The sequence below is a fragment of the Aeromonas sp. s12 genome (genome assembly GCF_040907925.1).
GTDB lineage: Bacteria > Pseudomonadota > Gammaproteobacteria > Enterobacterales > Aeromonadaceae > Aeromonas > Aeromonas veronii.
On record NZ_JBFOCT010000007.1, the window covers coordinates 1 to 55332 of the forward strand.

The following is a 55332-nucleotide window of genomic DNA, read 5'->3' on the forward strand; positions in this document are numbered from 1 at the left end:
TACAGATCTAGTTATCACCTGACACCGGCCTCAAACCGGTGTCTTGTTTACGCTACTTTAGTGCGCACTTCCTTCGGTATCAATTTCAGACCCTTCTTGAACATGCTGTAGGGGGTCTGACCCTCCATCATCCTGCCCTGATGTGGCCGCTGGGTGTTGTAGTGCACCAGATAGCTATCCAGGTCTGTCTGCATCTGCTCTACCGATTCATACCAGGTCGTCCTCCCCTTGATGCGGAAGTGTTCATCCAGCAGTGTGCGATGCAGCCGTTCGATAAAGCCGTTGCTCTGCGGTCTGCGCACCTTGGTGGTTCGGTGCTCAATCCCCTCCAGTTGCAGGAACAGCTCGTAGGGATGGTGGTCAGGGCGCCCACAGAACTCGCGCCCGTTGTCCGACAGGATGGTATAGACCCGCGCCTCGTGGGCCTCGAAAAACGGCAGCACCGTTTCATTGAGCACATGAACCGAGGTCACCGGCAGCTTGCTGGTGTAGAGCCGTCCCCAGGCGTGGCGACTGTAGCAGTCCAGCACGGTTTGCAGATACACCTTACCAACCACCTTGAGCGCGCCGACGAAGAAGGTGTCGACCGCCACCAGTTCCCCGGTGTAGTGGACCTCAATCTGGCGTTCGCGAAACTCGGGGCTGAAGCGCTCTAACAGGCGAATTTGCTCGTCATTGAGCTCAATGGTCTGCTCACGGTGAGTTTTCTCAAGGCGCAGCCAGCGGTCGTGTTTGGAGAGCAAGTCGTGCCGTTGCCACACGCCACGCACACCGCCCGCACTGACGTTGATGCCTTGCAGAACCAGTTTTTGCGCGACTCGCAGCGGGCCATGAGCTGGTCTGGTGAGGGAGTAATCGAGGATGGCCTGTTCAATCTCGGGCGCAACCCGATTGGGATGAGCCCCTTTACAACCGGGCAATTTGTCGAGCAATCCCTCGGCACCATAGGTCTGGTAATTACGGCGAATTTCGTAGAACTGCTGACGACTGTAGCCGATGAGCTTGCAGGCTTTGCTGACGTTATTGAGCTCTATGGCGAGCGCTAGCAGGCTGAGTTTGCGACGTGCTACTTTCTCGTTGGTGGTCATACGGTGACTCCGGATAACACGGTAGGGGTACAGTTTTGTTATCCGGTTTGAAGCCGTATGACCACTCCCTTTTGTGGGCGACTGTCAGGTGAATACCATCTCCATACACCCATATTTATATCAATACATAATTTAAGAGTTATCCCTTTCTTTTAAATAGCCTCAACAAGCCTTTCACAGTAATATCTAGGTGACTACCTTCATCATACAGAGCAGGAACAACATAATCAGCTCTCTCTTCAGAAATGAGTTTTTCAACTTTGTCTTGAGTTGATTTCAAAGGCCATTTTTTGTTATCAAAGACTGCTATAGATCTACCACCTTGATATCTGACCATCTTCATGGATGGAATGTCTGTATCACCATCACCAAGATATATCATCCTCTGGAAGGGGATATCTCTATCTTGAAGTTAAATAAATTTGTTTACCTCTCCATTATCCCAAGAATTATGTATCCCTTTGTTTATTCTAAATAGAAACTGGGTCTTTGTTGTATAGTTTATTGCTTGAGCTGGCCATGTTGCGTAATACTTATCATCTGAGTAGTGATACTTGCAAGCGTAAATGTCACGAAATTTATTTCCAATGCAAGTACCTCTGATCATTGAATCAAGACCGCTTGATATAATGTAATGCTCTAATTCTAGGTCAATACTTTCTGCAAACCTGTCAATTCTGTCAAACCATGACTCGACGCCACTGAATAGGGGGATAGATTGTCCATGCATCATTAGTTTTTCTGTACTAAGGACATCAGATTTAAGCATGCGAGCCCTTTCTGCCAGCATGCCAAGATAGGTTTAAATTTCATCGCCGTCATCGTCCTTTGCTCTACGCTTAACACTAGCCCAAAATTCAGGAATATCTGTTATCTCTAATTCGGGCATAACCCCATGCTGGGCGCAATCACCTTCAGCCAAGGTTCCATCAAAATCATAGAACAGTGCACATTTCATGAATAATCCTCGAAGAGTTAAATAGGCCAGTTCTGCTCAATCCATAATATTTCCTGACACACTTTTTCCTCCATTCTGTCTCTGTTAGAGGTAAGTCTGAACTCTTGGCCTGAATGTAAATCAAGAACGATATATTCCGCACCAACCTCTTGAATTGCTTCATGCATTAAATAGCAGATGTAGTCCGCTCGCTCCTTTGTCATTCTCTGTGTCTCGGTGAAATGGAGCTTGACATGAGTTCTAACCCCATTTATTAATGCGCTTAGCTCGGGGTTACAATGAATAGTTGTACTATTAAAAACGAAGGACTCGCGCAATGATGCATAAACATCAATTTTCTTACCTGACTGCCATTGAATAAAATTTTGAGCGAGGCGTTCAAATTTTATTTTTTTACTAGAGTCCTTTTGCCTTCGTGATATATCAATCAGGTATGAAATGTGTCTCTTTTGGCTAAAAAGTGACTTTATAGCTGTTCTAAGTTGCAAGTAATAATCTTTATAGTGTGCGTAGTCACCTCTAAGAGCGATCTGTCTAAGTTTTGTGTTTTTAGGTGAGCCCGTTGCAACAGCGATATTAGTGAAATCTGAGATAGCTAACTCTGGCATACAACATCCTTATTTTAAATTTATGAATTTAGTGATCTGTTCAGGAGCAAGTGATTTTTAATTCGATGCTTAGTTCTCAATAGGGAGCAAGCTGCGGCATTGTGGATAGCCGGGACAGCCCCAGAAGCTATTGCCCTTGGTGTCCCCCCGCTTGCTGATACGCAATACCATAGGGGTACCGCATTTGGGACAAGCTGGTGCCGGAGCTGTATTGGCGGTCGAGGTATCATGCTCGTCACTGTTGCTTGCGACGCGCTCCAACGTGATGCGAACCTCTTCGCTAACCCGGATAATCCGTTGGGCTTCATCATAGGCATCACGGTAAAGGTCATGATCTTCCGAGCGTTGGATCAATACCCCCATCTCGTTGTTATTGACCTGACTGAACTCGTAGAGATTGAGGCTGGTGACAATGCACATCTCTTCATTGAGATAGCACTTGGCATGGAGGTTTTTGCAAAAGCTGGTGCGGATATAGGTGAGCTCTTTGAGCCAGCTGATCTCTTCTGGTTGCAGCTCGCTTTTGCCATAGACGATCCGCACATCGATCTTGAGGCGGTTCTTGTCGGTGAGCAGCTCCTTGATCCTGTCGTTGAGCTTGAGGAAGGGGCTGATCAGGATCAGACGATCTTTGGCATCTTTGATAAGTTCTTCCAGAAAGTAGTTGGTTGCGCTGGTATTCAAAAACTTGGCCATGGCAAAAATCTCTATCCCTGTGGTGTAACTGGTGGCGCAAATACTTGGCTGGCGTTCGGCAGGTCATTTTCATTCCAGGCGCCGTGATCACCCAGCCACTGCGGCTGGCAATCGACATCATGGTTTCATGCGGACAATTGGGCGCCGAACTGAACCATCCTAACAATTTCATCAACAGGAATATGTGACAGATTGCACTAACTCTGTGACAAGGCTGGATTTTTCGGGGCGGGCTGTGGTTGATGGTAAATCGCAGGTGCAAAAAAGCCCCTTGGCGGGGCTTGGTGTCTGGCAAGGCCGGTGTCGGGGTTATCAATCGAACAGGATGCGGCCGCTGGTGCCGGCATCGCTGTCTTTCCAGCTGGCGCCGCTTTTGCGCAGGGTGTAAGTGATGGTCTCCTGCTTGAATTTCAGGTAGTCGCTGCCGCTGTGACTTGGTTTGACCTGATTGCCATCGATATAGGTCTCCCCTGTGGTATCGACGTGAATTTCGGCCACGGTGCGGCCATCGTCAGTAACCGCTTTATAGTTGCCAGCCCACGGGCTCTCGTCGCCATACTGCACGGCCCCTTCCTGCGCGTGCGCTTGGGCATGGGTCTTGTGGCCGTGATGGGTTTTGGCCACGGCGCAGCCGGAGATACCGACCGCCAGCAGGCAACCGAGGGTGACATTGAGCAGAGTCTGTTTGGATTTCATCTTCATTTACCTGTATCAAATAATTGCAATGGATAAGGGGTGGAGCCCCCACGGTAGGTGTGGGCCCTGTTGAGCCGTGGCTCGAAATCAGTCCTGATTGATGCCATAAATATGGCCGCGGGCGTCGGTGAGGCAGTGCCAGAGCCGGTCATGGGGCCCCTTGATATCAATCATCATCCCCGCCTGGGAGTCGGCCACATAGTCGAGGGTCAGTTTGCTGCGGCTGATGCCCGCTTTTCTGGCGACGGCGTTCATGCAGGCGTTCTCGGCAACCTTGGTTTGCGCAGTGCTGCCGTTGTAGGCACCGCTGCTGGCGCTCTCATCATCGCCGTCGTCATTGTTCTCATCGTCATTGAGCTGGCAGGCGCCGCTGTCGCCATTTTTGACAAAATAGGTGATGCCCCAGTCGCCATTTTTCACCATGGAGAGGGTGGTGCGCCCCTTGCTCGCCTCGTAGAAATTTGAATTCACTTTTTTAAGCGGAACTTGCTGGTTATTGATATAAGCCGTGCCATCTTCGACGCGAAGATTAATATGTCCAGGACAGCTAGCGGATAAATCAGGCACCCCTGCATATGCGGTTCCGGTTATGACCAATACAGAGAGAGCAAGCAGCGTTTTTTTCATCAGATAACCTCAAATCAACAAGGATCAGCAAGTGTGATGTCGTCAAAATAACGGTTGCTATGCCTGAACGTTATTTCTGTGCCCATTGCACACCTGTTATCGGTAGCCCGCAGTCGGTCGTTTCAGTGCGCCTCGTCCTGCCGGGATGACGCCAAATTTAGCAGTCGGGTGATGTAAGTAAAATAAAACAGGATTAATTGAGTTCATAAAATATGAAAAACTATAAATCATTTAAAACAATGGGTTAGGTGCATCTCAGGTCACTGGGTAAAAGATGGGGGACCTCCGGGTTGGTTTCTTATGGGCATCGATAAAGTTGGCCATTGGTCTGTGATGTCGGGCGTTTGTTTTTTTTCTGTTGTAAGCGGGCACAGGCTGGCGATATCAAGGGCCAATCAGCCATTGCGCACCGTAAATATACAGATAAAAACTTCAATATTCGGTGTACGAGGGTGGCAAAATGGGCCTGCCAGCAGGTGGATATTTTTACCTGATATGACTGGGTGGTGAGGCATATGAAAAGGACAGAATAAATAAACCCTCCATCAATAGAGGCATGATTATCTGGAGTGTTAATGTACTTTTCCTGAGGATTGCCCACTTTTGGCAGGCAAAAATAACGACTCAGAAACTCATGGCCAACCCGATGGAATAACCGCTGGTGTTGTGGCTGAACATATAGCGGGCAACCAGCCGGGTACGGGTGACTATGATGTCGTACTTGCTGCTATCCAGCTCCAGACCGGCGCCGATAGAGTTGAGGGAGTCAAAGCCAAGCAACCCCCTCTGCTCCCCCAGATATGCGGTATGGGCCCCCTCCAGTACATAGCGCACCGGTCTGTCGAGCAGTGTCCAGTCAAACAGCGGGGCCCGGCGGCGCAGATAGAGACCGAGGTTCTCCGCCTCGGCGTGACCACGGACGCTGGTCGAGGTACCGCCAAAGCTCTGCAGGTGCTGGTAGGAGTAGCGCACTTCGATATCGATATCCTGTACCTTTGAAAAGAGCTCGTAGTCGAGCATCAGCGAGCCTCCCAGTCCGTACATATTGAGCTGCCCACCATCGAGAAAATCCAGCGAGTAGCCCTTGGTACGCTCCAGCAGCCAGTTGCCGATCCGCAGATCGCTGGCCATGGTACCGAGCGAGACGTTGGCGATGGGGCGCAGTACCCAGTGGCCACCGCGCGGGTCTTCATGGAGGGCGATATCCCAGCCGATCCCGCCAGAGGCGGTCAGGCTGTTCCATTTGGTCGGGAGGGTGCGGCTCTCGGTGCCGTTGCTCACCACAAACTGGGGATCGTAGCGGCTAAAGCCGATCGCCCCTTCCAAATAGATGGGCACGGCTTCACTTATGGTGGCACCGCCGCCGATCTGGGTCATGTTGAGGGCAGCAGATTGATTGGTGCCGCTGCCGATATCGAGGTTGCTGGCGGTGATGTCGGGCACCACGGTGAAGGTCATCAGCGAGAGCACCGCATTGGCGCGCTCCTGTGCCCACTCCTGATCCTGTGTTGCGGCCTTGACGGCGCCGCCGGATAGCGCCAGCAGCATTGGCAACAACATCTGCAATAAAGAGGAGCAAGAGCGGTGCATGAGTTTGGTTCCCGATAATCGGCTTCTGGTTGCCCTGATTTTACTGTAGCGAGCTTCCTGCCGGTTGGCACGGAGCTAAGAGGGGGGAATAGGCGTCGCTTGCGGTCGGTTGCCGCTGAGGGGCAAGCCTTTGCCACACCAACGGCACGCCTTTGCAGTTTGTCGCTAAAGCTTGGCCTCTTGCCGCCGATATCTCTTGTGAGATCGTGTGGAGGACAAGCAATTGAACGCTTGGGTGTTGGGGTTGGTCAGCATATCCGTGAGTATGCAGTTACAGGCTGGGGTCACCGAATTTGGTGCCGGTCTGGATCAATCCGTCTGGCGTTTGACCTCCGATACCCAGATTGAGTGTCGCCTCGAGCATCCTATTCCCAACTGGGGAACGGGGGCTTTTGTCAGTCGTGCCGGGCGCAAGATCAATCTCGACTTCGAGCTTAAGGGCAAGCGACCGCAGGCCCAGACCCAGACGGTGAGCCTTGGCATCATGCCGCCGGTATGGCGCCCGGGAATAGCCGGGCGAGAAGTTAGCCAGCTGCGCTTCTATCAGCAGTTCGATGGGCTGGTGGAGGGGCAAACCGCCTGGACCATGCTCGACGAGCTGGAGGGGGGGCGCATGCCGACCTTCCAGTATCGGGACTGGTATCGCCAGAACCGCGCGGTGCGTGTATCGCTGTCGTCAGTCAACTTTCGGGTCAAATATCAGGCTTTTATCGACTGTCTGAGCGGGCTGTTGCCCTACAGCTTCAACGATATCGCCTTTAGCGTGCTCACCTATGACAAGAACAGCGATCAGCTCTCCATCCCCTCCAAGCGGCGGCTGGCGATGATCAGCGAGTTTATCAAGGCGGACAAGAGCATCGACGTGGTGGTGATCGACGCCTACAGCGATAGCTATGGCGGCCGCTGGCCGAACCTGAAACTCTCCGAGAAGCGGGCCGATGCCATCAAGAAGGTGTTTGTCGATCTGGGGATCGATCCCGGCAAGATCTCGGTGGAGGGGCATGGCGAGAAGCAGCACGTCGCCTCCAACGAAACCGAACAGGGACGTGCCAAGAACCGGCGGGTGGTGATCAGCATGGGGCGTAATGGCGAGATCTAGCACGGTCCCCGGTCAGAGAAGCACAAAAAAAGAGCGCATCTGCGCTCTTTTGTGATCCTGCCATTCGGCAGCGGGAGTCGGATAGCTTAGAAGCTGTCACCCAGGCCAGTACCGGCATCTTTCTTGGCGATCAGTTCAATCTTGTAACCGTCCGGATCTTCGACGAAGGCGATGACGGTGGTACCGCCCTTGACCGGGCCCGGCTCGCGGGTGATCTTGGCTCCGGCGGCACGCAGGGCGTCGCAAGTGGCGTAGATGTCGTCCGCTTCCAGCGCGATGTGGCCATAGGCTGAGCCCAGTTCGTACTCGCTCACCCCCCAGTTGTAGGTCAGCTCGATCACCGCTTCATCCTTCTCGTCACCGTAACCGACGAAAGCCAGGGTGTACTTGTACTCGCTGTTCTCGCTCTTGCGCAGCAGCTTCATGCCAAGGACGCGGGTGTAGAAGTCGATGGAGCGTTGCAGATCGCCGACACGCAGCATGGTATGCAGAATTCTCATTGCTCAGTTCTCCGGGTTGGTGATGTGTACTGCTTTCAATCTCGGTTGCGAGGCTATCAGCTGTCGGGATAGACCTTCTCTTTGTACTCGCACAAGTCCTCGATGATACAGGAACCACAGCGGGGCTTGCGAGCCAGACAGGTGTAACGCCCGTGCAGGATGAGCCAGTGGTGGACATCCAGCTTGAATTCGGCGGGCACCACTTTAAGCAGCTTCTCCTCCACCTGATCCACATTCTTGCCCACCGCAAAGCCGGTGCGGTTCGATACCCGGAAGATATGGGTATCGACGGCGATGGTGGGCCAGCCAAAGGCGGTGTTGAGCACCACGTTGGCGGTCTTGCGGCCGACGCCCGGCAGGGCTTCCAGCGCTTCGCGGTTCTCCGGCACCTCGCCGCCATGGCGCTCCAGCAGGATGGCGCAGGTCTTGATGACGTTCTCGGCCTTGGTGTTGAAGAGGCCAATGGTCTTGATGTAGCTCTTGAGCCCCTCGACCCCGAGATCCAGCATCGCCTGTGGGGTGTTGGCCACCGGATAGAGCTTGTCGGTCGCCTTGTTGACGCTGACATCGGTCGCCTGCGCCGAGAGCAGCACGGCGATCAGTAGCTCGAATGGCGAGTTGAAGTTGAGCTCTGTGGTGGGGTGGGGGTTGTTTTCCCGCAGTCGCTCGAGGATCTCTCTGCGTTTCTGGTTGTTCATGCCTTGCGTCCGATCATAGTTCGGTCGCCCGGACGCGAGCCGGGGCAACGTTGCAGTGGGCCACTGTGGCTGCTTGTTTGCGGTCCCGCCAGTCGTTGATGGCGTTCTTGGCGGCGATCAACAGTCCCAGCCCGATAAAGCCGCCCGGCGGCAAAATCGCCAGCAGCAGGCTGGCATCGGCGTGGAACAGCTCGATGCGCAGGGATTTGGCCCACTCGCCCAGCAGCAGCTCGGCGCCATCAAACAGGGTGCCCATGCCGATGATCTCGCGCATGCCGCCCAGTACCAGCAGCACCAGAGTAAAGCCAAGGCCCATCATCAGGCCGTCGAGGGCCGCCAACAGCGGCGGGTTCTTGGAGGCATAGGCCTCGGCGCGGCCGATGATGACGCAGTTGGTGACGATCAGGGCGATAAAGATGCCGAGTGCCTGATAGAGGCCATAGGTGTAGGCGTTCATCAGCAGCTGCACGCTGGTCACCAGCGAGGCGATGATCATCACATAGACCGGGATGCGAATATCCTTCGGCACCCAGTTGCGCACCAGCGAGACGGCGAGGTTGGAGCAGACCAGCACCGCCATGGTGGCAAGGCCCAGCCCCAGCGCATTGGTAAAGGTGGAGGAGACGGCGAGGGTCGGGCAGAGCCCCAGCACCTGCACCAGCGAGGGGTTGTTCTTCCACAGCCCCTGACTCATCAGCTCCTTGAGCTCGCCCTTGCGGCTTTCCAGCTCGGCAATCGGGGTTGCGCCCGTTTCAATCTGTTCCATCTGTTTCATGATGGCTCGACTCCGTTAGTTCGCCGCCGGACAAGCCGGGGCGTTGCTGAGCAGTTCGGGTTGCTCCTGCTGCAGTTTCAGCAGGTTCTTCACCGCCTTGACCACGGCTCGCGGGGTGATGGTGGCGCCGGTAAAGGCATCAAACTCGCCGCCATCCTTCTTCACCGCCCACTGGGGCTCGTTGTCATGGGTCAGGAATTTTCCGGCAAAGCTGTTGATCCAGTCCGATTTCTTCAGCTCGATCTTGTCACCCAGGCCCGGGGTCTCGTTGTGAGCGAGCACGCGCACGGCTGTGATGGTGCCCTTGGCATCAAAACCCGCCACGATGCGGATCGCCCCGCTATAGCCATCCGGCGCAATCGCCTCCAATGCATAGCCGGTCACCACGCCATTCTTGCTGGCGGTATAGAGGGCTTGCGGCTGATCGCTGCCCAGATACTTCCTGCTGGTGACTTGCTTGCAGCTGGCCACCAGATCGTTGTCATAGCTCCCCTCCGGCAGCAATACCGAGAGGGTCTGCTGCTTCTCCAGCTGCTGCTGGTGGGCGATTTTATCCTTGGTCAGCTCGTTGGTCAGTACCACCAGCGCGGTACAGCCCAGCGCGAACATCGCCAGAATAAGGCCGTTCTTGCGCATGCTCTTTAACATGTCCGGGCTCCGTCAGCTGTGATGGTGGAAAAGGGCAGAAACATCATTGGCGACGGGCTCCATACACTTTCGGGCGAGTCAGGCTGTCAATAAAGGGTACGCAGAGGTTGGCCAGCAGCACGGCAAAGGCGAACGCATCGGGATAGCCGCCAAAGCGGCGAATGATGTAGACCAGCACCCCGATCAGCACGCCATAGACCAGTCGGCCGCGCGGCGTGGTGCAGGCGCTGACCGGATCGGTGGCGATAAAGAAGGCTCCCAGCATGGTGGCGCCGCTGAATAGATGGAACATCGGCGTGGCAGTCGCATCCGGGCTCACCAGATAGCCGATGGTGGAGGCCGCCAGCAGGGCACCGAGAATGGCGGTGGGAATGCGCCAGTTGATCACCTTCTGTTGCAGCAGGAAGAGGCCGCCCAGCAGGTAGCCGAGGTTGACCCAGCTCCAGCCGATGCCGCCCCAACCCTCGAACAGCGGGCCGCTCAGGATCTCGCCGGTGGTGAGCCCCTGAGTCAGGCCGGTTTTCAGGGTATCGAGGGGGGTCGCCATGGTGAGACCATCCACCCCCTGCTTGAGCTGGGCCATGCTATAGCCGTCGAGGCTAAAGCCGGTGAAGATCACCGACGCCGCATCACCAAAGCCGAGGCTGTAGGCGCGCACGCTCTCCGGCGGCAGCCAGCTGGTCATCTGCACCGGGAAGGAGACCAGCAGCAGCACATAGGCGACCATGGCCGGGTTGAACAGGTTCTGGCCCAGTCCGCCGTAAAGGTGTTTGGCGACAATGATGGCAAAGGCCGTGCCCACCACCAGCATCCACCACGGCAGCAGCGGCGGCAGGGAGAGACCGATCAGCACGGCGGTGAGCGCCGCACTGCCATCCATCAGGGCAGGCTTGATGGCGCGGCCACGGAGCTTGAGCACCAGCGCCTCGCACAGCAGCGCTGTCACCAACGCCAGCAGGATCTGGATAAAGGAGCCCCAGCCGAAGAACCAGGTCTGAGCCAGCAAGCCCGGCACGCAGGCCAGGATCACCAGCAGCATCAGGGTTCGGGTCTGTTTGCGGTTATGGGCAAACGGCGCAGTCGCAATATTGAACATGAGTCTGTCGATTACCTTGTGGTTGTTCGGTCGGCTGACGGGGCATCTTCAGCGGCGGTCTCTGCAGCTCTGGCCGCCTCGGCCGCCAGCTTCTTCGCCTTGGCGCGGGCCACGGCGGCTGCAATGGCCGCTTTTTTCGGATCAACCGGGGCATCAGCCGCAGGGGCGCTCGCTTCAGGCGCCTCTGCGACGGCAAGTGGTTGCTCACTGCTGGCGGCATCGGTTTGCATCGGCTCGGTCGGTGCGCGCTCACCCTCAGTTCCGGCTCTATCTACCTGAGTACCGGCACTCTCTACCTCAGCACTGATACGCTCGCTCTGCTGCGCCAGCTTTTTGGCCTTGGCCCGGGCGATGGCTGCGGCGATAGCGGCCTTCTTGGGATCGACCGCCTCACTTGCAGCCGTATCGCTGTGGCTGGTGGTTACTTCGCTCTTGGCTAGCGTCATGTCGCGGGTCTGTGCGCTGGCAGCTGGCTCACTCTGCGCACCTTCAGCACCGGCACTCTCGCCCTGCTGGGCCAGCTTTTTGGCCTTGGCGCGGGCAATGGCAGCGGCGATAGCGGCCTTCTTGGGATCGACCGCTTCGCTGGCCGCAGATGGCGCAGTGCTTTGGGTTGCAGCGGATTCGCTGGTGCCAGCATTTGCGGTCAGGTCGCCCTCAGCGCTGTTGCCCTGCTGCGCCAGCTTTTTGGCCTTGGCACGAGCGATGGCAGCAGCAATTGCCGCTTTCTTGGGATCTGCGGGTGTATCGCTTTGGGTGTCAGCGTCGGTTGTTGCGCTGTTGGCTGCGCTTACCGGCTCGCCACTGGCCTCGGCCTTTTTGGCTTTGGCACGGGCAATGGCGGCGGCAATCGCTGCCTTTTTCGGATCAACCTCTGCCTTTTGCTGATCAGCATCTACCGCAGGCGCAGCAACGGCTTCGGCAGTCACAGGCTCGGCGCTCTCGCCTGCCTGAGCGGCTTTCTTGGCCTTGGCGCGCGCCAGTGCGGCGGCGATGGCTGCTTTCTTGGGATCGCTGGCGGGGTCAACCGCCTCGGCGGGTTGCGCCGCAGCGGCAGTGTCGCTGTTTGCGCTCTCCGCCAGCTTGGCGGCGCGGCGCGCTTCCGCTTCCCGTTTGCGGGCTTCGCGGGCGGCAATCACGGCACTGTTGTCAGGCAAGCCCTCTGCGGTGGCGGTAATGGCTGTGATGGGGGCATCCTGCTTGGCCTTGATGCGGGCCAGTGCCGCTGCCACCGGATCTTCGCCGCCTGCGGCCGTCATGGTTTGACGGCGCTGGGCGGCGGCTTCGGCATGGCGCGCTTCGCGGGCCGCTTTCTCCCGCTCGAAGCGGGCCTGCTTGGCCTCGAAACGCTGCTTGGCGCGTTCGGCTTTTTCGGCCTCGGCACGGGCTTCGCGAATGTCGTCTTTGGCGATCTTGTAGTACTGCACCAGTGGGATCTCGCTCGGGCAGACCCAGGCGCAGGCGCCACACTCGATGCAGTCCATCAGGTTGAGCTTCTCGGCCTTGTCATACTCCTTGGCCCGGCTGTACCAGTAGAGCTCTTGCGGCAGCAGGGTGGCCGGGCAGGCATCGGCGCAGGCGCTGCAACGGATGCAGGGCTGCTCCGGGCCGGGGGCGGGCAGTTCGGCTTGCGTCGGTGCCAGCAGGCAGTTGGTGGCCTTGACCACAGGCACCATGGCGTGGGGCAGGGTAAAGCCCATCATGGGGCCCCCCATGATCACCCGCTGCTCCGCTTCCGGTTGCAGCTCGAAACGCTGCAACAGCCAGCGCACCGGCGTACCGAGGCGCACCCAGGCGTTGCCGGGCTTTTTGAAGCTGTCGCCGGTGAGGGTGACGATCCGCTCGATCAGCGGCTCGCCGTCGATAATGGCGCGCTTGATGGCAAACACGGTGGCCACGTTAAGCACCATGATGCCGATATCGACCGCGCGGCCGCCTTTGGGCACCTGACGGCCGGTCAGCAGCTCGATGGTCTGCTTGGCACCACCCGAGGGGTACTTGGTCGGCACCGTCTTGACCAGCACATCTTCATCGGTGGCGTGCCGGGTCAGCTGCTCGATCGCCTCGGGCTTGTTGTCTTCTACCCCGATCAGGGTGAGTTTCGGTTTGAGCAGGTGCTTGAGCACCCGGATGCCATCCATGATCTCGTCGGCGTACTGCTGCATCAACCGATCATCGGTGGTGATGTAGGGTTCGCACTCCAGCCCGTTGACGATCAGGATCTCGGTGAGCTGGCCGCGGCCGTCGAGCTTGCTGTGAGTGGGGAACACGGCGCCGCCAAGGCCCGCGACCCCTGCCTGCTGGATGCGCTCGAGCAGCTCGCCCCGCTCCAGATTCCAGTAATCGGCTTTGCCATTGCGCTCGCCCCACTCATCTTCCCCATCCGGGGTGAGAATGACGCAGAGATCGCCGAGCCCGGAGGGGTGGGCAACCGTGTGGTTGCCAATCTCGGTGATGGTGCCGGAGGTGGAGGCATGGACAGGGACGACCCGCCCCTTGGCATAACGGGTCAGCGGCTGCCCTTTTTTGACCTTGTCGCCCACCTGCACCAGCAGATCGCCGGCGGGGCCTGCGTGCTGGCGCAGCGGAATGATGAGGCGCGGTGGCAGACCGGCGTCTACCACCGGGCTCTGGCTTGATTGCAGCTTGTTGTCGGCGGGGTGAATGCCACCGTGAAAGTCCCAGAGCGTGCCGGCTTTGATACGTTCGAGTAAGGAATGCATGGTTGCTCCGCTGTTTATTCCACTATCTTGACCGGAATCTTGCCCGGAACATGCACGTTATTGAGATCCCACTTCCAGTTATCGACCGTGGTGGGCACCGGGATCATCTCGATGCAGTCGGTCGGGCAGGGATCGACACAGAGATCGCAACCGGTGCACTCGTTGGCAATCACGGTATGCATCGCCTTGGTGGCGCCGACGATGGCATCCACCGGGCAGGCCTGAATGCACTTGGTGCAGCCGATGCACTGATCTTCGTGGATAAAGGCGACCTTCTTGACTGGCACTGCGGCCTCGTCACTGCCCCCCAGTGGCTGGGGCTCGACCCCCATCAGATCGGCAATCTTGCGCATGGTGGCCTCGCCACCGGGTACGCACTTGTTGATCTGATCGCCGTTGGCGAGTGCCTCGGCGTAGGGTTTGCAGCCGGGATAGCCGCACTGGCCACACTGGGTCTGGGGTAGCAGGGCATCGAGCTGGTCGACGATGGGGTCTGCTTCCACATGAAACTTGACGGCGGCAAAGCCCAGGATAATCCCGAACGCCAGCGCCAGCAGGGTGAGCACCAGAATGGCAAAGAGAATATGGATCATGGTTATATCTTGATAAGGCCGGTAAAGCCCATAAAGGCCAGCGACATCAGACCGGCGGTGATCATGGCAATCGACACCCCGCGAAACGGCGCGGGCACATCGGCGGCGACCAGACGCTCGCGCATGGCGGCAAACAGGATCAACACCAGCGAGAAGCCGGTGGCGGCGCCAAAGCCGTAGATCACGCTCTGGATAAAGTCGTGTCGCTCATTGATGCTGAGCAGCGCCACCCCGAGCACCGCGCAGTTGGTGGTGATGAGGGGCAGGAAGATCCCCAGCAGGCGATAGAGGGTCGGGCTGCTCTTGCGCACCACCATCTCGGTAAACTGCACCACCACGGCGATCACCAGAATAAAGGCGAGGGTGCGCAGATAGGCGATATCCAGCGGCAGCAGGATATAGTGCTCCACCAGATAGGAGCTGGCACTGGCGAGGGTCATCACGAAGGTGGTCGCCAGCCCCATGCCGATGGCGGTTTCCAGCTTGCCGGAGACCCCCATAAAGGGGCAGAGGCCGAGGAATTTCACCAGCACGAAGTTGTTAACCAGCACGGTGCCGATCAATAAAAGCAGGTACTCAGTCATCAATTACCGTCACTGAAAGTCGGGTTATCGGGGTTTGAAGGCGGGCGGTATTATCTGACGTTAGGGCCAGTTAAACAACCGCAAGGCCGCATGGTTATTATGCAACTGGATAATTTAGCCGGGGTTTTGGGCGAGAATCCGGTGGGTTTTGCGTCATATCCCCACCGGGTGAGAAGCCTTACTAACCAACAGCCAGTTTGGCGGCCTCTTTCCACATAAATGGCGGCATCGGAGTAGTGAGACGCCATTTTATGTTCATCGGTTGGCTGCCTGTGTGGGATACGTACTCCACCTCACCAAAGTTCACAAAGCCAAGGGTGCGGCCAAATTCATCTTTGCTCTGCTCGCGGACGAACAGAAACAAGCGCTTACCTTCTGCTCTGTGGTTTATGTAACTCAGCCCCTTACCCCGTTCTGGGCGAGCGCTGTTTTGGCTCTGCCAATGAAACAGCGACTCGTTGATGGCGTAGTCGTGATAACGGGTGGTGGGGGAGAAGTGCTGTTCCGTTTTGTTCAAGGTCACGAACAGCAACTCGATATGTTGCTCTGCGATGACATAGACCCCTTCGCGAGCAGTGGGTTGCTGCGCGAAGGTAGTCGCGCCAAAGCCAACCAGCACCTGCTCTCTGGCATAACGGGCATGCAGCTGCAGTGGATTACCGGGAAGGTTTGGCATGGCGCTTTGTTCGTGCTGCACCCGGTTGATCAGCATGGGCAACAGATCTGCCAGCTCGGCCCTTAATTCAGGTTGATTGAGTTGTTTCAGGCTGTGCGCCAAGGAGCTAAAGCCAGCAGTGGGGCCGCTCTGTTGCCAGAAGTCGTAATGGCACATCAAGGCCATGCGTGCATCGTGCTCGGCCGTTAAGGTAAATGCGTCTGCCACCAAGGTTTGTAAGAAGTTCAAGTAATGGAGCGCATCGCAGCCCAATAGCCGGGTTTTGATGGCCCGGGTGTAGAGAGTCGACAGCTTTTCATCGCTCATTTCAGAAATGGTATGGTTGTGGGCCTGTTTGACCAAGGCGCTCCAATTGCCGCGCTTGTAGATCTCCTCAAGGCTAATGTGAGGGTAGAGCTTCAAAAAGTTCGCTAGTGTCAGAGGTAAATCGCAATCCTGTGAGAAACGGCGGATCAGGCCCATAAGGCGCGAGGTATTGAGAGTCGCCTTCTTGATATTGCTCAGAATTAACTCTTGGGTCTGTTTTGAGAGCTCGATGCGGCAACCCAAGGGGGCGTGAGGGAAGCCCTGTTTGATCTCGTGGCTGATCGCCTTGTTGGTTTTGCCCACCAGTGCCCGGAATTTCTGGGCAAAGTCATACTCAACACGGGCATTGCCAACAAAGTCCAACACGGTGCAGCACTCTTTATCGCTCGCCAGCCGCAGGCCGCGCCCTAATTGCTGTAAGAAGATGGTGAGACTTTCCGTTGGTCGTAAAAACAGCAAGGTATCGACTTCCGGGATATCAACCCCTTCGTTGAAGATGTCCACCACGCAGAGAATATTGATAACCCCAGTGCGCAAATCTTGTTGTTTACTATGCCGCTCGTCTCGATTATCGCTGGTGAGAATATCAGCCTTGATGCCCTTCAATAAAAAGGCCTTGCGCATAAAATCGGCATGTTCACGGCTCACACAAAATGCCAGTGCTTTGATCTTGGTAATATCGGTGACGATCTCATTGAGGCTCTGGACGATTTTCTGTACCCGCTGCTGATTGTGGGTATAGATATTGGTGAGCTCAGTGATGTCATAACGGCCATTTTTCCAAGCCACTTGGCGCAAGTCAGTATCATCATCGATACCAAAATATTGGAACGGACAGAGATGGCGACGATTGATAGCCTCGGGCAAGCGGATCTCTGCTGCGATGACACCACAAAAGTCGGCAAGAATATCACCGCCATCATGGCGCTCTGGCGTTGCGGTTAATCCTAACAGAATGTGAGGTTCAAAGGCGGCGAGCAGACCGCGATAACTGGCCGCCGCAATATGGTGAACCTCATCAATGACGATGTAATCGAAATAATCTGGGCTAAGACGTAAATTAGCCAGCTGGTTATTCAAGGATTGCACCGAGGCAAATAGTTGACGGTAGTGGGTTGGCACGGCGCCGCCGACCAAGAGTTCGCCAAAATTGGATTGCTTGAGCACACCGCGGTACGAGGCTAATGCTTGGCGCAAGATCTCCTCTTTGTGGGCGACAAACAGGAACTTGGCGTCGGGTTTGGTTTTCAGAAAACGCGCAAAATCAAAAGCGGAGATCAGGGTTTTCCCTGTACCAGTGGCCGCAACCACCAAGTTACGGAAGCGCTGGTGTAAAGCGCGCTCCATCGCCAATTGTTCAAGGATCTCCAGTTGATGGGGAAACGGCGTGATATCAAAGAAATAGGCAGGGCTATTTTTGTCCCCATCCCCACGGGCCTCTTGCAGTGCATGCTGCAATTTTGTACGGCTTTCGAGCTTGCCATCAAACAGCTCAAAATCATCGGATTCCCAATAGGTTTCAAAGGTACTTAGGGATTTCTCGATAATATGAGGGATCTCTTGCGAGGTGATTTTTAGGTTCCACTCCAAGCCGCTAGTGAGGGCAGAGTGAGAGAGATTGGAGGAACCTATATAGCCGGTATGAAAGCCGGTATTTCGGCAAAAGAGATAGCTCTTGGCATGCAACCGCTCGCGCTGGGTGTTATAGCTGAGTTTGACTTCGGTATTTGGGAGGCTGGCTAAAAATTCAACTGCCTTGGCGTCGGTCGCCCCCATATAAGAGGTAGTAATTACTTTTAATTGGCGGCCGCTGCGAGTGAACTCTTCCAGCTCATGACGGAAAATCCGGATACCTGCCCATTTGATAAATGAGACCAGCCAGCAGATGCTATCTGCCGATAATATTTCCCGTTTAATCTCCGACTCCATCGACAAACCCGCATTGCTGCCACAAAACAGTTCGCTCTGAGTGAGACCTGTCAGAGGGAAAATATCCTCGGCATATTGTTTTAAATTGGCGGAGATGGGGTTATCCAACTGGTAGAGCGCTGTCAGAATTTTTCCCTGACTATCGATGAGGTGCTCGCTAATAAAGTCTGGGTCTTGGGTGCGATCCTTTAGCCAAAGCAATAACTGGTTAGCCAGCTTGATCTGCCGTTGCAGCTGATCCTCTCCAGTTACCGAGCCCACCGCATATTCCAAAACCCGGCTCAGAAATCTGGATAACCAAACTGCCGCTTCGGCAGGTTCAAGCTGGCGTTCCCCTACGTAAAAGTGCTCGCGGTCGAGTCGAGATGTCAGCAGTTGAGTAATGAGCTGTTCATAAATACCGCATTGTTGCATCACGCACGAGCCTCGAACATTGTCTATAGAAGAAAGAGATAATATCATTTTTTTCATCTAAATCAGCATGTTATTATCGGTGGCATATTTGGTTATGGAGCCCGTATTATTAATTTTTTCACGTGGCTCACAGATTCAAGATGTGGCAGCATTTTTTTCTTACCCCATGCTGGGCTTTATTACTGCCACTATCTGCAGTGACTGAGGAGTACAGATGTTCAAGAAACCGGTAGCGGTTGAACTGGAGGCCATCAATCAGGAAGGTGAGATACAGGTGGTGCGTGACAGCGGTCTGACCGTTCAAGGCTACAGCGTTTACTTGCGAGTCGAAGAGAGCAACGGCTGTGCCTTGGCAACCTGTGTGGCAGACTACGACACCATCGGCCCTGCCTACGAACTGGCGGAGCGGTTGAGTCAGGCGCTGGCCATCCCGCTCATTGTGATGACTCCAGAAGCATTAATGCCAGTGAAGAGTTAGCCAAACGCGACAACAGCAGCCATTGCAACGCCCAACTGAACACCCCTTAAAAATTACATCATCATTTGCGCTCGCTTTGCGCGTCACGGCACACATGGGCTCTCTCTTGCCGGGTAAGATGGGGTTGCCCGCCGTGGCGACGACAGTCGGATGTTTGCGGGTATATGCCGGTCACATCAGCCAGATCACCACCAGGAGGTAACCATGATCAGCCATATCGACCATCTGGTATTGACGGTCAGTGATATCGAACGGGCCGTGGCGTTTTACAGTTCGGTGCTCAATATGGAGGCCATTACCTTCGGTGCGGGGCGCCGGGCGGTAGGGTTTGGCAACCAGAAGATCAATCTGCAACTGTTGGGGCAGGAGCCGCGCAACCGGGCGCAGGTGGGGTCGGGGGATGTCTGCCTTATCACCCGCTGGCCGCTGGAGCAGGTGATGGCCCAGCTTGCCTGCCACGGGGTGGAGATTGTCGAGGGGCCGGTGACCAAAAGCGGCGCCTGCGGGCCGATAGAATCAGTCTACTTCCTCGACCCAGACCGGAACCTGATAGAAGTGAGCATCTATCCCTGAGCCCACCAAGCCATCAGTCCCATCGCCATCTCCAGCAGAAAGGGGCCGTCAATTGACGGCCCCTTTCTTGTATCGCTATCACGCCAAGCACCGTTAGCCGCTCTGGCAGAGACGCCCTAGAAAGGCGAGCTGCTCTCATCGCTCTCCTGTAAAAACTGCTCCAGCTCGGCCTGATAGGCCGCATCAGGTTGACCGCTGCTGGCTGGGGTTACGGCGGCAGGACGAGCCACGGGAGGGGCGGTGAGGGTCTCCATCACCCGCTGCTGCAGATAGGGGTAGAAGGGGTTGGAAGAGGTGCGAGTAAGGGCGCCGGGGTTGACGATCAGCACGCCGCGCTCGCCGCGCAGGGCCAGACCGCCGAGATTGATGCCGTATTGCTCCCGCTGCTCCGGGCGCGCTGCCATGCCATAGAGGGGATCGTCCATCGGGAAGGGGAGCGCCACATGGGAGAGGGAGTAGATCTCCTTGGGATAATCGATACCCAGCGGGCGGAGCTGCTCAGGCTGGTCTGCGCTGGCCAGCGTTCTGGCCTGCGTCGCGGGGGAGATGGGCTCGACATTGCCCACCACGGTGAGGCGATAGTGCCCGGGGGCGTTTGGCAGCAAGCGGTGCAGCGCCAGCTCGGAGGCCGAGCTCATCAGCGGGCCAAACAGGGTGCTGCGGTTGATATCAAACAGCACCAGTTCGCTGCCGTTAGCCGGCAGGTAGTGGTAGAGATCGGCAATGATGGAGCGGGTGCTGACGGTGTAGTCCATCACCGACTGGAAGGTGAGGGCGGGGGGAAATGCCGCCAGCTCGCCACCGGCGGCCAGCTGGCGCACCTGCTGCTGGATGGCGTGAGTCAGGCGGTAGGACTGGCTCGCCCCGTTGACCGGGAACGAGTTGTACTTGAACGGGTTGAACTCCGGCATGGTGTCGAGCCAGGCGGCGTTGGCAAAGGCGGGCAGCAGGGCAGGTACGGCCTTTAGCCCGGCGAAGCGGGCAAAGCGGGTCACCCCGATCATCGGGGAGATCAGCACCAGCCGATCCGGTTTTGCCAGCGTGCCGCTCGGGTCGGCCAGCGCATCGAGCGCATATTTTACCGCCAGCGCGCCGCCGTTGGAAAAGCCCACGAGATGCAGCGGCCGCTTGCCCGGTGCCAGCAATCTGGCCTCCCGCACCGCCAGTCGGGTGGCGGCCAGCCAGGTCTCCCAATCCACATCCACGAGGCCAGCGGGCACGGTGCCGTGGCCGGGGATCCTCAGCCCCAGCGCGATAAAGCCCTGCTGCTGATAGCGTCTGGCCAGATGGCGCAGGCTGTAGGGCGAGTCGGTCAGGCCGTGCAGCAGCACCGCCACCCCTTTGACTTCCCCCTCGGGGCGCAGCAGGTAGGAGCGGTTCCAGTTCTGCTGAAAGCGGGCGGGATTGATGGGGGCGTCCTGATAGTAGCGATTGCTGGCCAGTTGCTGCTCCGGCGGCGTTTTGGCGACTACCTCGGTGGCCACCAGCTCGAACAGCTCTGCCTCGCGGGCCAGATAGGCTTGCCAGTCGCTGCTGTCGAGCTCATCGGCACTGAGTTCGGGGGGCACCACTGTATGCCACAGCTGCAGCGGCGCTGCCTGCCAGGCGAAGTAGGCGATCACCGCCCATGCGGTCAGCAACAGCAGCAACAGGGTCAGCAGAGCACGGCGAACAAGGCGGCGAGTGTGAGCCAGCATGGTGCAATCCTTGGCGATAGGGGTGGGGCCGCCTCTGGGCGGGCGAGTTTGGCGCAGCACATTGGGCGCAGCCAACCGGCTTAAAGCCTAATGGAAACAAGGTGATATGTATAGTTGATGGCGTTCGGCCACGCTGGTCGTTGGCACCAGACCCCGCCGTTGGCATCAGGCTGGTTGTTCAAAGGCTGCATCGCGGGCCATCTGGCGGCGTGAACTTGTTCGCAGATGCCCGCTTGGGCGCTGCGACCTTGCAACTATCTGCCCCTGAAAGGGGGCAATTATGCTACTGTAGCGGCGTTTTTTGATGGATAAGCTGGCATTGGCCTTTTTTGAAGATGGAATGGTATGCAGAACTTTGACGTAGTGAATTGGCTGATGCAGCAAACAGCCTCCCCGGCGCAGCCGGAACAGGCGATGGCACAACCGGGCGCGGCCCAGAACCTGTGGCAGGTGCCCCATGCTGGCTAACGAATCCATGCGCCTGAACAAATACATCAGCGAGAGCGGCATCTGCTCGCGCCGCGAGGCCGACCGCTTTATCGAGCAGGGCCACGTCTTTATCAACGGCAAGCGGGCCGGGATCGGCGATCAGGTGCAGGTTGGCGATCTGGTCAAGGTGAACGGTCAGGTGATCGAGCCGCGCGAGGCGGACAGTCTGGTGCTGATCGCCCTCAACAAGCCGGTGGGCATCGTCAGTACCACAGAGGCGGGCGAGAAGGACAATATCGTCGATTTCGTCAACCACAGCACCCGGGTCTTCCCCATCGGGCGGCTCGACAAGGATTCGCAGGGGCTGATTTTCCTCACCAACCACGGCGATCTGGTCAACAAGATCCTGCGGGCGGGCAACGATCACGAGAAAGAGTATCTGGTGACCGTCGACAAGCCGGTGACCGACGAGTTTGTGCGCGGCATGGCGGCCGGGGTGCCGATCCTGGGTACTGTGACCAAGAAGTGCAAGGTGAAGAAAGAGGCGCCGTTTGTCTTTCGCATCACCCTGGTGCAGGGGCTTAACCGCCAGATCCGCCGCATGTGCGAGCACTTCGGTTTTGAAGTGACCAAGCTGGAGCGCATCCGCATCATGAACGTTAGCCTCAAGGGGCTGCCGGTAGGCGAGTGGCGCGATCTCACCGACGACGAGCTGATCGATCTGTTCAAGCTGATTGAGGACTCCTCCTCCGAGGTGAAACCGGCCAAAGGCGACAAACCCAAGGTTGCCAAGGCCCCTGCGGCGCAAGGCGCCAAACCGGGGCAGGGCAAGAAGCCGCGCCGCGATGACGATCACGAGATTGGCGGGCGTCCCAATGTGCCGGGCCCGGAAGCCTTCGAGAAGAAGCTGCCGGTGGGCAAGGGTGGCGCGGGCAAAGGTGCCGCCAACAAGGGCAGTGCTGGCAAAGGGGCACCCAAGGGTGGTAAACCGGCCGCTGGCAAGCCGCGCACCGCTAACACCGGACGGCAGAAGAAGGGGCGCTGAGTTGCTCCCCTGAGCGGCGTCAGCCTACCTTGTCATCCCCAACACACCGGCCTCAGGCCGGTGTGTTGCTTTGGGCCGCAGAGCTGGTTGGGAGAGGTGCCGAAAGGGATGGCTCGCTGGCGGTCGGTAACCCCATGACTCGGGGGTAGTGGCGCGGGTCGAGGCGCACTACCAGCAGGCTCATCAGCAGCAAGCCCCCCAGTTGCCACTGCCAGGCGGCCGCAAAGTCGCCCACACAGTGATAGAGCCGCGCCGCCACCCAGAGGCCGGTGGCTGCCAGCATAAAGCCGAAGCCCTGCATCAGGGCGCTCAGGGTTCCGGCGCGGCGCGGGTCTGGCAGGTGATCGAGCGCAATCACCATGATGAGCGAAAAACTGCCGCCAAGACCGGCACCGCACAGCATGCACCAGAGAATGGGAGCAATGGCTGGCGCCAGCCAGAGACCGCCAAATCCCGCCAGCTGCATGGCAATTGCCAGCGCCATCCATGGCCGCCGATCCATCTTGCGGGCGGCCAGCAGCGGCAGGCCGAGGCCGCTCGCCGTCTGCGCCAGTGCCAGCCAGGCGACCAGTTCGCCCGCCTGCGCGGGGCTCCATCCCTGCGCCATATAGGCGGGGGCCAGCCAGGCCACTACGATGCCGTAGCCGCTGTTGATGATGCCAAAGCAGACGATCAGCAACCAGCTGCGGGGCAGGGTGATCAGCCGCTGCTCGCCGTGGGGGATTGCGACCGCGGCGGCCCGTGGCAGACGCACTTTCCACCCTAGCCAGACGAGGGCCAGCAGCACCGGCAGGCTCCAGAGTGCCAGTGCCTGCGACCAGTCGAGGCTCGCCGCCAGCCGTGGCGTGAGACTGGCCCCCAGCGCCCCGCCCCCCATCATGCAGGCGGAGAAGATCCCCATCACCAGCGGCACCTTGCGGGCGAAGGCCTGCTTGATCAGCGCGGGCAGCACTCCCTGCACCAGTGCCGACCCCAATCCACAAAGCGCCGCGCTGGCGATCAGCAAGGCACCGCTTTGGGCATCGAAGCGCATAGCGCTGCCAATGCCGAGTAGCAGCAGGGCGGCCCCCAGCAGTTGGCACGCACTGGCGCGCCGACGCAGGCTGGGGGTGAGCAGCACGCCAATCCCGATCAGCCAGAGCGGCAACAGGGTAAGCCAGGCGAGGGTGTCCATCCCCAGCGACAGACGCTGGTCAATGGCTTGGGCCAGCGGGCCGATGGCGGTAAGAAAGGGGCGCAGGTTCAGGCCAATCAGGATCACCAGCACCAGCAGGGCAGTCTGGCCTGCGGGATGATCCGCATTTCGTTGATTCATCGGGTGCTGTTTCCGGTTCTGGGAGAAACAGGGGGCATTCGGGACGCGGAGTCATCGGGGCTGAACATGGCAGATCACCGTCAAAGGAGGCAAAAGCGCCAGCCTAGCGGGGGCGAAAGTCATTTGGAAATTAAATGATAGAATGGGGTTCAGTGGTTTTGTAAATGGAGTATCCCATGCTGGATCCCCTGTTACTGCGCAGTTTTGTCGCCATTATCGACACCGGCAGCTTTACCCGCGCCGGTGAACGGGTCCATCTGACCCAATCCACCATCAGCCAGCAGATCCGCCGCCTTGAGCAGCAGCTCGGCTGCCCGCTGCTGGATCGCGCTGGCCGTCAGGTGGTGGCGACGGCGGAGGGGGAAAAATTGCTGGGGCTGGCCCGCCGCATTCTGGCGCTGCTGGCGCAGGCAGAAGAACAAGTGACGGAAGGGAGCGTGTCCCTTAGCCTCGGGGTGCCGGAGGATTTTGCCGCGGGCGCCATCACCCCGGTGCTGGCCGCCTTTGCCCGCGACTACCCCGAGGTGCGGCTGGAGGTGGAGAGCGGCCTGAGCCACCACATCTGGCAGCGCTTCGAGGCGGGGGAGCTGGATCTGGCGCTGGTCAAGCAGACGCGCGGGCAGGGGGCACCCCTCGCCAGCTGGCATGAGCCGCTGGTGTGGGTCGACAGTCGCGACTGGCCCGCACGGGAACGGGATCCGCTGCCGCTGGTGGTGTTCCCGAGCGAAGGGCTCTATCGGCGCCAGATGACCGAGGCGCTCGATGGTCTGGGGCGGCGTTGGCGCATTGCCTATGTCAGCGCTAGTCTCGCCAGCTTGCAGGGGGCGGTGAGTGCGGGCATTGGCGTGAGCTTGCTACCCAAACGGCTGATGCCCGCCGATCAGCTGGCCCTGACCCAGTGGCCCAGGGTGGCGCCGGTGGAGCTGGCCCTCCATGCCGGGGTAAGCGGGAGCGAACCGCTCACCCGCTTGAGTTCGGCCCTGATCGCCCTCTGTGACGAGGTGATGGGGCCGCAGTGAGTGGCTATGTGGTGAAAAACTTCTGTGGGGAAAAACTGACGTCGGCAAGATAAGGCAGAAAAAGTGCGGGGAGGGATCAGTGATCCTTCCCCTCCGCCAGCTTGCGCTCGTAGTCATTTTTTACGATGGCCAGCGCCGCCAGCACCAGCTCGGGGGCCAGCTCATTGGTTTCCAGCAGTTCAATCAGATCCACCGCGAGTTTTACCTCGGGCGGGGCAGTTTCCAGTGACATGGGCAGAGTTCCGGTTGCGGGAAGAGGGGGGATTATACAGGGGCGCCGCCGTTGGCCGAAAGCGCCCGCTCTGTCGGGCTGTGAGGCATCAGGGTCAGAGGTGCTGGCGCATCTCCTTGTCGATCTCCTCGCGCAGGGCGATGAGCTTTTTGGCGTACTGCTGCAACTGCAGATCGCTCTCGCTCACCGGCTGCCACTGAGGCACCGGGGTCGGTTTGCCCTGCTCATCCATCGCCACGAAGATGATGATGCAGTGGGTGGTCTTGTGGCGCTCGCTCTCGGTGGGATGGCGGCTGTAGACATCCACCGCCAGATGCATGCTGGTGGTGCCGGTGTGGATCACCTGGGCGTGCACCTCGACCAGCTGGCCAATCTGGATGGGGCGCAAAAAGCGGATCCCCCCCACATAGACGGTCACCGCATAGCCGCCGCACCAGCCCGCGGCGCAGGCATAGCCCGCCTGATCGATCCACTTCATCACCATGCCGCCATGCACTTTGCCGCCGAAATTGACGTCAGAGGGTTCGGCCAGAAATTGCAGGGTCAGTTCGCGATTGGGCACAGTCACATCCTTATTGCCTGAAGAGTTTCCCTGAGCTTTGCCCCATCGGCCTGCCCGGTCAAGGGTTCATCCCCGATTCAGGGGGGCGGGGTCACTATCTGGCTCTATTCATCCCGATTTCACTTTTTTGACCCGCAGGAGTGACACCATGAAACAGATGCTGGAACAGTTGCTGGGGGCTGGCAAAGGCTGGCTCAACGAAGGCGGAGACAAGCGCAAGGGGCAGATGCAGGGGGCGCTGGCCGGTGGTGCGCTCGGTCTGCTGCTGGGAAACAAGAAGATGCGCAAATATGGCGGCAAGGCCGCGGCCGTGGGCGGCGCTGCGGCCCTCGGCGGACTGGCCTACAAGCTCTATCAGGATTGGCAGGCCCAGCAGGCGGCGCCCGCCCAGCCGACCTATCCCGTCAGCACTCTGGAAGGTAATGCGCTGGATGCCCGTTCGGCTCTCTTGGTGCGCGCCATGGTGGCCGCAGCCCGGGCCGACGGCCATATCGATGGCGCCGAGCGCCAGAAGATTCAGGAGTACCTGACCGAACAGGGCCAGAGCGATGCCGCCCGCTGGATTGACGCCGAACTGGCCCGTCCCCTCGACCCCCACGCGCTGGCGCGGGAAGTGACCGATATGGAGCTGGCCACCGAGGTCTATCTTGCCTCCCTGCTTGCCATCGAGGTGGATCACTTTATGGAACGCGGCTATCTCGATGAGCTGGCACGCGCCCTCAAGCTCGATGACAACCTCAAAGGAAGCATTGAGCGGCAGGTGGCCCAGCTTAACGCCCCCGCCTGATACCCTCACCGCCATGGATTGCCGATAACGCCCCGTTCAAGGGGCGTTGTTGTTTCTGCGCTTTGGCGATCACCCCTCTGTTGCCAGCTGCCGGTTTATAAGACCTGCAAGCTGGTGGAGCGCCTGCTCCAGCTGCTCGCTCCAGGGATGGGAGCTGTTGAGGCGCAGGCAGTGGTTGTGTTGCCCCTGACTGGAGAAGAGGGCGCCGGGGGCGATGGAGAAGCCGCAGTCGAGCGCCATGGCGTGGAGGGCGCGGCTGTCGAGGCGGGGCGGAAACTCCAGCCAGAGAAAGTAGCCGCCATCGGGGGAGGAGATCCGCACCTCGCCCGGCAGCAGTCGCTGCAGCGCAGCCCGCATCTGCTGCTGGCGCTGGGCCAGGGTGTGGCGCAGGCGGCGAAAGTGGGCATCGACCCCGCCCTGACGCAGCATCTCGGCCAGCGCCAGCTGGCTCGGCACATTGGTGGAGAGGGTGGACATCAGTTGCAGCCGCTGGATCCGCTCGGCATGGGGCCCCGCCACCACCCAGCCGACCCGAAAGCCCGGCGCCAGACACTTGGAGAAGGAGCTGCAGAGCAGGCTGTCACCGCGCTGATCCCAGTGCTTGATGGGCTTGGGGCGCTCACGGCCGAAGTAGACCTCGGCATAAACGTCATCCTCCACCAGCGGCACCTTGTGGGCGTTGAGCAGCGCCATCAGCCCCTGTTTGTGCGCATCGGGCATGGTGTGGCCCAGCGGGTGCTGCACATTGCCCATCAGCCAGCACGCCTTGATCGGCATCTGGTTGAGGGCGTCTTCCAACAGCGCCAGATCGATGCCCACCCCCGGGATCACCGGGATCTCCACCGCCTTGAGTTTCAGCCGCTCGATGGCCTGCAGGGCGCCATAGAAGGTGGGGGACTCTACCACCACCCAGTCACCGGGCTCGGTCAGCACCTGCAGACTGAGGGAGAGCGCCTCCATGGCGCCGGTGGTGATGATGATCTCCTGCGGGTTGATGGCGACCCCGTCGCTGGCGTAGCGCTGGGCGATGGCGCGGCGCAGCGCCTCGTTGCCGGGGGGCAGGTCGGCCACCGTGCTGAAGGGGTCGAGCCTGCGCATGCAGCTGGCCAGCGCCCGCCCGAGCTGGGGATGGGGGAACAGGGTCGGGTCGGCCACCGACATGCCAAGGGGCACCAGCGCCCGCGATTTGCTCGCCTGCAACACCTCGAACACCAGATCGTTGATATCCACCGAGCCGCTGTAGTGGGTCTGGCTCGGGGTGTGGCGCGCCACCTTTGGCGAGGCGGCCTTGACGTAGTAACCGGACTGGGGACGGGCGAGGATCCGCCCCTGACTCTCCAGCAACTGATAGGCCTGCAGCACCGTCATGGGGCTGAGGTTGTGGGTCTTGCAGCTCTGGCGGATGGAGGGGATGCGCTCCCCCGGTTGCCAGATGCCGTCATCGATCTCGCGGCTCAGGCGTTCGGCCAGTTGTTGGTAAAGAGGCATGATCTGGATCAACTGTTATAGGTGCTATTCACTATAACTGCATCTGTTATAGGTGTCATGACCCGTGGTGTACTTGTCCTGCATGAAACGTGCAAGGCAAATACAACAAAAGAGAGTGACGCATGATCAATCCAGATGACGTGGTCAGCCTGTCGCGCCTGCAATTTGGCGCCACGGCCCTGTTCCACTTCCTGTTTGTCCCCCTCACCCTGGGGCTGTCCTGGATCCTGGTGATCGCCGAGTCGGCCTATGTGATGACCGGCAAGGTGATCTATCAGGACATCACCCGCTTCTGGGGCAAACTGTTTGGCATCAACTTCGTCATGGGGGTCACCACGGGGATCACCATGGAGTTCCAGTTCGGCACCAACTGGGCCTATTACTCCCACTATGTGGGGGACATCTTCGGTACCCCGCTGGCCATCGAGGGGCTGATGGCCTTCTTCCTCGAATCGACCCTGGTGGGACTCTTCTTCTTTGGTTGGGACAAGCTCTCCCGCGGCAAGCACCTGCTGGTGACCATGCTGGTGGCGCTCGGCTCCAACCTCTCGGCGCTCTGGATCCTGATCGGCAACGGCTGGATGCAAAACCCGGTGGGGGCCGAGTTCAACCTGCTGACCCAGCGGATGGAGCTGGTGGATATCGCCGCCGTGCTGCTCAACCCGGTGGCGCAGGTGAAGTTTGTTCACACCGTTGCGGCGGGCTATGTGGCCGCCTCCATGTTTGTGATGGGGGTGAGCAGCTGGTATCTGCTGCGCAAGACCGAGGTGCAGTTCGCCCTGCGCTCTTTTGCCATCGCCTCCGGCTTCGGGCTGGCCGCCATCCTCTCGGTCATCGTGCTCGGGGATGAGTCTGGCTATCGCACCGGCGAGGTGCAGAAGGTGAAGCTTGCCGCCATCGAGGCGGAGTGGCACACCGAGCCGGCACCTGCCTCCTTCACCCTGTTCGGCTTCCCGGATCAGCAGGGGGAGACCACCCACGCCGCCATCAAGATCCAGTATCTGATGGGGATCATCGCCACTCGATCCCTCGATGAGGCGGTGACCGGCATCAAGGATCTCAAGGTGCAGCACGAGGCGCGCATTCGCAGCGGCATGGTGGCGTCCGGAGCGCTCGAACAGATCCGCGCCGGCAACGATTCGGCCGAAAACCGGGCGCTGTTTGCCAAGCACGGCAAGGATCTCGGCTACGGTCTGCTGCTCACCCCCTATGCCAGCAATATCGCCAAGGCGGGGGAGGCGGAGATTGCCAAAGCGGTAGAGGACTCCATCCCGCAGGTGGCGCCGCTCTTCTTCGGTTTTCGCCTGATGGTGGGGCTCGGCGTCGCGATGCTGGGGCTGATGGTGGTGAGCTTTATCCAGCTCTGCCGCAACAGGCTGCAGAGCTCGCCACGCCTGCTCAAGACCCTGCTCTGGAGCATTCCGCTGCCCTGGATTGCCATCGAGGCGGGCTGGTTTGTGGCCGAGTTTGGTCGCCAGCCCTGGACCATCAGCGACGTGCTGCCGGTGTCGGCCTCGGTCTCCCTGCTTACCCCGGGCCAGCTCTGGTTCAGCCTTATCGCCATCTGCTCCATCTACACCCTGCTGCTGGTGGTGGAGCTGTTCCTGCTGCGCCGGGTGATCCGCAAGGGGCCCGCCATTCTCCATACCGGCCGCTACAGCGGTGAACAATCCGAACTTGCGAGGATCGCCTGATGGATTACGCAACTCTGAAACTCATCTGGTGGGCGCTGCTGCTCTTCATGATGGTCGGCTTTATCGTGATGGATGGCTTCGATCTCGGCATCGCCATGCTGCTGCCGGTGGTGTCGAAAGATGACGACGACCGCCGTCTGGTGATCAACAGCGTGGGACCGGTGTGGGAGGGCAATCAGGTGTGGCTGATTGCCGGTGCCGGAGCCCTGTTCGCCGCCTGGCCGCTGGTTTATGCCGCCGCTTTCTCGGGGCTCTACATCCCCATGGTGGTGCTGCTGCTCGGGCTCTTTCTGCGTCCGGTCGGTTTTGACTATCGCAGCAAGCTGGCCGATCCGGTGTGGCGCCGCTGGTGGGATCGGGCACTGGTGGCGGGTGGCCTGATACCGGCGCTCATCCTCGGTGCGGCTATCGGTCTGGTGATGGAGGGGCTGCCGTTTCGCTTCGACACGGCGCTGCGTCTGCACTATGGCGCGTTCGACTTCCACTGGGGCTGGTTGCTCTCGGTGCTGGCCACTGCCATCTGCCTGTTGCTGCTGCACGGCGCCGGTTTTCTGCAAGCCAAGGTGACCGGCACCCCTGCGCTGCGCGCACGGGGGATCGCCATCCTGCTGGCCCCGCTGGTGACCCTCTGCTATCTGCTGGCTGGCTGGCATCTGGTGGATCTGCAAGGGTTTCAGCTGACCGGTGTCGGCACACAACCTTTTGACCCAAATGCTGCCATCAGCCCGCTGATGAAGGGGGTGATCCCCCACGCCGGTGGCTGGCTGCGCAACTATTTTGACTATCCGCTGCTGTGGCTGGTGCCGATCATCGGGGCGCTGGCGCCGCTGGTGAGCGGGATTGCCTCCTGGCTGGAGCGGGGCCGAATTGCGCTGCTGGCCAGCGCCATCGCCTGCGCCGCCATGCTCTGCTCGGTGGCCATCGCCCTGTTCCCCTTCGTGCTGCCCTCATCCCTCGATGCGGTCAGCAGCCTGACCCTGTGGGACAGCACCTCCAGCTACAAAACCCTGGCCATCATGTTCGGCCTCGTGCTGGTGCTGATGCCGGTCAACCTGGGCTACACCGGCTGGGTCTATCGGGTGGTACGCGGCAAGCTCGACCGTGCCCGCATCAAGCGCGACAGCCATCAACTCTACTGACCTCAAGGGATCTGCTATGTGGTACTTCACCTGGATTTTGGGCCTCGGATTCGCCCTGCTGCTGGGCTTGTGCAACCTGCTCTGGCTGGAAGCGCGCTGGCAGGCGGACGAACGGGACGGTAACTGACGGCGGGGGCTCGCGCCCCGCCACGGCCGGCGGTTGGTGTTCACTCGTCGCCATCGGCCCCTCTCTCCCCCTCTTTAAACGACACAAACGACACACTTTCAACCGACAACCAACCGACAGGTAATTGTGATGAAACAGAGATTGAAAGCGGTGGCGCTGGCCATCGGGTGCGCGCTCACCGTCGCCCCGGCCTGTGCCGAACCGGTACAACTGACGCCACTGGATAAAACCTTCACCCTGCAGGTGCTCGGCAGTGGTGGCCCCATCTCCGACGACCTGCGTGCCTCCTCCAGCGAGGTGATCTGGTGGAAGGGGAAGTCCCGCATCCTGATCGATGCCGGTGGCGGCGTCTACCTGCGCTTCGGCCAGGCGGGGGTCAAGCTCGAAGAGGTCGACTTTATCGGCATCACCCACTTTCACACCGACCATGTGACCGACCTGCCCGCCCTGCTCAAGGGGGCCTACTTCTTCGAGCGCAGCGATCCGCTGGATCTGGCGGGGCCAGAGGCCGGCTCGGCCTTCCCCAGCATGAGCGGCTACTTTGATGCCCTCTTCAACAAAGACAAGGGCGCTTATGCCTACCTGAGCGGCTTCAAGGATGGCACCGATGGCCTCTTCCCCATCACTCTCCATGATGTGCCCTACCAGAGCCCGCAGCCTCACACCGTCTATCAGCAGGATGGGCTGACCATCACGGCGCTCGGCATCCCTCACGGTGACGTGCCCTGTCTGGCCTATCGCATCGAGAGCGCTGAGGGGACCATCGTTATCTCGGCGGATCAGAACGGCAGCAACCCGGCCTTTGTGCCGTTTGCCAAGGGGGCCGACATTCTGGTGATGCCGCTCGCCATCCACGAAGGGGCCGATCCGGTCTCCGCCTCGCTCCATGCCAAGCCATCTGTGGTGGCCAAAATTGCCGCCGAGGTGAACCCCAAGCTGCTGGTGCTCAACCACTGGATGGGGGTTGGCCTCAATCACAAGAAAGAGGCGATGGCCATCGTCAAACAGCAGTTCCACGGCCAGATCGTGGCCGCCCGCGATCTCTCCAGCTATCCCGTTTCATCCGTCAAGGAGTCCGCTCATGAGTAACTCAAGCAGCAACAAAACCACCGGCAAACTGACCCTCTCCATCGCCATGACCAGCCTGATTGCCCTGACCCCGGGACTTGCGCTGGCGGCCACCCCGAGCGATGCGCCGGTGAAAGCCGCCCCCAGCGAACAGCACGGCGGCAAGTGTGCGGCGGGCAAGTGCGGCACCGAGAAGCGCTTTGAAAAGCAGGCCCTCGACAGCGATCCGCAGGGGCGGCTGGTGCGCGCCCGCGACGGCAAGTGTGGCGTGGCGGGCGAGGGGATTGATGGCGACAAATCCAGAAACGGCAGCAAGATGACGGAGGGGGTATGCGGCCAATAAGCTCCCGCAGTCGGGGGATCGGATTGCGCCAGGAGCATCTGGATGCGCTCTGCTCCGGCCCCGTCCGCCCCGGCATCGATTTTCTCGAGCTGGCGCCGGAGAACTGGATGGCCATCGGCGGTGCCAGGCGGGCGCAGCTGCACCGGATCGCCGAGCGTTACCCGCTGGTGGCCCACGGCCTCAGCCTCTCCCTCGGCGATTGCCAACCCCTCAATCGCACCCTGCTCGGCCAGATCCGCACCTTTCTGGATGAGTTCGGCATCGAGATCTACAGCGAGCACCTGAGCTTTTCCCGCGACCAGCAGGGTTATCTCTACGAGCTCTTACCGGTGCCGCGCCAGTGGGAGAACATCCCCTATCTGGCCGAGCGGATCGCGCAGGTGCAGGAGGCGCTGGCCCGCCCGCTGGTGCTGGAAAATATCTCCTACTACCACGGCTATGACCACGAGATGCCGGAGGAGGATTTTCTCGCCGAGCTGGTGGCGCGCAGCGGCTGCGAGCTGCTGCTCGATATCAACAACGTCTTTGTGAACAGCCGCAACCACGGTTACTGCCCCAAGCGGATGATCGCCGGGCTGCCGGGCAGTGCGATCCGTTACTTCCATATCGCCGGTCATCTGGAAGAGGCGGACGGCACCTTGCTGGATACCCATGGCAAACCGGTGTGCGAGGAGGTGGTGGCGCTGGCCCGTTATACGGTTCAGACCCACGGCCTGCGCCCCCTGCTGCTGGAGCGGGATCACCATCTGCCACCGCTGGCAGAGCTGGAGGCCGAGCTGGCGCGGGTGCACGGCGCCTGTTGCGAGGCGATCGACCATCAGGTGCGGGAGGTGCGCTATGGATAGACGGTTATCCCTGATCACTGCGCCCAAAACGGCGCCGCAGCGGATGCAGCAGCAGACCGCCTGGCTGGCGAGCCGGGTGCGGCTGCCGCAGGATGGCATCGCCAGCCACTATGCCCGCAGCGTGCGCGCCAATGTGGAGTCGGTGCTGGAGAGTGCCTTTCCGCTCACCCACGCTCACTGGGCGCCGGTGGACAGATGGCAACTGGTGGAGGGCTTTGTCATCGCACACGGCGCCGAGGCCCCCGAGTTTCACCATATCGCCACCGAGTTTGTCCGCTATGTGCAGCATCGCCACAGTGAGGGCTCTCTCAACTGGCCCAGGCAGCGGCTGGCGCTGCTGGAGTACGAGTGGGCCTGCCTCTGTGTCGAGATTGATGAAGGGGTGGTGCCGCAAGTGTTGCCGGGGGAGGAGGTAACGGCGGAGAGTTCGTTTACGCTCAATCCCACCCTGCAACTGCTTGAGCTCCCCTTTGCCATTCGTCGCAGCGGCGTGGTGCCGACCCGGCAGGGCAGCCACTTCTATGGCCTGTTTCGCAGCCCGGATCATCAGGTGGTGACCCAGCGCTTGCGCGAATGGGATGTGGCCCTGATCCAGCTGCTGCAACAGCAGCCGGGGAGCACCCAAGCCGCGTTCCAGCAACAGGTGCAACAGGTTCGCAGTGATTTTGATCTGAGCGAGTGGGCGCGCCATTTTTACCGGCTGGGTCTGCTGACCTTGTCCGTTGGCGAGCGCCAGCCTGGCACTCCCTTGCCCCCATTTAGCAAACACCAAGGAGAATTCCCATGAACAACACCCTTATCCAGTGGTACGAGCGGGCGGTAGCCCAGTGCAAGCGGCTCGATTTTCTGGCCCTGCTGGCCATTCGTCTCTATCTCATTCCGGTCATCTATGTGGGGGCCCACTCCAAGGTGATGGGCTTTGCCGGCACGGTCGCCTGGTTTGGCGCGCCGGTCTCGGAAGGGGGGCTCAACCTGCCGTTCCCGACCCTGCTCGCCTTTCTGGCGGCCGGTACCGAGGTGCTGGGTTGCATCTGCATCGCCCTTGGCCTCTTTACCCGCATCATGGCCATTCCCACCATCTTCCTGATGAGCGTGGCGAGTGCCATGGTGCACTGGAAGCACGGCTGGGATGCCATCGCCACCGGCAGCATGGAGGCTACCTTGCGCCTCAACGGCTTTATCGAGTGGCTGGCGGCGAACTTCCCCGGTCGTTACAACTACATCACCGAGCTCGGGGATCCCGTGATGCTCAACAACGGGATGGAGTTTGCCGCCACCTACTTCGTGATGCTACTGGTGCTGCTGGTTTACGGCGGGGGCCGCTACGTCAGCCTCGACTACTGGCTCAAGCGGGCCGTGACCGGCAAAGCAGGCGTGCAACAGGCGGCATAAGACCCGCTAACGGATAACAAAAACCATAACGACAGAGCGTGAAAAACAGCGAGCGGCCGGGTGCCTCTCGCTGTTTTTGTGCTTTGGGGGGCGTCAGCTGTTACTGGTAGCGGCCGACTGCGATGGGGGACTCCTGTTCAATCTGGCCAAGGCGCTCGGCCCACTGGGCGAGCCAGGCTTCCCGCTCTTCTTGCGAGACCCGCACCGGGGCATAGCAGATATGGGGGCGCAGCACGTCGAAGCCGACAAATTGCAGGATCCCGCGCTGGATGGGGCGCAGCACCCCGTCGATATCGCCGTTGAAGCCGTCGGGCAGATAAGTCTCGGCAGGGCCGCCGGTGGTGAGGCTCAGCAGCGCCCGCTTGCCGCGAAACTTGCCGCTCTCGTAGATATGGCCCTGACCGTAGACCCGCCCCATGGCAAAGACTCTATCCACCCACCCCTTGAGAATGGCTGGCAGGCCAAACCACCAGAGCGGGAACTGGAAGATCAGCAGATCGGCCGCCTCCAGCTTTTGCATCTCCTGCTCCAGTTGCGGGGCAAAGCTGCCCTGCTCGGTGGCAGCCAGCTCTTCAAGCTGCAGCTTGAGAAAATCGGGATCGCTGGCGGCAGTGAAGTTGCGCCGATCCGAGACGGGATCAAAGCCCATGGCATAGAGATCGCTGGTCATCACGGTGTGGCCCGCCTGCTCCAGCGCCCTGATGGCGTGGCAGAAGAGGGCACCGTTGAAGCTTTTGGGTTCGGGATGGGCATAGACAATAAGCACCTTCATAACAGACTCCGTGGCAAATGATGCGAGGGTGACAGGCTTGGTTGCTGAAACAGTTGCCGGGTTAACGCTGTGTCACAGCATAGAAGCCTGCCGCGCCGATTGCAGCAGGCGCCACGCCCTTGCGTGACGCCTGCTGGCGCAGCCTATGCCTGACAGGCGGCGAGCCGGAGGGCTTCGCGTCGCTCGCTGACATGGGTCAGCCCGTAGGCCAGCAGCACGATAAGGGCGCCGATCCAGGGTGTGTGCATCAGGCCGAGGTGCTCTACCACAAAACCACCAACCACGGAGCCGAGCGCAATGCCGACGTTGAAGGCGGCAATATTGAGGCCCGATGCCACATCCACCGCCTTGGGGGTGTGCAGTTCGGCCTGCTTCACCACCAGCACCTGCAGACCCGGCACGTTGCCGAAGGCAAAGGCGCCCCACACCAGCACGGTGAACACGGCCAGCACCGGATGGGGGGCGGTGAAGGTGAGGGCCAGCAGCACCAGCGCCAGACCGGCAAACAGCAGTTTCAGTGCGGGCAATGGGCCCATCTTGTCGGCCAGCTTGCCGCCCCAGATATTGCCGACGGCAACCGATACCCCGTACACCAGCAGGATCAGGCTCACCGCACCGGCGCTAAAGCCACTCACCTGCTGCAGGATGGGGGCGAGGAAGGTAAACGCCGTGAAGGCGCCGCCATAACCGAGGGCGGTCTTGGCGTAGACCAGCAGCAGCGGCTTTTTGGTCAGTACCGAGAGTTGCTCGCGAATGGTCGAGGCTGCCCCCTTGGGCAGGTTGCTCGGGATCAGCAGCAGGCTACCCACCATGGCGACCAGACCCAGCAGGCTCACCACCAGAAAGGTTTCACGCCAGCCAAAGACCTGACCAATCCAGGTGCCGAGCGGTACGCCGGTTACCAGCGCCACGGTAAGGCCGCTGAACATGATAGCGATGGCGCTCGCCGCCTTCTCTTTGGCCACAAGACCCGTGGCGATGGTGCTGCCCACCGAGAAGAAGACCCCGTGCGCCAATCCGGTCAGGATGCGGGCCACAATCAGGCTCTCGTAACCGGGGGCCTGCCAGGCCAGCAGGTTGCCAGCGGTAAAGAGTGCCATCAGTCCCACCAGCAGCCACTTGCGCGGCACCTTGCCGGTCAGCGCCGTGAGCACGGGGGCGCCGATGGCCACCCCAAGGGCATAGAGGCTGACCAGCAGGCCCGCCGAGGGGAGCGAGACATTGAGCTGCTCGGCGATGGTGGGGATAAGCCCCACAATCACAAATTCAGTGGTGCCGATCGCAAAGGCACTCAGGGTAAGGGCAAATAACGCCAGTGGCATAACAACTCCTTGGTTAGGGACTCCCGACGGGAGAATGGCGCCAGTATGCCGATGGGTTTTGTTGGCAAAAATGACGGTGACATCAAATTACTTTTGCCAAATAAGCAGCAATAGCGCTGAGTGGGAGGGGATTGTGTTGGCCGCTGTGTGAGCGCAACGCAGTGATCTGCCTCGCAGAACGGGATTAACGCTGCTCCTTTTCTGAGCTTGCTTAAGCTCCAGTACAAGCTGGCCGCCATAGGATTTTCCCTGTGAAACCCGTGTGTTGAACCCATGTGCGCCGGTGTTGTGATGGCCGTGCGCTTTCATCTACAGGCAATAGACAGGCAATATCCAGCTGACAGGTAACATGATGACCTTGAATCGACTCTCCTCTCTTTTGCTGCTGTGCGGCGCCTTTGCGGTACAGGCTGGCCAGAGCGATCCCCTCTCTGCCTGGAATGACACGGCAGCCAAGCAGGCGATCACCCGCTGGGTAACCAATGCCACCGATCAGCAGCAGGCCACTTTTATTCCGCCAGAGAAGCGCCATGTGGTGTTTGACAATGACGGCACCCTCTGGCCGGAAGCGCCCATGACCTATCAGCTGCAGTTTGCGATGGACGAGATCAAGCGCCTGGCGCCGGAACACCCGGAGTGGAAGGCCGACCCCATCGTCGCGGCAGTGCTGAACAACGACCTCAAGGCCGTGGCCAAATCGGGGGCGAAGGGGCTCGCCAAGCTGGTGGGACTGACCCACAGCGGCATGACCACCACCGAGTTTGCCGAGCGGGTCACTCGCTGGGTCAACAGCAGCAAGGATCCCCGTTTTGGCTGCCACTACGATCAGCTCGGTTATCTGCCGATGAAGCAGCTGCTGGGGTATCTGCGGGATAATGGCTTCCAGACCTGGATTGTCTCTGGCGGCGGCGTCGATTTTATGCGGGTGATGTCCGAGCAGATGTATGGCATTCCGCCCCAGCAGGTGATTGGCTCCTTTACCCTCGGCGAGTTTGCCCTGACCGGGGAGGGCAGCGAGATCCGCAAGACCATGAACGGCGCCTATTTCGATGACAGCAAGGCGAAACCGGCCGCCATTCACCTCTTTATGGGGCAGCGTCCGGTCGGCGCTTTTGGCAACAGCGATGGCGATGTGCCCATGCTGCAATACACCTCGACCAACCCGGATTACCACACTTTTGGTTTGTTGGTGCACCACTCCGATGCCAAGCGCGAATACGCCTACGACAGCCATCCGCCAGCCAGCGGCAAGCTGATCGACGGGCTGGCACAGGCAAAAGCGCGGGGCTGGGTGGTGGTCGATATGAAATCAGACTGGAATCAGGTGTTCGATCCCGCCCTTTGCCAGAACGCGCCCTGATTGCGGGGCTGCATCTGGCATCAATGTGGCGGCTGGACGTTCAGCAAGCGCTGCAAAGCGTGAGGCAAGAAAAGAGACAGGGAGAGCATGATGCTCTCCCTGTTTTATCTGGCTTGCTGGCGAGCCAGCCTTTCTTTCGCGTTAGTCTCACGCCTTTCGCGTCAGTCCCATGCAGGGGCAAAGTCGGGATTGGCGCAGCGCTCGCCCCGATCCAGCGTGGCGATGGCGGCCATCTCCTCGCTGCTCAAGGTGATATCGAGAGCGGCCAGATTGGCGGCCTGATTCTCCCGCTTGGTGGAGCTCGGGATCACTGTCATCTCCTGCGCCAGCAGCCAGGCCAGCGACACCTGCGCCGCCGATACCCCGTGGCGCTTGCCAATCTCCATCAAGAGCGGCTCGGCGAGCACCTTGCCATAGGCGAGCGGCATATAGGCGGTGACGGCGATACCCTGGGCTTTACAGAACTCGACCACCTTGCGGTTTTGCAGCAGGGGATGAACCTCGATCTGCTGGTGAGCGATGGCCCCCGGCCCCAAAATCTCGATAGCCTGTTTGAGCTGGGCCACGGTGAAGTTGGAGACCCCGATCTCCCGGGTCAGGCCCCGGGCCTTGGCCTCGGCCAGCTGCTCCAGATAGACTGCCATCGGCACCTCATCCTTGGGGGAGGGCCAGTGGATCAGCGCCAGATCCAGATAGTCGGTGCCCAGTTTTTCGAGGCTCACCTCAAGGCTCGGGATCAGCTTGCCCGGGCCAAACTCGCTGGTCCACACCTTGGTGGTCAGGTAGATCTCGTGGCGGGCAACAGTGCTGCGGGTCAGCACGGCGCCGACTTCGGCTTCATTGTCATAGATCTGGGCGGTATCGATATGGCGATAGCCCAGCTCCAGACCGTTGGTCAGGGTGGCAAGCAGCGGCTCGCCCTTCAGGCGGAAGGTGCCCAGACCCATGGGTGGCATATTGATCATCTTGTTCCTCAATGGGGTGGTGGTTGGCCCTTGATGGGCTGAACAGAAACAGGCTCTAGGGCCAGTCAGGCGCCCAGTGGCTGATAGCGGCGAATGGTGCTGCTGGCAAACCAGGGCTCGGCCTTGGCGACAAACTCGGTAAAGTGGGGTTGGCCCTGATGGGCGGTGAGGGCCGCTTCGCTCTCCCATACCTCGTAGAGCATCCAGCTGTTTGGATTGTCCAAGTCCTGATGCAGCTGATAGCGCTGGCAGCCCGCTTCTTGCAAGGTGGCCGCAATCAGCGGCTCAAGGGCGGCGCGAAACTGGGCGGCGAATTCGGGTTTGGCTTCAAGCTGGGCAATCACAATCACGGGTGATGACATCTGAACCTCCTTGGCAAAAACGAATGGTCAGTATGCCTGCCGTGACTTGCAGGAAACAGGGCGCTGGTCGCAAAACAGTATTGAGGGGAGAACAGCAATGGGAACCGATAAATGACACCGACAAAGTCGGTGTCAAGTGATAGTTAGATTTGCGTAGTTAGTATGGAATCGCCAAGATACAGCACTATTTTCCAGTTGTTTAGCTTGATATCTGATGCTGTCTCTCAAAAACAGAAGCATGGTGCTGATCTATCTTTTCATTGACATAGTTGTCGGTGGCCTTCACCAAGTCTTTTATAAATCTGATTACTTTTTCAAGTTCGTCACGTTTAATCAAATGAGCTGATGGAATTCCTGAATTTATAGGTTTTGAGCGATGGGCTGCATCCCCACGCTTCTTAATCCATTGATTCAATGTTGATCTGGCTTTATCTGGCTCGTAATTTGACCACCGCCATCCTTCAGTGACATCAAACCCTAAATAGTCTTGAAAAATTCGTTTTGTTTTATCGGAGCTAGGGTTGTGGAATGTTTTCAAATCTGTATGAAGTTTTTTTAATATAAAATCACCAAGATAGCTACCTTGAACAATCGCAAGCTTTTTATGCATTTCTTCGACAACACGATCTTCTACATAGGTTTCCCATGCAGTGAGTGCCATTACAAGTCCTGCTCGTTTTAGTACTTCGCTGTTTGGTGGAGGTGGGTTTGCATTTACACTATCAAAATGGGCTAATAACTCTTCAGCATCCTTTATTGCGTATTCAAATCCTTGAATGGCTTTTGACATAATCCCTTCCAGATAAAACGGTATTTAAATATTGTATGGTTGGTATTCAATGTATGGATATGAAAAACATATATACAAGAGCAGCATCATGCTAATAACAGACATTAGCATTGAATGCCGATGATACTTCATTTTTTCCAAAAAATTGCATCGGCAAGATCACAAAACAAGTTATTAATTAGTATTGTTAGATATTTGTATGAGATCACGGCTGATTATGGATATTGTTGGGGCACATCGTGTGGATGCTTCTCCCACTAACCCATCACGCACAGACCGGTTCAGCCCAGACTGCAAACTCATTGCCGCTGGGCTCAACGAAGTGGAAACGGCGGCCACCGGGGAAGTCGAATAGTGGGCGACTGATGGTGCCACCGTGTTGGCTCACCTTGGCTTGAGTCGCTTCAATATCCGCGCTGTAGAACACCAGCAGGGCGCCACCCTGAGCTGTCTGATTGCACTGATCCGCCCGATAGAATCCGCCATCCAGCCCCTCATCGGCAAAGGCGCTGTAGTCGGGGCCGTAATCAACAAACTGCCAGCCAAATACGGCCTGAAAGAAGGCTTTAGTCGCGGCGAGATCCTTGGCCGCAAACTCCACATAGTTCAGTTTTTCATGGGCTTTCATTCAGTTCGTCTCCCTCATCATCAGCATCGCTGGGCTCAGCAAGTTGCTCCCACGGGGTCAGTTTAAGCTGCTTGCGCCGTAGCCAGAGCCAGAGCCAGAGCCAAGATGCCATGATCAGGCCGAAGAATCCCGCAAACAGGGCTGTTTGGCGCAGGGCAAATAGCGGATCTATCCCCATGGGGTGCCAGCTGAAAAACCACATCATCATGCCCCAGACAAGACCAACGCTGATACCGAATGCCAGAACATTGGTTAGCCAGCCCTCATAGTGAGGCGGTTTAACTGGATAACCGAACCTGCGCAGCAGCCTGCACAGCGGGGGATTGTAGTTGGCATGCCATACCCCTTTGTTAGCCAGCTCCTGATGGGCGGCGGCCAGCCGTTCTTCAAATGTCATGGTATTCATCCTTGTGAAACAAGTGGTGCCATACGGTGCTTTTCAGGCTGCATTGTACTGACAAATCGCGGGTATGATGTGGGCTCGCGGTCACGTTCTTTCTCTGTATAAAAAAAGAACTGGCCTCACCGCACGCTTGCCAATCCACAGCGGCTGCGCCTATAAAGGCCTATTACTCTTGTCCGGATAACAGCAATGAAGACCCATTCTGATGAACTGACCCTGTTTGTGGCGGTGGTGGAGGCGGGCAGTTTTCGCCAGGCGGCGGAGAACCTCGGCATGGACAACTCGGTGGTGAGCCGTGGCATCAAGCGGCTGGAGGAGAAGCTCTCCACCGTGCTGCTCAATCGCACCACCCGCCGGGTCAGTCTGACCGAGGAGGGGAGCTGGTTCTATCAGCGGGCGGTGAAGATCCTGACCGAGATGAGCGAGGCGGAGGGGCATCTGCTGATGCGCCGGGAGCAACCCGAAGGGGTGTTGAGAGTCGATGCCGCTACCCCCTTTATTCTGCACCGGCTGGTGCCGATCATCGGCGAGTTTCGCCGCCGCTACCCTGCCATCGAGTTGCAGCTGCACAGCTCGGAGGGCTTTATCAATCTGATGGAGCGGCGGGTGGACATGGCCATCCGCATCGGCGAGCTGACCGACTCCTCCCTGCGTGCGCTGCCGCTGGGCCGTTCGCGGTTGCGGCTGCTGGCCTCTCCCGCCTATTTGAGCGAGCGCGGCACCCCGCGCCAACCGGCGGATCTGCTGAGCGGTCACGAGTTGCTTGGCTTTTTGCATCCCGATCACCTCAACCACTGGCCGCTGCTCAGTGCCGAGCAGGGGGATCGCTTTGCCATTACCCCCAGCCTGCGAGCCAGCAGCGGCGAAACCTTGCGTCAGCTGGCATTGGCGGGGCAGGGGATCGTCTGTCTGTCGGATTTCATGACCGGGCCGGATCGGGAGAGCGGCGCGCTGGTGGAGGTGCTGGCCCGCAGCAACAGCGGCGCCTCGCGCCCCATCAATGCGGTCTTCTACTCCGATGCCCAGCGGGATATCCGGCTGCGGGTCTGGCTTGATTTTCTGAAGGAGCAGCTGGGCAGCTATACCCTGTAGTTCAGGTTGGTTTGTGCGGTTTGTTTGAACGGTTCGTCGCTGCGGTTTGCTTAACGAAAAACAAGCCGCGCCTTCGTTGCGGCCCATCAGCATTAGCCTGGCGGCAGATAAGAAGACGGCCGACTTGAGGGTCTGCCGCCGGTTCGGGAAGGTGTGTGAGGTGAAGCGCAGTTAGCGGGGCAGTTTGCCCCATACCCGGCTGAGCAGGGCGCCGCCGATCACCGGCGGAATGGCCAGCAGCAGGGTCCACTGCCAGGAGAGGCCGCCGACGGTGGCGGCCAGTACGATACAGGTGAGCACCACCAGTTGGGCCACCATCATCAGGAAGGTGCCTTCGCGGGGGGTCAGGGTCTCTTTTTGAGTGGCGACGTGGGCTACGGGCGCTTTAGTGGTGGTCGGTTTCATGGCGATATCCCTCTGTTGAGTCTGATATCACTAAGCAATGGCCATTCCACATTTTTTCATGTTAATTATCAATGCTTTGTGAGTTTTTCGTTATTCCCGTTTCGAGAGCGCAGGCAAAATGATTTGCAAAATGAAAACGCCACCCTGTGGTGGCGTCTTGGTTATTGAGAGGGAGAGAGGGAAGCGCCGGGCCTAGCCAATCCGGTATTGGCGGATCTGCTCGTCGATGGCCTTGGCCAGTTCGAACAGTTCGCGGCTGGCGGCATTGCTCTCCTGCGCGTGTTCCCGCTGGTGTTCGGCCACCATGGCCAGCTCGTCGAGCGCCGTTCTGGCTTGCCCCATCTGTTGATTCTGCGCCTGCGCCAGCGCACTGATCTCGTTGATCTCGAGGGCGGTCTGGTTGATCTGGCTGGTGGCATCAACCAGCACCTCTCTGGCCTGATTCATCCGGTTGTATCCCTCTTCGCTCAGGTTGCGGGAGTCTGCCATCGAGCTGCTGGCCTGCCGGGTTCCCTCCTGCAGGCGCAAGATAAGATCCTGCACATCCTTGGTGGCGGTCTGGGTACGCACCGCCAGCTGGCGTACCTCATCGGCCACCACCGCAAAGCCCCGTCCCATATCCCCCGCCCGGGCCGCTTCGATGGCCGCATTGAGGGCCAGCAGGTTGGTCTGGTTCGAGACATCGCGGATGAGGTTCATGATCTGGGTGATGTTGTTGCTGTCTTTCACCACTTCATCGAGCAGGGCCGAGGAGCTGCTGATGCTGCTGCGCAAGGTGTCGAGTTGCGCGGCGCTCTGGGTCACATCCTGCTCGATGCTGAGCATATGGTTGGCGATGCGTTGGGTTACGTCGTTGACCCCTTCCGAGCGGCTGGCGATCTGCTCGGCGTTGTCGCCGATGGTGGTGACCACAGTGGTCAGCTCCTGAATGCTCTGGGCCTGCTGGCACGCTTCTCCTGCCAGTGCCTGGGCCTGCTGCATGGATTGGGACGACTGGGCGGAGAGGGCGCTCCCTGACTGCTGGAAGCGGGAGAAGCTCTGGTTCAGGCTCTGGATCAGCTGATTGAAACTCTGGGCCATCATTCCCAGCTCCGACTCGTCAGAGAAATCGAGGCGGGTCGCCAGATCCCGATCGGCGGTGATGTGGTGCATGCCATCGGCAGCCTGACGAATGGGGCGACTGATGGAGTGAGCCAGCCAGGCGGAGGCCAGCATGGCGATCCCGCCGATGGCGAGCGACACCATGATGATGAGCTGGCGGGATTCCTGCAGGCCCTCTTCCAGCTCGGCGCTGTTGATCTCGCCAATCAGCAGCCGGTTGAGGGTGGGGATGTAACGCACCGCGATGAGGTAGGTTTGCCCCTCCAGTGTTAGCGCCTCTACGGCCACCTGTTCCCGGGCATTGGGAATAAGCCGCTTGACGGTATCGAGGAAGGATTGCTGGTGGTGGGCGGCCCCTTCCACCTCCTGCTCGGGGTGGATCTCGATATTGCCCTCCATGTCCGCCAGATAGACCTGACCGCTCTTGCCGATCCGGTAGCCGCTGATGAGTTTGATCAGGGCGCTCATGTCGATGGAGGTGCCAGCCACCGCCAGGGTCTTGCCCTCGTGGGTGACGGCGGTGTTGATATAGAGGGAGGCGCGCTTGTCAAAATCCGAGATGTCGAGGTTCAGCTCATAGGGTTTGCTGCGTTTGAGAAAGCCGAAAAACCACCCATCTTTCGGGTCTGATTCGCTCAGCGATTTCTGGGCGGTGGGACCGCCGTTGAAGTTGATCAGGATGTTGCTCTGGCGGGGGGCGATAAAGACGTTGCCGCCGATCCGCCGTTGCAGATCCTGAAAGTAGCGCTCCATGGCGGGCCACTCTTGCTCTGGCATGCCAGTGGTCAGCCAGTCGATGACAAAACGGTTGCTGGCCAGCGCCTGCGCTTCGGTCAGGTGCTGGATAAGCTGGGCGGTCAGCTGGTTGGCAATGCGATCCACGCTGCTTGGCAGCTCGTAGCGTTCGACCCGCTGCTGGGCCTGACTGTGGGATATCTGCTCGAGGATCAAGGTGATGCAGCTGATGGCGATGGCCATCAGTATCGCTACGCCAGCGAGGATCCGGGTGCGGATCCCGAGCCCTGACCAGAGTGAGTGCAGTGTAAAACGGTGTATCGCCCTCTCCATATCGCTCTCCTCATAAATAAGGTCGCATATGCGACCCAGATGATGATTATAGATAGAGAACTCAATTGCGTTGTGATGGATGGTGACAACAGAGGGCGGCAGAAAAACAGGAGGGAGCAATGAGCGGGAAGGGGGCAGAAACCGGCAAGGGGGCAGAAACCGGCAAGGGAAAGCATAAAAAGAGAGGCCGACATTGCGGTCGGCCTCTCTGGGGTTTCTCTCAACGGAATGTCGGGTGCCCGATCAATCCTCTTCAGCCCAGCGGCGTGAACGCTCAACCGCTTTTTGCCAGCCGCTGTAACGTTTGGCGCGATCGTCTCTGTCCATCTGCGGGATGAACTCGCGGTCCACGCTGAACTTGTCTTCCAGCTCATCCGAGCTCTTCCAGAAGCCGACGGCCAGACCTGCCAGGAAGGCAGCGCCCATGGCGGTGGTCTCGATGCGGGTCGGACGTACCACCGGGGTGTGCATCATGTCAGCCTGGAACTGCATCAGGAAGTCGTTGGTTACGGCGCCGCCGTCGACTTTCAGCGCTGCCAGCTTGATGCCGGAGTCCTGCTGCATCGCATCCAGCACATCGCGGCTCTGATAGGCGATGGATTCCAGCGCGGCACGGATGATGTGGTTGCGGTTGGCACCACGGGTCAGACCAACCATGGTGCCGCGAGCATACGGATCCCAGTAGGGCGCGCCCAGACCAACGAAGGCCGGTACCAGATAGACGCCGTTGGTGTCACCCACCTTGGAGGCGAAGTAGTCGGTATCGCGGGCATCGTGGATGATCTTCAGCTCGTCACGCAACCACTGGATGGTGGCGCCGCCCATGAATACCGCACCTTCCAGCGCGTAGTTCACTTCCCCTTTCGGGCCGATGGCGACGGTAGTCAGCAGGCCGTTGCTGGAGCGAACCGGCTCGGTGCCGGTGTTCATCAGCATGAAGCAGCCGGTGCCGTAGGTGTTCTTGGCCATCCCTTTTTCAAAGCAGAGCTGGCCGAACAGGGCAGACTGCTGGTCACCGGCAATACCGGCGATGGGGATGCGGGAGCCGCCGCCACGGGTGGTGTAGCCGTACACTTCGGAAGAGGGTTTCACTTCCGGCAGCATGGACATGGGGATGCCCAGCTCGTCTAGCATCTTCTCGTCCCACTTCAGCTCGCGGATGTTGTAGAGCATGGTACGGGAGGCGTTGGTTGGGTCGGTGACGTGCACTTCGCCATTGGTCATCTTCCAGACCAGCCAGGTGTCGATGGTGCCGAACAGCAGCTCACCGTTCATCGCCTTCTCACGGGCACCTTCCACGTTGTCGAGGATCCACTTCACCTTGGTACCGGAGAAGTAGGCATCCAGCACCAGACCTGTGTTCTCGCGAACGTACTCTTCCAGACCGCGAGCTTTGAGCTCTTCGCAGATGGCGGCGGTGCGGCGGCACTGCCAGACGATGGCGTTGTAGATGGGCTTGCCGGTGGCCTTTTCCCAGACAACTGTGGTTTCACGCTGGTTGGTGATACCGATGGCGGCGATCTCTTCGCTGCGCAGGCCGGTCTTGGCCAGCACTTCGGTAAAGACAGAGGATTGGGTCGCCCAGATCTCCATCGGGTCGTGCTCTACCCAGCCCGCTTTCGGGTAGTGCTGGGTGAATTCGCGCTGGGAGGTACCGACAATGTTGGCATCCTGATCAAACACGATGGCGCGGGAAGAGGTGGTTCCCTGGTCCAGAGCGACGACATATTTCTTTTCAGCAGACATGATGTTCTCCACGTTTCTATTTTCCACGTTTTTATACGTTGGAGGGGGCCGCTCTTATGCGGCAGCCTCTTCTTTGGCGGTTTGGGTCGCTTGCTCGGTGGTGACGACACGGTTGCCCGGGACGCAGGGAGCCAGCACTTTGACATACAGAGCGGTACCAATCTGGGCGCCAACGATGGGACCAAGGATCGGAACCCAGAAGTAGGGGTTGTCACGACCACCGGTCAGGGCAACATCACCCCAGCCAGCAAAGAACGCGAACAGTTTCGGACCAAAGTCACGGGCCGGGTTCATGGCAAAACCGGTTAACGGGCCAAGGGAGGCACCGATCACCGCGATCAGGATGCCGATCAGCAGAGCGGCGGCGAAACCTTTGGGGGCGCCATTGTTGTTGTCACCCAGCGCCATGATGCCCAGCATCAGGACGGCGGTGATCACCAGCTCGACGGCGAAGGCTTGCATGTTGGTCAGCAGGGCATTGGGATAGGTGGAGAAGATCCCGGCGGTGCCGAGGCTCTCGACGCTGCCGCGCACCACGTTATGGGTCACTTCCCACTGGGTGAAAAGGTTACCATAAAGGAAGTAGACAAGGGCTGCGAAGCAGAAGGCACCGGCCATCTGGGCGATGATGTAGGGTACCACTTTGCGCTTGTCGAAACCGCAGAAGGTCATCAGCGCCAGGGTTACAGCCGGGTTCAGGTGAGCACCTGAAATGCCGCCGGTCACATAGATGGCGATGGCCACACCCAGACCCCAGGTAATGGAGATTTCCCACTGCCCGAAGTTGGCGCCTGCCAGCACCAGTGCCGCCACACATCCGACGCCGAAAAATATCAGCAGGCCGGTTCCGATAAACTCGGCGATGCACTCGCCAAGCAGGGTATTGGGTCTTTGTATGCTCATACTTTTGTTCCTTATATCCACCCGTAGAGGTTTGATGTTCCGTTTTATCTTTTTGTGTCTATCCGTTGCCGCCGAAAACGTTTCCTTGTTGTTTTTGCGTCTTGCGCAAACGTCATGCTCGTTTGCGCTCGTTATCGGTCGTGACAGAAAATAACCCTTCCCAATAATTTCACCATCCCCCCTCCATAGGAAATGTGGACAAGATCCCACTCATTGCTAAGAAAATGTGACGTAAAGCATCTTGATAACCGCCAGTTACCACTTAGGGGGTAGCTTGCAACCCTTGCCACACAAGGGTTGGCGCTTGCTGAGCGATTTCTCATTTGGAGCTTTTTTTTGTAATAAAACTGCAATATTTGAGCATGCATCACAGATTAAATGAGCGCATATGAGCACAATGGGCTCGCTTACGAATTAGTGGACTCACATGATTCGTTGGAATGGTCAGGGCATCCTCAACCGCCCATAACAACAATAAGGAAGCAGAACATGCTTAGTCTCTTCAGGCCTGCGGCGCACATCGACAGGCTCCCGGCTGACAAGGTCGACCCCTTCTACAAACGCATGCGTTGGCAGGTGTTTTTCGGGATCTTCTTCGGTTACGCCGGCTACTATCTGGTACGGAAAAACTTCAGCCTAGCGATGCCCTATCTGATCGAGCAGGGCTTCTCCCGTGGTGATCTCGGTTTCGCGCTCTCCGGGGTCTCCATCGCTTACGGTTTGTCCAAGTTCCTGATGGGGAACGTCTCTGACCGTTCCAACGCCCGTTACTTCCTCTCCGCCGGTCTGCTGCTCTCGGCTGCCATCATGTTCATGATGGGTACCATGCACTGGGCCACCTCCAGCATTGCCATCATGTTTGTGCTGTTGTTCCTGAACGGTTGGGCACAGGGCATGGGCTGGCCGCCCTGCGGTCGCACTATGGTGCACTGGTGGTCACAGAAAGAGCGCGGCGAAGTGGTTGCGGTCTGGAACGTGGCTCACAACGTGGGTGGCGGCATGATTGGCCCGCTGTTTATCCTCGGGATGGGCTGGTTCAACGACTGGCGCAGCGCCTTCTATGTGCCTGCGGCTGCGGCGGCCGCCATCGCGGTGATCGCCTTCTTCGTGATGCGTGATACCCCGCAATCGGTCGGTCTGCCTCCCATCGAGGAGTACAAGAACGACTATCCGAAGGATTACAACGAGAGCCACGAGCAGGAGTTCTCCGCCAAGGAGATCTTCGTCAAGTACGTGCTGCACAACAAACTGCTGTGGTACATCGCGATCGCCAACGCTTTCGTTTACCTCATTCGTTACGGTGTGCTGGACTGGGCGCCAACCTACCTGAAAGAGGCCAAGCACTTCACCGTCGACAACTCCTCCTGGGCTTACTTCCTCTACGAGTGGGCCGGTATTCCGGGCACCCTGCTGTGTGGCTGGATCTCTGACAAGATGTTCCAGGGCCGCCGCGCCCCGGCCGGTATCCTGTTCATGGTGCTGGTCACCCTGGCTGTGCTGGTTTACTGGTTCAACCCGGCCGGCAACCCGACCATCGACATGATGGCGCTGGTGGCAATCGGCTTCCTGATCTACGGCCCTGTCATGCTGATCGGCCTCTATGCTCTTGAGCTGGCACCGAAGAAAGCAGCCGGTACTGCGGCAGGTTTCACCGGTCTGTTCGGTTATCTGGGCGGCGCCGTGGCAGCCAACGCCATGCTGGGTTATACCGTTGACCACTTCGGTTGGGATGGCGGCTTCATGGTGCTGACCGTCTCCTGCGTGCTCTCCATCATTCTGCTGGCGATGACCCTCAAGCATGAGAACATTGCCGTTGCGGCCAAGAAAGCGGCTGCCCATAAGGCATAAAACGTGATCCTCAGCTTATTGATCCCAAAGGGGATCAGGTAAACTGCCAAAAGGCCCCGCATCTGCCGGGGCCTTTTTTCGTTTCATCATCGGAGTGCAAGCGTGAAGCAAACCCAACGACATCTGGAGATCCTGGACGTCCTGACGCGGCAGGGATTTGTCTCGACCGACGATCTGGTGACCCACTTTGACGTCAGCCCCCAGACCATTCGCCGGGATCTGAACGATCTCGCCGAACAGAACAAGATCCGGCGCCATCACGGCGGTGCCTCCCTGCATTCGAGTACCGTCAATACCGCCTACAGCGCCCGTAAAGTGATGCAACTCAAGGAGAAAGAGCGCATCGCCCGCGAGGTAGCGGCCAATATTCCCGACGGCTCATCGCTCTTTATCGACATAGGTACCACCACCGAGGCGATTGCCCGTGCCCTGCTCGATCACCGCGAGCTGCGCATCGTCACCAACAACCTCAACGTGGCCAGCATTCTGACGGCCAAGGATGACTTCACCGTCATCATTGCCGGCGGCGAGATCCGCAACCGCGATGGCGGCATCGTGGGGGAGGCGACCCGCGACTTTATCGGTCAGTTTCGCATGGACTATGGTGTCATCGGGATTTCGGGGATCGACAACGACGGCTCCCTGCTCGATTTCGACTATCACGAGGTGAAGATTGCCCAGGCCATCATCGCTCACTCCCGTCAGGTGTTCCTGGCCGCCGACCACACCAAGTTCGGTCGCAATGCCATGGTCAATCTGGGCAATCTCAGCCAGATCCACGCCCTCTTTACCGATCAGGAGCCACCGGAAAAGCTGACGCGATTGATGGCGCAACACCAGATCGCCTGCCACATCTGCTGACGGCGAAACACGCCAAGGCTGTGCCGGTCGCCCGTTAGGGCGGCCTCCTTTCTCTCCCCCATCCCTGCACCCTTCTCACCCCTTTATAGGTATTGCAAAAACCACTATTCAATCTGGTTTTTTTGGCTATTAACCCGCCGATTTTGGCCCGACGCCATTCGGTCACTTGCCGTACCACTTTTGCCACCTCTGGCGGGCTGTGGCGATCACACTTTCGCCATAAAATGTTCGTTTGTTGTATTTTCATGTTCTAAAATGAGCGAAATCAAACATTGCTGTTATAGCAATCATAAAAATGAAAGTAGGTGAACATGAGCGAACATTATGATCTGGTCGTCGTCGGTGGCGGCATCAACGGGGTCGGCATCGCAGCCGATGCGGCAGGACGGGGTCTGAAGGTTGCCCTGTTTGAGGCGCAAGATCTCGCCTCTGCCACCTCGTCCAACTCCAGCAAGCTGATCCACGGCGGTTTGCGCTATCTCGAACATTACGAATTCCGGCTGGTGAAAGAGGCGTTGGCGGAGCGTGAGGTGCTGCTCGGTATGGCGCCTCACATCGCGCGTCCCATGCGTTTTCGCCTGCCGCACCGTCCGCACCTGCGTCCGGCCTGGATGATCCGCGCCGGTCTGTTCCTCTATGACAATCTGGCCAAGCGCGACAAGCTCAAGGGGAGCTGTGGCGTGCGCTTCCTGCCGCAAGATGGCTTGACCGCGGGGATCAACAAGGGGTTTGAATATTCCGATGCTTGGGTCGACGACGCCCGGTTGGTGGTGCTCAACGCCATGATGGCCCGTGACAAGGGGGCCGACGTGCAGACCCGCACCCGCTGCATCAAGGCGGTGCGCGGTTCCAAACACTGGACGCTCACTTTGGAGCGGGAAGGGGGCGAGCAGTTCACCGTCACCTGCCGTGGTCTGGTCAATGCGGCGGGCCCCTGGGTCAAGACCTTCTATGACGAGAGCCTGCACGAGAAATCCCCCCGCGGCATTCGCCTTATTAAAGGCAGCCACATGATAGTGCCGCGCATCCATGAGCGCGAAGAGGCCTATATCCTGCAAAACGAAGACAACCGCATTGTCTTCGTCATCCCTTATCAGCAGGACTACTCCCTCATCGGCACCACGGATGTGGAGCACCACGGCAGTCCGCGGGAAGCGAAGATCAGCGAGGCCGAAATTACCTACCTGTGCAAGGTGGTCAACGCCCACTTCACTCGCCAAATTGCGCCGAAAGATGTGATCTGGACCTATGCCGGGGTGCGCCCGCTCTGTGATGACGAGTCAGACTCGCCGCAAGCGGTGACCCGCGACTACACCCTCGAACTCTCTGGCGAGTCTGACGGTGCGCCGCTCTTGTCGGTGTTTGGCGGCAAGCTCACCACCTATCGCAAGCTGGCGCAGGCCGCCTGCAACAAGCTCAAGCCTTGGTTCAGCCAGATGGGGGATGACTGGACGGCGACCAGCCGTCTGCCCGGCGGCGAGTTTGACTGCTCGGTGCGCGAGCTGGCCCGCGCCTTTGCGCTGGAGTTTGACTGGCTCGATGATCGCAGCGCCCTGCGTATTGCCGAGGCCTATGGCGCCCATGCCCGTCTCTGGCTGAAAGAGGATCGCGGCATTCACTTCGGTGGTGGCCTGTACGAGTCTGAGGTGCGCTATCTCATCGAGCGGGAGTGGGCCTGTTCACTGGATGATATCCTCTGGCGCCGCAGCAAGCTGGGGCTGCGCCTGAACGAGTCAGAGCAGCAGATGCTGCAGATCTGGCTCGACCAATACCATCAGGCTCTGCGCAAGGCGAGCTGATGTGTGACGGTGGGCAGTGCGCTGCTGCCCACCGCTTTCCACCGAAAATATGCAACAAACCTCTGATAGAACAATTACCTACACACAATAATAAAGAGCATCACATATGAAAAAACTCGCCGTTTCCCTCATCGCCTTGAGCCTTGGGGCATCCCTCTCATTACCCGTGTTGGCTGCCGATGAAGGCAAGGTGGTGATCGCCCACCGTGGCGCTTCCGGCTACCTGCCCGAGCATACCCTGGAGTCCAAGGCGCTGGCCTATGGCATGGGGGCTGACTATCTGGAGCAGGATCTGGTGATGACCAAGGATGACCAGCTGGTGGTGATGCACGATCACTTCCTCGATGGCATCACCGATGTGGCGGCGCGCTTCCCTGGCCGTGCCCGTCCGGACGGTCGTTACTATGTGGTGGATTTTACCCTGGATGAGGTGCGTTCCCTGCGTATGACCGAGCCGTTCCAGCTGGTGGATGGCAAGCAGGTGCCGGTTTATCCGGCCCGCTTCCCGCTCTGGAAGTCAGACTTCAAGATCCATACCTTCCAGGAGGAGATCGAGATGATCCAGGGGCTCAACAAGAGCACCGGCAAGAACATCGGCATTTATCCGGAGATCAAAGCACCCTGGCTGTTCCGTCACGAAGGTAAGGATATTTCCAAGGCGGTGCTGAAGGTGCTCAAGGAGTACGGCTACACCGGGAAGGATGACAAGGTCTATCTGCAGTGCTTCGATGCCGATGAGCTCAAGCGCATCAACAGCGAACTGATGCCCGCCATGGGTATGGATCTGAAACTGGTGCAGCTGATGGCAGAGACCGACTGGAACGAGACCATGGTCTACGACGCCAAGGGCAAGGCTACCCCCTACAACTATGACTGGATGTTCAAGCCGGGGGCGATGAAAACCATCGCCAGCTATGCCGAAGGGATTGGCCCGTGGAAACCGATGATCGTCACCGAGCCGGGCACTTTGGGCAAACCGGTCTTCACCGGTATAGTAAAAGAAGCCCATGCGGCGGGCCTGAAAGTTCACCCCTATACCTTCCGTCAGGATGAGGGGCAGATCCCGGCCTATGCCAAGGACTTCACCGATCTACTTAATATCTTCCTCTATCAGGCCGATGTGGATGGGGTGTTCAGCGACTTCCCCGACAAGGCGGTGGCCGTCATCAAGGCCCATCAAGAGGCGGCCAAATAGCACTCTGGCGCCATTTGAATGCAAAGCGAGGCCAATTGGCCTCGCTTTTTGTTTCAGGTTCCCGCAACGGGAGTGTGCGTCCTGTCAGAAAATAGCCAGATCACGTCATGGTGTGCCGGATCTGCATCATTTTACGCAGTTTTTACGTAGCAGATCGCTGGCATGAAATCGGCAGAGCGGTTAGTCTAGCGGCGTTGAACCAACCCCATGAGGTACAGATGAAAACCGTATTGCGTTTTAGCCTGCTGGGCGCCTTGTTGCTGGGTGGCCATGCCTTCGCCGCCGAGCCGAAAAAATTTGATATCAGCATGTTCCCAGCCGCTGACGTGAATCAGGAACGTGTGGTGATCCGCCTGCCTGAAGTCGAAAAAGAAGCCGACATGATGGTCGAGCTGCAGGTCGGCAAAAAGATGATGGTTGATTGCAACGTACCGCGTTTTGCAGGCAACCTGGAACAGCACAGCGTCAAAGGCTGGGGCTACAACTACCTGAAACTGGGCAAAGTCTCCGACCCCATCAGCACCCTGATGATGTGCCCGGATAACCAGCAGAAAGAGACCTTCGTCCAGATCTACGGTCAGGGCTTCTTCGTGAACTACAACTCAAAACTGCCGTTCGTGATTTACGTGCCGCAGGAGTATGAAGTGCGCTACCGTCTGTGGCGTGCCGACAACCTGGCCCAACCGGCCATGATTGAGTAAGCATGTTTGAACCATAGGTTCAGCTGGTTCACCTGATGTGATAAATAAAGCGCCGTATGGCGCTTTATTTTTGCCTGCACAGTCCAAAAAGTGACGTGCAAATTGGCTGCACGTTTACATAAGTTTATTATTTATCAACGTTTTTTGTGCGTTATGCCACAAAATCGGCGTCAGCGATGGGGCAAAGTGACTTCGATAAAAGATATTTATTAACATAGTGAGAAAATTGATTTTGCACTCGGCGATGGCCTGATGATACTTGCCCGCAAAGGTCAAACTAACCAGAAAAAAGAGCACTATGAGCTTCGAATCAGACAAGCGTTTCAACGACTTCAAACATTTTCCCCGTGGCCTGCGTCGCAGTGGTGAATTCACTGTGGCCGAAGCGGACAGTCTGGAAAAGTATGGTACCGCCATGCTGGCACTCTACCAGGGCAACCTTGCACCCCGTGACGATGTCGAGTCAGCCTTCGTCGAGCAGGTCAAATCCGGCGAAGCCGGTGCCAACCCCCATGCCAAGGTGTGGTTCAAATACCTCAAGGTGATCGGTCCCAAGCGCGTTCATCGCCTCTGCACCGTCGTTGGCGGCGCCAGCGAAGAGAGCAGCGGTGGCGGCAGCTTTGATGTCGGTGGTGGCAGCGGCGGTGGCAGTGACGAGTCCATCGATTAATGGATACCGAGCTGCTTCGGACCTTTATCGAGGTGAGCAAGACCCGGCATTTTGGCCGGGCTGCTGAAAATCTCTACCTGACCCAGTCGGCGGTGAGTTTCCGGATCCGCCAGCTAGAGCAGCAACTGGGTGTCAGTCTGTTTGCCCGTCATCGCAACAACATCCGCCTGACCGCCTCCGGTGAGCGTCTGCTGCCCTACGCAGACGCCATCTTGCACACCCTTGGTCGCGCCAAGCAGGATGTGGCGCTCTCGCCGGGATTCAGCCAGCAGTTGGCTATCGGCGCGCCCGCGGTGTTCTGGGAGCTCGATTTCAACGACTGGCTCAATCATATCTATGCGCTGGCGCCCGGTTTGGCGGTGCGGCTGGAAACAGCCTCCCGCGAGCACCTCTGCCGCCAGTTGCTGGAGCGTTCCCTCGATCTGGCCCTGCTCTCCGAACCCACCAAGATCGACGAGATTGCCCTGCATCCCATCGGTGAGCTGGTGTTCGAGCTGGTGAGCCGGGATCCGGCTGCCAATGCGGACAACCTGATGCAGATGCCGCACATCCACCTCGACTGGGGCACCAGCTTCGAGCCGCAACCCAGCCGCTTGCAGAGCCTGCAAAAGACCCCGGTGCTGCACTCCAGCTCAGCCAGCATGGCGTTGCAGTTCGTGCTGGCCAACGGTGGTGCTGCCTACCTGCCACGGCGGATGGTCAGCCCCTTCCTCGAGAAGGGGGCGCTCCATCTGGTGGAGGGGGGCCAGCCGCTGAGCCGCCCGCTCTATCTCGCCTATCTGGAGAAATCCGATCGCCGGGAGC

General features: G+C 58.9%; 57 protein-coding genes (1 of these 57 only partly in view). 24 read left to right on the top strand and 33 right to left on the bottom strand.

Features of this window, described 5'->3' with window-relative positions; genetic code table 11:
* Positions 1-47: 47 nt before the first annotated feature.
* The 8 genes from AB5Y67_RS01535 to AB5Y67_RS01570 all read right to left on the bottom strand — a co-directional run bounded on the left by AB5Y67_RS01535 (position 48) and on the right by AB5Y67_RS01570 (position 6263).
* Positions 48-1088, bottom strand: coding sequence for an IS481 family transposase (locus AB5Y67_RS01535; protein WP_150388840.1), 1041 nt, complete (start codon positions 1086-1088; stop codon positions 48-50).
* A 139-nt stretch (positions 1089-1227) separates the two neighbouring features.
* Complete coding sequence (locus AB5Y67_RS01540; RefSeq protein WP_199428668.1) at positions 1228-1431, bottom strand: hypothetical protein; 204 nt, start codon at positions 1429-1431, stop codon at positions 1228-1230.
* A gap of 459 nt (positions 1432-1890) precedes the next feature.
* Positions 1891-2046 carry a hypothetical protein gene (locus AB5Y67_RS01545; protein ID WP_199428667.1) on the bottom strand — a complete coding sequence of 52 codons (156 nt, stop codon included), beginning with the start codon at positions 2044-2046 and terminating at the stop codon, positions 1891-1893.
* A 17-nt stretch (positions 2047-2063) separates the two neighbouring features.
* Entirely contained in the window at positions 2064-2654 is a 591-nt protein-coding gene (locus AB5Y67_RS01550) for a hypothetical protein (RefSeq protein WP_150388841.1), read from the bottom strand.
* 69 nt (positions 2655-2723) lie between these two features.
* Entirely contained in the window at positions 2724-3350 is a 627-nt protein-coding gene (locus tag AB5Y67_RS01555) for a phospholipase D family protein (protein ID WP_021230635.1), read from the bottom strand.
* A 312-nt stretch (positions 3351-3662) separates the two neighbouring features.
* Positions 3663-4046, bottom strand: coding sequence for a hypothetical protein (locus AB5Y67_RS01560; protein WP_005359606.1), 384 nt, complete (start codon positions 4044-4046; stop codon positions 3663-3665).
* An 87-nt stretch (positions 4047-4133) separates the two neighbouring features.
* Positions 4134-4673, bottom strand: a complete 540-nt coding sequence (locus tag AB5Y67_RS01565; RefSeq protein ID WP_150388842.1) for a hypothetical protein — start codon at positions 4671-4673, stop codon at positions 4134-4136.
* A gap of 624 nt (positions 4674-5297) precedes the next feature.
* Positions 5298-6263: an autotransporter domain-containing protein gene (locus AB5Y67_RS01570; RefSeq protein ID WP_199428666.1), complete on the bottom strand. Its 966-nt coding sequence runs from the start codon at positions 6261-6263 to the stop codon at positions 5298-5300.
* A gap of 223 nt (positions 6264-6486) precedes the next feature.
* Between AB5Y67_RS01570 and AB5Y67_RS01575 the strand changes: the two genes are divergently transcribed.
* Positions 6487-7362, top strand: a complete 876-nt coding sequence (locus AB5Y67_RS01575; RefSeq protein ID WP_005337611.1) for an OmpA family protein — start codon at positions 6487-6489, stop codon at positions 7360-7362.
* 86 nt (positions 7363-7448) lie between these two features.
* Here AB5Y67_RS01575 and gloA read toward each other — a convergent pair whose 3' ends face one another.
* The 9 genes from gloA to AB5Y67_RS01620 all read right to left on the bottom strand — a co-directional run bounded on the left by gloA (position 7449) and on the right by AB5Y67_RS01620 (position 18304).
* On the bottom strand, positions 7449-7862 hold the full coding sequence (gloA, locus tag AB5Y67_RS01580) for a lactoylglutathione lyase (RefSeq protein ID WP_005347113.1): 414 nt from the start codon (positions 7860-7862) through the stop codon (positions 7449-7451).
* Between the two features lie 56 nt (positions 7863-7918).
* A complete protein-coding gene (nth, locus tag AB5Y67_RS01585) occupies positions 7919-8560 on the bottom strand; it encodes an endonuclease III (protein ID WP_199428665.1) in 642 nt (213 codons plus the stop codon).
* A 13-nt stretch (positions 8561-8573) separates the two neighbouring features.
* A complete protein-coding gene (locus tag AB5Y67_RS01590) occupies positions 8574-9326 on the bottom strand; it encodes an electron transport complex subunit E (RefSeq protein ID WP_040067956.1) in 753 nt (250 codons plus the stop codon).
* Between the two features lie 24 nt (positions 9327-9350).
* On the bottom strand, positions 9351-9983 hold the full coding sequence (gene rsxG / locus AB5Y67_RS01595) for an electron transport complex subunit RsxG (protein WP_005359614.1): 633 nt from the start codon (positions 9981-9983) through the stop codon (positions 9351-9353).
* A 43-nt stretch (positions 9984-10026) separates the two neighbouring features.
* Positions 10027-11079, bottom strand: a complete 1053-nt coding sequence (gene rsxD / locus AB5Y67_RS01600) for an electron transport complex subunit RsxD (protein ID WP_005337606.1) — start codon at positions 11077-11079, stop codon at positions 10027-10029.
* Between the two features lie 11 nt (positions 11080-11090).
* The gene (gene rsxC / locus AB5Y67_RS01605) at positions 11091-13802 is read right to left on the bottom strand and encodes an electron transport complex subunit RsxC (RefSeq protein ID WP_199428664.1); all 2712 of its coding nucleotides are present in this window, start codon (positions 13800-13802) and stop codon (positions 11091-11093) included.
* A gap of 14 nt (positions 13803-13816) precedes the next feature.
* Positions 13817-14395 carry an electron transport complex subunit RsxB gene (gene rsxB / locus AB5Y67_RS01610; protein ID WP_005350799.1) on the bottom strand — a complete coding sequence of 193 codons (579 nt, stop codon included), beginning with the start codon at positions 14393-14395 and terminating at the stop codon, positions 13817-13819.
* Between the two features lie 2 nt (positions 14396-14397).
* Positions 14398-14979 (bottom strand): electron transport complex subunit RsxA, encoded by a 582-nt coding sequence (gene rsxA / locus AB5Y67_RS01615; RefSeq protein ID WP_005337600.1) that lies wholly within the window; start codon positions 14977-14979, stop codon positions 14398-14400.
* A 181-nt stretch (positions 14980-15160) separates the two neighbouring features.
* Positions 15161-18304, bottom strand: a complete 3144-nt coding sequence (locus AB5Y67_RS01620) for a DUF3427 domain-containing protein (RefSeq protein WP_270817006.1) — start codon at positions 18302-18304, stop codon at positions 15161-15163.
* 214 nt (positions 18305-18518) lie between these two features.
* Between AB5Y67_RS01620 and AB5Y67_RS01625 the strand changes: the two genes are divergently transcribed.
* Together AB5Y67_RS01625 and AB5Y67_RS01630 are read left to right on the top strand one after the other, a co-directional pair.
* Positions 18519-18782 carry a hypothetical protein gene (locus tag AB5Y67_RS01625; RefSeq protein WP_042056561.1) on the top strand — a complete coding sequence of 88 codons (264 nt, stop codon included), beginning with the start codon at positions 18519-18521 and terminating at the stop codon, positions 18780-18782.
* A gap of 204 nt (positions 18783-18986) precedes the next feature.
* On the top strand, positions 18987-19355 hold the full coding sequence (locus tag AB5Y67_RS01630) for a VOC family protein (protein ID WP_199428431.1): 369 nt from the start codon (positions 18987-18989) through the stop codon (positions 19353-19355).
* A 116-nt stretch (positions 19356-19471) separates the two neighbouring features.
* Here AB5Y67_RS01630 and AB5Y67_RS01635 read toward each other — a convergent pair whose 3' ends face one another.
* On the bottom strand, positions 19472-21052 hold the full coding sequence (locus AB5Y67_RS01635; RefSeq protein WP_199428430.1) for a carboxylesterase: 1581 nt from the start codon (positions 21050-21052) through the stop codon (positions 19472-19474).
* A 345-nt stretch (positions 21053-21397) separates the two neighbouring features.
* Here AB5Y67_RS01635 and AB5Y67_RS01640 point away from each other — a divergent pair, with 345 nt between their 5' ends.
* Both AB5Y67_RS01640 and rluF read left to right on the top strand, forming a co-directional pair.
* Positions 21398-21520 carry a hypothetical protein gene (locus AB5Y67_RS01640; protein ID WP_258721269.1) on the top strand — a complete coding sequence of 41 codons (123 nt, stop codon included), beginning with the start codon at positions 21398-21400 and terminating at the stop codon, positions 21518-21520.
* Entirely contained in the window at positions 21510-22526 is a 1017-nt protein-coding gene (gene rluF / locus AB5Y67_RS01645) for a 23S rRNA pseudouridine(2604) synthase RluF (protein WP_199428429.1), read from the top strand. The genes AB5Y67_RS01640 and rluF overlap by 11 nt, the downstream gene beginning before the upstream one ends.
* A gap of 52 nt (positions 22527-22578) precedes the next feature.
* Here rluF and AB5Y67_RS01650 read toward each other — a convergent pair whose 3' ends face one another.
* Complete coding sequence (locus tag AB5Y67_RS01650; RefSeq protein ID WP_325793721.1) at positions 22579-23841, bottom strand: MFS transporter; 1263 nt, start codon at positions 23839-23841, stop codon at positions 22579-22581.
* Positions 23842-24017: 176 nt separating this feature from the next.
* Here AB5Y67_RS01650 and AB5Y67_RS01655 point away from each other — a divergent pair, with 176 nt between their 5' ends.
* On the top strand, positions 24018-24860 hold the full coding sequence (locus AB5Y67_RS01655) for a LysR family transcriptional regulator (RefSeq protein ID WP_199428427.1): 843 nt from the start codon (positions 24018-24020) through the stop codon (positions 24858-24860).
* A gap of 76 nt (positions 24861-24936) precedes the next feature.
* Here the strand turns inward: AB5Y67_RS01655 and rsmS are convergent, their stop codons facing one another.
* Positions 24937-25092, bottom strand: coding sequence for a pleiotropic regulatory protein RsmS (gene rsmS, locus AB5Y67_RS01660; protein WP_005337582.1), 156 nt, complete (start codon positions 25090-25092; stop codon positions 24937-24939).
* 94 nt (positions 25093-25186) lie between these two features.
* Complete coding sequence (locus tag AB5Y67_RS01665) at positions 25187-25654, bottom strand: acyl-CoA thioesterase (RefSeq protein WP_111899541.1); 468 nt, start codon at positions 25652-25654, stop codon at positions 25187-25189.
* Between the two features lie 148 nt (positions 25655-25802).
* Here AB5Y67_RS01665 and AB5Y67_RS01670 point away from each other — a divergent pair, with 148 nt between their 5' ends.
* Positions 25803-26441 carry a tellurite resistance TerB family protein gene (locus AB5Y67_RS01670; RefSeq protein WP_199428426.1) on the top strand — a complete coding sequence of 213 codons (639 nt, stop codon included), beginning with the start codon at positions 25803-25805 and terminating at the stop codon, positions 26439-26441.
* Positions 26442-26510: 69 nt separating this feature from the next.
* Here AB5Y67_RS01670 and AB5Y67_RS01675 read toward each other — a convergent pair whose 3' ends face one another.
* Complete coding sequence (locus AB5Y67_RS01675) at positions 26511-27929, bottom strand: PLP-dependent aminotransferase family protein (RefSeq protein ID WP_199428425.1); 1419 nt, start codon at positions 27927-27929, stop codon at positions 26511-26513.
* A gap of 122 nt (positions 27930-28051) precedes the next feature.
* Between AB5Y67_RS01675 and AB5Y67_RS01680 the strand changes: the two genes are divergently transcribed.
* The 8 genes from AB5Y67_RS01680 (at position 28052) to AB5Y67_RS01715 (ending at position 34537) form a co-directional block, all read left to right on the top strand.
* Positions 28052-29623, top strand: a complete 1572-nt coding sequence (locus tag AB5Y67_RS01680) for a cytochrome ubiquinol oxidase subunit I (RefSeq protein ID WP_199428424.1) — start codon at positions 28052-28054, stop codon at positions 29621-29623.
* Positions 29623-30762 (top strand): cytochrome d ubiquinol oxidase subunit II, encoded by a 1140-nt coding sequence (gene cydB, locus AB5Y67_RS01685; RefSeq protein ID WP_199428423.1) that lies wholly within the window; start codon positions 29623-29625, stop codon positions 30760-30762. The genes AB5Y67_RS01680 and cydB overlap by 1 nt, the downstream gene beginning before the upstream one ends.
* 16 nt (positions 30763-30778) lie before the next feature.
* Entirely contained in the window at positions 30779-30889 is a 111-nt protein-coding gene (gene cydX, locus AB5Y67_RS01690; RefSeq protein ID WP_005337572.1) for a cytochrome bd-I oxidase subunit CydX, read from the top strand.
* 129 nt (positions 30890-31018) lie between these two features.
* A complete protein-coding gene (locus AB5Y67_RS01695) occupies positions 31019-31978 on the top strand; it encodes an MBL fold metallo-hydrolase (protein WP_199428422.1) in 960 nt (319 codons plus the stop codon).
* Complete coding sequence (locus AB5Y67_RS01700) at positions 31971-32300, top strand: hypothetical protein (RefSeq protein WP_199428421.1); 330 nt, start codon at positions 31971-31973, stop codon at positions 32298-32300. Before AB5Y67_RS01695 ends, AB5Y67_RS01700 begins: the two co-directional genes overlap by 8 nt.
* The gene (locus tag AB5Y67_RS01705) at positions 32288-33145 is read left to right on the top strand and encodes a DUF692 domain-containing protein (RefSeq protein WP_199428420.1); all 858 of its coding nucleotides are present in this window, start codon (positions 32288-32290) and stop codon (positions 33143-33145) included. The genes AB5Y67_RS01700 and AB5Y67_RS01705 overlap by 13 nt, the downstream gene beginning before the upstream one ends.
* Entirely contained in the window at positions 33138-33932 is a 795-nt protein-coding gene (locus AB5Y67_RS01710) for a putative DNA-binding domain-containing protein (protein WP_199428419.1), read from the top strand. Before AB5Y67_RS01705 ends, AB5Y67_RS01710 begins: the two co-directional genes overlap by 8 nt.
* Positions 33929-34537 (top strand): DoxX family protein, encoded by a 609-nt coding sequence (locus AB5Y67_RS01715; RefSeq protein WP_064338242.1) that lies wholly within the window; start codon positions 33929-33931, stop codon positions 34535-34537. Before AB5Y67_RS01710 ends, AB5Y67_RS01715 begins: the two co-directional genes overlap by 4 nt.
* 100 nt (positions 34538-34637) lie before the next feature.
* On the opposite strand, the gene AB5Y67_RS01720 is transcribed toward AB5Y67_RS01715, so the two are convergent.
* Both AB5Y67_RS01720 and AB5Y67_RS01725 read right to left on the bottom strand, forming a co-directional pair.
* Positions 34638-35309 (bottom strand): NAD(P)H-dependent oxidoreductase, encoded by a 672-nt coding sequence (locus tag AB5Y67_RS01720; RefSeq protein ID WP_005359664.1) that lies wholly within the window; start codon positions 35307-35309, stop codon positions 34638-34640.
* A gap of 143 nt (positions 35310-35452) precedes the next feature.
* On the bottom strand, positions 35453-36631 hold the full coding sequence (locus tag AB5Y67_RS01725) for an MFS transporter (RefSeq protein WP_199428418.1): 1179 nt from the start codon (positions 36629-36631) through the stop codon (positions 35453-35455).
* A 349-nt stretch (positions 36632-36980) separates the two neighbouring features.
* On the opposite strand from AB5Y67_RS01725, the gene AB5Y67_RS01730 reads away from it, so the two are divergent.
* Positions 36981-37991, top strand: a complete 1011-nt coding sequence (locus tag AB5Y67_RS01730; RefSeq protein WP_234915203.1) for an HAD family phosphatase — start codon at positions 36981-36983, stop codon at positions 37989-37991.
* Positions 37992-38152: 161 nt separating this feature from the next.
* On the opposite strand, the gene dkgB is transcribed toward AB5Y67_RS01730, so the two are convergent.
* The 5 genes from dkgB to AB5Y67_RS01755 all read right to left on the bottom strand — a co-directional run bounded on the left by dkgB (position 38153) and on the right by AB5Y67_RS01755 (position 41133).
* Positions 38153-38956 (bottom strand): 2,5-didehydrogluconate reductase DkgB, encoded by an 804-nt coding sequence (dkgB, locus tag AB5Y67_RS01735; RefSeq protein ID WP_199428417.1) that lies wholly within the window; start codon positions 38954-38956, stop codon positions 38153-38155.
* Positions 38957-39021: 65 nt separating this feature from the next.
* Positions 39022-39318, bottom strand: a complete 297-nt coding sequence (locus AB5Y67_RS01740) for a putative quinol monooxygenase (protein ID WP_040097728.1) — start codon at positions 39316-39318, stop codon at positions 39022-39024.
* A 199-nt stretch (positions 39319-39517) separates the two neighbouring features.
* Positions 39518-40108 (bottom strand): HEPN domain-containing protein, encoded by a 591-nt coding sequence (locus AB5Y67_RS01745; RefSeq protein ID WP_082044030.1) that lies wholly within the window; start codon positions 40106-40108, stop codon positions 39518-39520.
* A 265-nt stretch (positions 40109-40373) separates the two neighbouring features.
* A complete protein-coding gene (locus AB5Y67_RS01750) occupies positions 40374-40736 on the bottom strand; it encodes a VOC family protein (protein ID WP_270819038.1) in 363 nt (120 codons plus the stop codon).
* Complete coding sequence (locus AB5Y67_RS01755; RefSeq protein ID WP_199428415.1) at positions 40723-41133, bottom strand: DUF6404 family protein; 411 nt, start codon at positions 41131-41133, stop codon at positions 40723-40725. Before AB5Y67_RS01755 ends, AB5Y67_RS01750 begins: the two co-directional genes overlap by 14 nt.
* Positions 41134-41328: 195 nt before the next feature.
* Between AB5Y67_RS01755 and AB5Y67_RS01760 the strand changes: the two genes are divergently transcribed.
* Positions 41329-42231: a LysR substrate-binding domain-containing protein gene (locus AB5Y67_RS01760; RefSeq protein ID WP_199428414.1), complete on the top strand. Its 903-nt coding sequence runs from the start codon at positions 41329-41331 to the stop codon at positions 42229-42231.
* Positions 42232-42402: 171 nt separating this feature from the next.
* On the opposite strand, the gene AB5Y67_RS01765 is transcribed toward AB5Y67_RS01760, so the two are convergent.
* The 4 genes from AB5Y67_RS01765 to AB5Y67_RS01780 form a co-directional block, all read right to left on the bottom strand.
* The gene (locus tag AB5Y67_RS01765) at positions 42403-42636 is read right to left on the bottom strand and encodes a hypothetical protein (RefSeq protein ID WP_199428413.1); all 234 of its coding nucleotides are present in this window, start codon (positions 42634-42636) and stop codon (positions 42403-42405) included.
* 192 nt (positions 42637-42828) lie between these two features.
* Positions 42829-44805 carry a methyl-accepting chemotaxis protein gene (locus tag AB5Y67_RS01770; protein ID WP_368207562.1) on the bottom strand — a complete coding sequence of 659 codons (1977 nt, stop codon included), beginning with the start codon at positions 44803-44805 and terminating at the stop codon, positions 42829-42831.
* Between the two features lie 243 nt (positions 44806-45048).
* A complete protein-coding gene (gene glpK / locus AB5Y67_RS01775) occupies positions 45049-46551 on the bottom strand; it encodes a glycerol kinase GlpK (protein WP_368207563.1) in 1503 nt (500 codons plus the stop codon).
* 54 nt (positions 46552-46605) lie between these two features.
* Positions 46606-47454 carry an MIP/aquaporin family protein gene (locus AB5Y67_RS01780; RefSeq protein WP_005350866.1) on the bottom strand — a complete coding sequence of 283 codons (849 nt, stop codon included), beginning with the start codon at positions 47452-47454 and terminating at the stop codon, positions 46606-46608.
* 489 nt (positions 47455-47943) lie between these two features.
* Between AB5Y67_RS01780 and glpT the strand changes: the two genes are divergently transcribed.
* The 7 genes from glpT to hdfR form a co-directional block, all read left to right on the top strand.
* Complete coding sequence (gene glpT / locus AB5Y67_RS01785) at positions 47944-49302, top strand: glycerol-3-phosphate transporter (protein ID WP_005337540.1); 1359 nt, start codon at positions 47944-47946, stop codon at positions 49300-49302.
* A gap of 102 nt (positions 49303-49404) precedes the next feature.
* Complete coding sequence (locus AB5Y67_RS01790) at positions 49405-50163, top strand: DeoR/GlpR family transcriptional regulator (protein ID WP_005347045.1); 759 nt, start codon at positions 49405-49407, stop codon at positions 50161-50163.
* A gap of 311 nt (positions 50164-50474) precedes the next feature.
* Positions 50475-51962 (top strand): glycerol-3-phosphate dehydrogenase, encoded by a 1488-nt coding sequence (gene glpD, locus AB5Y67_RS01795; RefSeq protein WP_005350869.1) that lies wholly within the window; start codon positions 50475-50477, stop codon positions 51960-51962.
* Positions 51963-52068: 106 nt separating this feature from the next.
* The gene (gene glpQ, locus AB5Y67_RS01800; RefSeq protein ID WP_127005842.1) at positions 52069-53157 is read left to right on the top strand and encodes a glycerophosphodiester phosphodiesterase; all 1089 of its coding nucleotides are present in this window, start codon (positions 52069-52071) and stop codon (positions 53155-53157) included.
* A 218-nt stretch (positions 53158-53375) separates the two neighbouring features.
* Positions 53376-53858, top strand: coding sequence for a serine protease inhibitor ecotin (eco, locus tag AB5Y67_RS01805; protein WP_005337529.1), 483 nt, complete (start codon positions 53376-53378; stop codon positions 53856-53858).
* A gap of 298 nt (positions 53859-54156) precedes the next feature.
* Positions 54157-54528 (top strand): DUF413 domain-containing protein, encoded by a 372-nt coding sequence (locus tag AB5Y67_RS01810; RefSeq protein ID WP_005350885.1) that lies wholly within the window; start codon positions 54157-54159, stop codon positions 54526-54528.
* Positions 54528-55332: the 5' portion of an HTH-type transcriptional regulator HdfR gene (gene hdfR / locus AB5Y67_RS01815; RefSeq protein ID WP_005337525.1), read on the top strand. 68 nt of this gene lie beyond the right edge of the window; the window shows 805 of its 873 coding nt (coding positions 1-805); the start codon lies at positions 54528-54530; the stop codon falls past the right edge of the window. Before AB5Y67_RS01810 ends, hdfR begins: the two co-directional genes overlap by 1 nt.

Coding starts and splice junctions, on each gene's coding strand:
- AB5Y67_RS01550 (WP_150388841.1), bottom strand. CDS start 2,654: ATGCCAGAGTTAGCTATCTCAGATTTCACTAATATCGCTGTTGCAACG.
- rsxB (WP_005350799.1), bottom strand. CDS start 14,395: ATGATCCATATTCTCTTTGCCATTCTGGTGCTCACCCTGCTGGCGCTG.
- AB5Y67_RS01560 (WP_005359606.1), bottom strand. CDS start 4,046: ATGAAATCCAAACAGACTCTGCTCAATGTCACCCTCGGTTGCCTGCTG.
- glpD (WP_005350869.1), top strand. CDS start 50,475: ATGAGCGAACATTATGATCTGGTCGTCGTCGGTGGCGGCATCAACGGG.
- AB5Y67_RS01765 (WP_199428413.1), bottom strand. CDS start 42,636: ATGAAACCGACCACCACTAAAGCGCCCGTAGCCCACGTCGCCACTCAA.
- AB5Y67_RS01625 (WP_042056561.1), top strand. CDS start 18,519: ATGTTCAAGAAACCGGTAGCGGTTGAACTGGAGGCCATCAATCAGGAA.
- gloA (WP_005347113.1), bottom strand. CDS start 7,862: ATGAGAATTCTGCATACCATGCTGCGTGTCGGCGATCTGCAACGCTCC.
- AB5Y67_RS01535 (WP_150388840.1), bottom strand. CDS start 1,088: ATGACCACCAACGAGAAAGTAGCACGTCGCAAACTCAGCCTGCTAGCG.
- AB5Y67_RS01740 (WP_040097728.1), bottom strand. CDS start 39,318: ATGTCATCACCCGTGATTGTGATTGCCCAGCTTGAAGCCAAACCCGAA.
- rsxA (WP_005337600.1), bottom strand. CDS start 14,979: ATGACTGAGTACCTGCTTTTATTGATCGGCACCGTGCTGGTTAACAAC.
- rsxG (WP_005359614.1), bottom strand. CDS start 9,983: ATGTTAAAGAGCATGCGCAAGAACGGCCTTATTCTGGCGATGTTCGCG.
- AB5Y67_RS01670 (WP_199428426.1), top strand. CDS start 25,803: ATGAAACAGATGCTGGAACAGTTGCTGGGGGCTGGCAAAGGCTGGCTC.
- AB5Y67_RS01565 (WP_150388842.1), bottom strand. CDS start 4,673: ATGAAAAAAACGCTGCTTGCTCTCTCTGTATTGGTCATAACCGGAACC.
- AB5Y67_RS01540 (WP_199428668.1), bottom strand. CDS start 1,431: ATGAAGATGGTCAGATATCAAGGTGGTAGATCTATAGCAGTCTTTGAT.
- rsmS (WP_005337582.1), bottom strand. CDS start 25,092: ATGTCACTGGAAACTGCCCCGCCCGAGGTAAAACTCGCGGTGGATCTG.
- dkgB (WP_199428417.1), bottom strand. CDS start 38,956: ATGATCAATATGCCACCCATGGGTCTGGGCACCTTCCGCCTGAAGGGC.
- rsxC (WP_199428664.1), bottom strand. CDS start 13,802: ATGCATTCCTTACTCGAACGTATCAAAGCCGGCACGCTCTGGGACTTT.
- AB5Y67_RS01620 (WP_270817006.1), bottom strand. CDS start 18,304: ATGCAACAATGCGGTATTTATGAACAGCTCATTACTCAACTGCTGACA.
- AB5Y67_RS01780 (WP_005350866.1), bottom strand. CDS start 47,454: ATGAGCATACAAAGACCCAATACCCTGCTTGGCGAGTGCATCGCCGAG.
- glpK (WP_368207563.1), bottom strand. CDS start 46,551: ATGTCTGCTGAAAAGAAATATGTCGTCGCTCTGGACCAGGGAACCACC.
- rsxD (WP_005337606.1), bottom strand. CDS start 11,079: ATGTTCAATATTGCGACTGCGCCGTTTGCCCATAACCGCAAACAGACC.
- AB5Y67_RS01680 (WP_199428424.1), top strand. CDS start 28,052: ATGATCAATCCAGATGACGTGGTCAGCCTGTCGCGCCTGCAATTTGGC.
- AB5Y67_RS01650 (WP_325793721.1), bottom strand. CDS start 23,841: ATGAATCAACGAAATGCGGATCATCCCGCAGGCCAGACTGCCCTGCTG.
- AB5Y67_RS01635 (WP_199428430.1), bottom strand. CDS start 21,052: ATGCTGGCTCACACTCGCCGCCTTGTTCGCCGTGCTCTGCTGACCCTG.
- AB5Y67_RS01630 (WP_199428431.1), top strand. CDS start 18,987: ATGATCAGCCATATCGACCATCTGGTATTGACGGTCAGTGATATCGAA.
- AB5Y67_RS01810 (WP_005350885.1), top strand. CDS start 54,157: ATGAGCTTCGAATCAGACAAGCGTTTCAACGACTTCAAACATTTTCCC.
- AB5Y67_RS01640 (WP_258721269.1), top strand. CDS start 21,398: ATGCAGAACTTTGACGTAGTGAATTGGCTGATGCAGCAAACAGCCTCC.
- AB5Y67_RS01570 (WP_199428666.1), bottom strand. CDS start 6,263: ATGCACCGCTCTTGCTCCTCTTTATTGCAGATGTTGTTGCCAATGCTG.
- glpT (WP_005337540.1), top strand. CDS start 47,944: ATGCTTAGTCTCTTCAGGCCTGCGGCGCACATCGACAGGCTCCCGGCT.
- AB5Y67_RS01710 (WP_199428419.1), top strand. CDS start 33,138: ATGGATAGACGGTTATCCCTGATCACTGCGCCCAAAACGGCGCCGCAG.
- AB5Y67_RS01730 (WP_234915203.1), top strand. CDS start 36,981: ATGATGACCTTGAATCGACTCTCCTCTCTTTTGCTGCTGTGCGGCGCC.
- AB5Y67_RS01760 (WP_199428414.1), top strand. CDS start 41,329: ATGAAGACCCATTCTGATGAACTGACCCTGTTTGTGGCGGTGGTGGAG.
- cydX (WP_005337572.1), top strand. CDS start 30,779: ATGTGGTACTTCACCTGGATTTTGGGCCTCGGATTCGCCCTGCTGCTG.
- AB5Y67_RS01655 (WP_199428427.1), top strand. CDS start 24,018: ATGCTGGATCCCCTGTTACTGCGCAGTTTTGTCGCCATTATCGACACC.
- AB5Y67_RS01715 (WP_064338242.1), top strand. CDS start 33,929: ATGAACAACACCCTTATCCAGTGGTACGAGCGGGCGGTAGCCCAGTGC.
- AB5Y67_RS01750 (WP_270819038.1), bottom strand. CDS start 40,736: ATGAAAGCCCATGAAAAACTGAACTATGTGGAGTTTGCGGCCAAGGAT.
- AB5Y67_RS01770 (WP_368207562.1), bottom strand. CDS start 44,805: ATGGAGAGGGCGATACACCGTTTTACACTGCACTCACTCTGGTCAGGG.
- AB5Y67_RS01695 (WP_199428422.1), top strand. CDS start 31,019: ATGAAACAGAGATTGAAAGCGGTGGCGCTGGCCATCGGGTGCGCGCTC.
- AB5Y67_RS01590 (WP_040067956.1), bottom strand. CDS start 9,326: ATGGAACAGATTGAAACGGGCGCAACCCCGATTGCCGAGCTGGAAAGC.
- cydB (WP_199428423.1), top strand. CDS start 29,623: ATGGATTACGCAACTCTGAAACTCATCTGGTGGGCGCTGCTGCTCTTC.
- AB5Y67_RS01745 (WP_082044030.1), bottom strand. CDS start 40,108: ATGTCAAAAGCCATTCAAGGATTTGAATACGCAATAAAGGATGCTGAA.
- AB5Y67_RS01725 (WP_199428418.1), bottom strand. CDS start 36,631: ATGCCACTGGCGTTATTTGCCCTTACCCTGAGTGCCTTTGCGATCGGC.
- AB5Y67_RS01700 (WP_199428421.1), top strand. CDS start 31,971: ATGAGTAACTCAAGCAGCAACAAAACCACCGGCAAACTGACCCTCTCC.
- AB5Y67_RS01545 (WP_199428667.1), bottom strand. CDS start 2,046: ATGAAATGTGCACTGTTCTATGATTTTGATGGAACCTTGGCTGAAGGT.
- glpQ (WP_127005842.1), top strand. CDS start 52,069: ATGAAAAAACTCGCCGTTTCCCTCATCGCCTTGAGCCTTGGGGCATCC.
- eco (WP_005337529.1), top strand. CDS start 53,376: ATGAAAACCGTATTGCGTTTTAGCCTGCTGGGCGCCTTGTTGCTGGGT.
- AB5Y67_RS01705 (WP_199428420.1), top strand. CDS start 32,288: ATGCGGCCAATAAGCTCCCGCAGTCGGGGGATCGGATTGCGCCAGGAG.
- AB5Y67_RS01555 (WP_021230635.1), bottom strand. CDS start 3,350: ATGGCCAAGTTTTTGAATACCAGCGCAACCAACTACTTTCTGGAAGAA.
- AB5Y67_RS01755 (WP_199428415.1), bottom strand. CDS start 41,133: ATGACATTTGAAGAACGGCTGGCCGCCGCCCATCAGGAGCTGGCTAAC.
- rluF (WP_199428429.1), top strand. CDS start 21,510: ATGCTGGCTAACGAATCCATGCGCCTGAACAAATACATCAGCGAGAGC.
- AB5Y67_RS01675 (WP_199428425.1), bottom strand. CDS start 27,929: ATGCCTCTTTACCAACAACTGGCCGAACGCCTGAGCCGCGAGATCGAT.
- nth (WP_199428665.1), bottom strand. CDS start 8,560: ATGAACAACCAGAAACGCAGAGAGATCCTCGAGCGACTGCGGGAAAAC.
- AB5Y67_RS01720 (WP_005359664.1), bottom strand. CDS start 35,309: ATGAAGGTGCTTATTGTCTATGCCCATCCCGAACCCAAAAGCTTCAAC.